Here is a 57671-nt window from a genome sequence, read left to right on the forward strand (position 1 = left end):
GGTTCAGCAGCAGCTGCAGGTGCTCGCTCTCAATGTTCGCGTCGGTCGTGATGAAACCGAGCATCGTCGCCATGTTCGGGTGAATCATCCCCGAACCTTTGGCCGCTCCGGCAATGTGTACTTCCTTGCCGCCGACCGTCAGGCGGACGCACGTCATCTTCTGCACGAGATCCGTCGTCAGGATCGCCTGGCAGAAGTCGTCGCCTCCGTCCGCCTTCACGCGCTGCGGCAGCTGCTCGATGCCGCCGAGCACTTTGCCCATCGGCAGCAGTTCGCCGATGACGCCGGTGCTCGTCACGCCGACGTGATGCTCCGCCACGCCAAGCGCCTTCGCAGCGGCGGCGCGCATCGCGCGCGCGTCGTCCTCGCCCTGCTGGCCGGTGCACGCGTTGGCGTTGCCGCTGTTGACGACCATCGCCTGCAGCTTGCCGCCTTGGGCGATGCTCTCCTGCGTCACGCGCAGCGGTGCCGCCTGGAACGCGTTCAGCGTGTATACGCCCGCCGCTGACGCCGGCACCTCACACACGATTGCGCCGAGATCGTGGCGCTCCGTTTTTTTCAGGCCGCAGTGCAACCCGCCTGCGCGAAAACCTTTCGGCGTCGTGATCGAGCCTTCCGGCAATACGATAAACTTTCCTTGCTCATGTACCGACATTTCCGTCCTTCACCTGTCCCTCCAGAGGCTTGATTAACTCTTGATCTGCTTGCGAATTTATGGATATACCGGAGAAAACAACAATCCCGTCGTTTCGTCCCAGCCCATCATGATGTTCACATTTTGAATCGCTTGCCCTGCCGCGCCTTTGACCACGTTGTCGATAACGGAGCAAATCGTGACGCGCCCCGTACGCGCATCCACCGCAAACCCGATGTCGCAGTAGTTCGAGCCGAACACTTCTTTGGTGGACGGCATTTTGCCATTGCTGCGAATGCGGACGAACCTGCGTCCTTGATAAAACTCGCGGTAAAGCTCGATGAAATCGGCCTCGGAACGGTCGCCCAGCACGGATGCATACATCGTCGACATAATGCCGCGCGTCATCGGGACCAGGTGCGTCGTGAACGTCGTCACGACCGGTTTGCCGGCAATGCGGCTCAGCGCCTGCTCGATTTCCGGAATATGCTGATGCTTGTTCACTTTATATGCGCTCAGGTTCTCGTTCAGCTCGGAATAATGAACCCCGAGACTGACGCCGCGACCTGCGCCGGAGACGCCGGATTTGGCATCGATAATGATCGTCGCGGGGTCGATCCAGCCCGCTTTCACCGCAGGGATCAGACCGAGCAGCGTAGCCGTCGGGTAGCAGCCCGGATTGGAAACGAGATCGACGCCCTTCACTTCATCGCCGAACACTTCGGACAAGCCGTATACCGCCCGTTCCAGCTCAGCGGCAGGCGCAGCAGGGTGCTTATACCATTTTTCGTAGTCAGCCGCCGACTTCAGACGAAGATCCCCGGAAATGTCAACCACCTTGAGTCCCGCCGCAAGCAGCTTTGGAGTAAGCTCCGCACTTACGCCCGCCGGAGTCGCCAGGAATACGAGATCCGCTTTTCCGGCAATAAGCTCCACGTTCAATTCATCCAAAATGTCCGTGCAAATTTCGTTCAAATGCGGGAACCCGTCCGCGATCGGCACGCCCGCATTCGATGTCGAGACGACCGAAGCTACCGTAATATACGGATGCGCCTGCAAAAGCCGGATCAACTCGGCGCCGCCGTAGCCTGTCGCCCCAATAATCGCCGCTCTCAGTTCGTTGCCCATTGTTTCATTCCTCCCCAACGTCCCTAAAAAGATATGTATTATTATACAGTCGCATACATAATAATTCAATGGATTTTTTCCAGATTTCATGCGCTTTAAAGCGTTTTTTCCCCATGGGACCGGCAAAGGTTTCCGGTGCTTCTACAGCCGATTATTCAGTCCGTTTTCACCCGCGGACAGCCCCTTTTCCATTATCCCAGAATCCCCGCCCAAAGAGCAACTATTGCTTATCCGAGCCGCGTTAACCACGCTTATCTTGTATTGTCCGGACGGTCAGGCGTGCCGCTTGAATCCTTCCCCCAACACTTCATGCGTTTCGCTCAAAATGACAAAAGCCTGCTCGTCCACCGAGCGCACAAGCGTCTTCAGACGGCTGACCTCATTCTGGTTCACCACGACCATGAGAACGGTCCGCGAAGCCCCCGTAAATCCCCCGGCGCCGTTAAGCTCCGTTAGTCCGCGGTCCAGCTCGTACAAAATCGCCTGCCGGATGGCATCCGTATGCTCGGAAATAATAAAAGCTACCTTCGAATAGTTAAAACCAAGCTGCACGACGTCGATCGTTTTCGTTGACACAAACAGGCCGATCAGCGCAAAAAGCGCATTTTCCGGTGTAAACACGAAGCCCGCCGACAAAATGACCAGCCCGTCCAGAACGGCTACGGCGAACCCCAGACTCAGCCCCGTATATTTATGCAAAATCTGAGCCGCCAGGCCAAAACCGCCCGTCGATCCGCGCCCACGGAACACGATGCCGAGCCCGAGGCCAATCCCCATCCCGCCGTACAGGCTGGCGAGCAGCGTGTTATGGGTCGGCGTTCCGATATGGCTCGTCAGCAAAACGCACAGCGGATATACGACAGAACCTACCGCGGCTTTCATGCCGAATTGGCCGCCCAGCAGCCACAAGCCCAGGAAAAACAACGGAATGTTGAGCCCCCACTGCGTAAGGGCCGGACTGATCCCGGTCAAATGCTGCACAATGGTCGAGACGCCGGATACGCCGCCGGACGCAATTTGATTCGGGTTTAAAAAAGCGTTAAAACTGGCCGCCATCACCAAAGACCCGATCACCAGCAGCGTGTATTCCATTGCCGTATGTGCGGGGCTGCCGACCCGGAGCCGTTGTTTTCTTCTCGGCACTATGCAGCGCCTCCTTTGAATTTTCGGTCAAAATCGTGGACGGCTATGCTTCCAAAACGATGCGCCCGACGCGCACGCAAGAAAAATCCTACACCGTCTCAGGTGTAGGATTTTTCTTGGACGCTTGTTGTATGCGCGTGATGCCGTCCGGCGCTTCGATTGGCCCAATACTCGTATCTTAATCGTTCGGATCCTTGCGGATTTGAAGACGCAGGTAAGCGTCGATGAACGTGTCCAGGTCGCCGTCCATGACAGCGCCGACGTTGCCCGTCTCCGCAGAAGTGCGGTGATCCTTGACCATACTGTAAGGATGGAACACGTAAGACCGAATCTGGCTGCCCCATGCAATATCGGACTGCTCTCCGCGAATTTCCGCGAGATGCTTCTCCTGCTCTTCGATTTTCTTCTCGTAGAGCTTGGAGCGCAGCATCTTCATCGCCTTTTCGCGGTTCTTGATCTGGGAGCGCTCCTGTTGGCAGCTCACCACAACACCGGTCGGTATGTGCGTAATCCGCACGGCGGAATCGGTCGTATTAATATGTTGACCGCCCGCTCCGCTGGCCCGGTACGTATCGATTTTGAGATCCTCGGTGCGGATCTCGATCTCCGCATCGTCCTCGATCTCCGGCATAACGTCGCACGACACGAACGACGTGTGGCGGCGTCCTGAGGCATCGAACGGCGAAATGCGTACGAGCCGATGCACGCCTTTCTCCGCCTTCAGGTAGCCGTAGGCGTTGAAGCCTTTGATCATTAGCGTGACGCTCTTCACGCCGGCCTCGTCGCCGGGCAGGTAGTCGAGCACCTCGACCTTGAAGTCGCGCTTCTCCGCCCAACGGCGGTACATGCGCAGCAGCATCTCCGCCCAGTCCTGCGACTCGGTGCCCCCTGCGCCGGGGTGCAGCTCCAGAATCGCATTCAGCCGGTCATACGGCTGACTGAGCAGCAGCTGAAGCTCGAACGCTTCGAGCTTCTTGACCAGAGCCGCGATGCCGCCGCCAATCTCCGCGGCCAGACCGTCGTCGCTTTCCTCCTCCTCGAGCTCGACCAGCACCAGCAGGTCGTCGTACTCGCCGGAAAACGCCTGGAACTGCTCCACAACGCCCTTGATCGCGTTGAGTTCGCCGATCGTCTTCTGGGCCTTTTCGTTATCGTCCCAGAAATCCGGCGCAGCCATCTTTTCCTCAAAATCTCCGATCGCTTCGAGCTTATGATCTAAGTCAAAGAGACCCCCGTAATTCAGTTAGTCGCTTTGCCGTTTCCCTTAAATCCTGTTTCACTTCTGGTTCCAGCATGTCTTACACCTCTTTTAATCTACTTGCCGCCGGCACAGCAGCTTTGCCTATTAGCTGCCCTGACCGTGGCATTGCTTGAATTTCTTGCCGCTGCCGCAAGGGCACGGGTCGTTGCGTCCGATGCGATCGTCGCGGACCAGCGGCTTTTTGCCGGCCGCTTCGTTCTTCGGATCGACGGCCTGGCCTTCGGCTACCGCCTGGCGCTCCAGATTGCTTTGCACGTGCGCCTTCATGATGTACTTCGCGACTTCTTCCTGAATGTTCTCGATCATTTCCTGGAACATCTCGAAACCTTCAAACTGGTACTCGCGCAGCGGGTCGGTACCGCCGTATGCACGCAGATGGATACCTTGGCGAAGCTGATCCATCGCATCGATGTGATCCATCCATTTGCTGTCCACCGCGCGAAGCGCTACGACCTTCTCGAATTCGCGCATGAATTCGCCGCCGATTTCCTGCTCACGCTCATCGTAACGGGCTTTGACGAGCCCTTGGATATGCTCGATAATTTCCTCTTGTTCCTTGCCCCAGATATCCTCATCCGCCACTTGACCTTCCGTCAGCAGGTTGTTATTGACGAAATTCGCCACTTCGTGGATTTCCCACTCTTCGGGAATTTGATCTTCCGGACAATGCGCTTTGACCACGCGCTCGATAACCGAATTGATCATGCTCTCGACAACTTCGCGGATGTTTTCGGATTCCAGCAGCTCTCTGCGCTGCTTATAAATAATTTCGCGCTGCTGATTCATAACGTCGTCATACTGGAGTACGACTTTACGCACGTCGAAGTTGTTGCCCTCTACGCGCTTCTGCGCGGATTCGACGGCACGCGTGATCAGCCTGCTTTCGATCGGTTGATCTTCTTCCATGCCAAGACGATCCATCATCGCCATGATGTTCTCGGCGCCAAAACGCTTCATCAACTCGTCTTCCAGCGAGAGGTAGAATTGGGAAGAACCCGGATCGCCCTGACGTCCGGCGCGGCCGCGCAGTTGGTTGTCGATCCGTCTGCTTTCGTGACGCTCCGTACCTATAATATGCAGTCCGCCCGCATCGTGCACACCGTCGCCCAGCATAATGTCCGTACCGCGGCCGGCCATGTTCGTCGCAATCGTAACAGACCCGGGTTGTCCCGCGCGCGCTACGATTTCCGCCTCTTCCGCATGGTATTTCGCATTCAGCACTTTATGCTGAACGCCTTTTTTCTTCAGCATATCGGACAGACGCTCGGAATTTTCGATGGATACCGTACCGACCAGCACCGGCTGATTCTTTTTGTGGCGTTCCGTGATCTCTTCCACGACAGCCTTGAATTTGCCGGTTTCCGATTTGTACACGATATCCGGCAAGTCTTTTCGAATCATCGGACGGTTCGTCGGAACAACAATAACTTCCAGGCCGTAAATCTTTTTCAGCTCTTCCTCTTCCGTTTTGGCCGTACCCGTCATGCCCGCAAGCTTCCGGTACATACGGAAATAGTTCTGGAAAGTGATGGTCGCCAGCGTCATGCTCTCATTTTGCACTTGCAGTTGTTCCTTGGCCTCAATCGCTTGATGCAGCCCGTCGCTGTAACGGCGGCCCGTCATGATCCGGCCCGTGAACTCGTCGACGATCATGACTTCGTCGTCCTGCACCACGTAATCCACATCGCGCCTCATAATAAAGCGGGCCTTGAGGGCTTGCGTCACATGGTGGTTGATCGTGACGTTCTGATGATCGAACAAGTTCTCGATGCCAAAAGCACGCTCGGCCTTCGCTACGCCTTCTTCGGTCAGCGCTACGGAGCGCACCTTGATATCGATGGTGTAGTCTTCTTCTTCCTTGAGCTTCGCTACGAAACGGTCCGCCGCGTAGTAAAGATCCGTCGATTTGGCAGCTTGTCCGGAAATGATCAGCGGCGTTCTCGCCTCGTCGACCAAAATGGAGTCCACTTCGTCAATAACGGCAAAATACAGCGGACGCTGCACCATTTGCTCTTTGTACAGCACCATGTTGTCGCGCAGGTAATCAAAGCCGTATTCGTTGTTCGTGCCGTACGTGATGTCGCAAGCGTATGCCGCCTGCTTCTCTTCGTGCGACAAACTGTGCAGATTGACCCCAACCGTCAGGCCGAGGAACGTATATATTTGACCCATCTCGGCGCTGTCCCGCTGCGCCAAGTAATCATTGACCGTTACCACATGTACGCCTTTGCCCAGCAAAGCGTTCAAATAAACAGGAAGCGTCCCGACGAGCGTCTTCCCTTCGCCCGTTCTCATTTCCGCGATACGGCCTTCATGAAGCACCATACCGCCGATGAGCTGAACGTCGTAATGCCGTTTGCCGAGAACACGCTTCGCGGCTTCTCTCACTACCGCAAAAGCTTCCGGCAGCAAATCGTCCAGCTCTTCGCCTTGTTCCAATCTGTTTCTGAACTCTGCCGTCTTGCCTTTCAGCTCTTCGTCCGACAGCGGTTCAATCGTTGCTTCCAGCCCGTTGATATGGTCAACGGCTTTCAGCATCCTTTTAATTTCCCGTTCATTGGAATCACCAAAAATCTTCTTCACAAGTCCTAGCATCGGTGAACCCCTTTCCCTTGCATTCGTATCCTTAAATTGTACCAGTTTGGCGGTCCTGCCGCAACAAATGCAATGCGAATTTGGTTTTAATTCCTATTTCTTATTATTTTTTGGAAGCGTCGAAAGCATTCATCAGGAACTTCTCAACATTATCGCATGTATGCTTACTCCAGATCTAAATATCTCTTTATTACTTCTTTAATTTTTGCCTTTGTTTCATCCGACTCAATATTACCGCATTTCATACCTAATCGTTCTTTACTTATTGCTCTTATCTGGTGCGCCATAGCGATTGAATCTTTAGGCAGACCCGTTTCTTCTTCTTTTAAATAAACTTCAATGGGATATATGTTCCTGCCAGGTTTTACAGACGTTAATGAAATAACCGTTACAATCGGCAATGCCTGATTCACTTCTTCCACCGAAATGACAAGTACAGGTCTTCTGCCGGCTTGTTCTGACCCTTGAGTCGGATTTAAATCCGCCCAGAAAATTCCCCATTGATAGCTTACCATTCAGCAGTCCCCTTCGCCGCTTCATCATCTGCAGACTCAAAGGCTTTCATGCTTTCTTGCAAATCCTTCATAAACAAAGGATCTTTCGATGCCTGGGACATTTCCGCTTTCAACATCTCTTTTTCAATTTTTTTAGAATATTGTTCAAGCGCCTCTTTAACTCCGGCATTTACAGACGGTATAACATTCTCTTTAACAAAAAACTTATATTTCTCCACCAATTCAGGCGGCAGCGTAAAAGTTACATTTTTAGGTTTGGAAGTCTGCACTTAAATCACTCCTCTTATTGCACAATATTATTGCATAATATTATTGTATATGTTTTATGTTGTTTTTAAAATGCTTTTTGGCTCAAAAAGAGAAAAAGCCGATCAGACCGGACTTCACTTCACACTGACAGTGTTGTAAAGTCCTTCATCCGTACCGGCTCGCCTGCTTACCTCAATCTTCTTCTCGCTTCCCGGTTCAAACCGGATACCGCTTCTTCATACATCTCCGTCCAATTTCCCTCAAATCGCTTAAAAACCGCCGGATATTTCTTCTTAGCCCTGAGGATGCCCGCGGCAAACTCTTCTTTCATCGTCTTCATTTGAGCCAGCTGCCCCTGCGACAGTTGTGCTCTTATTTCGTCCAGCGTATCAAAATCCCTCAAGCCCTCATAAAACCATTCGATCGCATACAGTGCAACCAGCGGAAATAAATCCATATCTTCTTGCATGCGTTCGACTTCCTTCTTTACTTTCGCCAACTCCTGAACATCGCGGCGGGCTTCCCGAATCTCAGGCTGCTGCGGCTCAAAATAACAGGCTAAATCGGCGTATATTTCCGCTTCACGAAAGCGGTTGACGTCGTAGAAGCTTAGAAATTCCATCAATAGTGAGGCAGATACATACACTCGGTCTTCTTCCTCTTGAACGGATTTAAGGAATCTCTTTACGCGTGTCTGAACCTTGCCCCATAAATTCCATTTTTCCGCCTCCATCATCGAGTTGATCCAATCGATAAATTTCAGCAAATCCTCCGGTGTTTGAGATTGTTCGACAGGAATAGCCGCTTCTGCGAGCAGCCATGCTTCCTCAGCCCGATCCAAATTCACGTAAGAGAGTAATATATTTCTTCTTAAAATATCAATTTGTTCAGGATACGCTTCTTTCGCTTCCAGAAGCTCCTCAAGCGCCTCTTGCGCCCTATCCTCTTCCAGAAGAAGCTTTCCCTTCAGCGAGGCTACAATCGCCTTCTCTTCATCAGTCGAAGCCAGGTCGCGTCCCAGACTAAACTGATGTTGGAAAGTCACCTCGTCCCCTTTCATAAGAGAGGCTTCCCCCAGCCCCAGGCATACGGACAAATTATCCGGCGATATTCGCTGCGCCTGTCGGAATAGTTCAACCGCTTCGTCCCAGCGCTCCGATTCCATCTTTTCCATCGCTTCGTCTACAATATTCTCCAGATTGTCCCCATACTTGCGAAGCAAGTCATATTCTTTACGTTTGATGGGGTCTTTCAGAGTCTCATAGGCTCCGCGAATTTGTTGAAACTGTTCCGGGTGCGTTTCCGGAGGAAAAGCTTTAACCTTCTCGATATAAGCCTTTTTGATTGAAGCTTGAGTTGCATTGGCGCGAATTCCAAGAATTTTGTAGTAGTTTTCAATTTTCGTTTTCGCCTTCGCTTTCTTCCGCGCAGGCCGCTTGGTTGCTTCCATACGTGATTCCTCCTACATTTCCAAATCAATAAGAGCGTCTGTTGCTTGATCTACAGCTTGCTCCAAACGTTCGGCATTATCATCTTGCAAGGCTTGTTCGAGAGCAGCAACGATCTCCTGAGCTGCCGCACGGCCCGGCTCATCAAGTTTCAACTGCAAGGCTGCTGCACGATCCCTCAACGTGACAGCCTGATTGCGGAGCTCGGAAGGAGAGACGGTTTCATATTCGTCTACTTCCTCATCCAACTCACTGTCCGCCATCAAATCAAGCAGATCCCAATCTTCGTCGTCTTCATCGACCTCTGGTTCTGAGTCCGCGACGTCTTCAACCGTTGCACTCCAGAGGCTCTCCAGTTTAGACAAGCTCTCTTCATAGGCGGCCTGAGAATCGCGCTGCAAAGCGTCCTGCACGGAAACAGTCATTGCTTTCCCTGTGCTGACGCATTTGGAAGATACTTCGAGAATACCGTTCAAATTGTATCGGAATGTTACTTCAATTTCTTCATTCGCATTCCGGTTCTCCGGAATACCTTCCATGAGGTAGTCTCCCAAAGGATGGTTATGTTTCACCCATTCGTGTTCACCCTGATAAATCTCAATGGACACAGCGGTTTGGCCAGGGGCAGCCGTATAAAACCTCTCCGACCTCGTCACGGGAATCGTCGTATTGCGGGGAATGATGGGCACGAATCCGCCGGGCTTCATCCTCCCCAGCTTGCCCTCTTTTAACGCTGCAACTCCCATCGAGAACGGGGCGACATCGGTAGCAATAAGTCCGCTGCTTGACAAGGCCCCGGACTTGAGCCCAGCCTGAACGGCAGCTCCTAACGCTACGGCTTCATCGGGATTCACGTCAGCGCGCGGCTTTTTCCCAAAGTAGTCGGCAATCAGCTGATGCACCCGAGGTATCCGGGTAGAACCGCCTACCAGCAGTACGTGGTCAATATCCTTCCCGGACAACCCTGCATCGGCTACGACTTTGCGGACGCTGTCTAACGTTTCGGACAGCAAATCCTCAATGAGGCTTTCCAATTGTTCACGGCGAACTCGGACGAACAAGCCTATTGGCTTGTTTTCCTTGATCGTGACCAACGGGAGCTCCACGTTCGATTCGGACTGCGCGGACAACTCCATCTTCACCCTCTCCGCTTCCTGTTTCAAAAGCGCTTTGGCGCGAATATCGAATCGAGGATCTACACCGTGCTGAGCGATCATTTGTTCCGCGAACCAATCCACAAGCCGCCAATCAAAGTCCTCGCCGCCAAGGTGGCGATTGCCCGCAGAAGCTTTCACCTCGAGAATGCCGCTCATCATCTCCACGACCGAGACATCGAACGTCCCGCCACCCAAGTCGTACACGAGAATGTGGCAGTCCTCATTCAGATTTTGCAGTCCGTAAGCCAGTGCGGCAGCCGTCGGTTCGTTAATAATCCGCTCCACCACGAATCCGGCTAATTCACCGGCCTCCTTCGTCGCTCTCCGCTGTTCATCCGTGAAATAAGCGGGAACCGTTATGACGGCTTCTTTTTCTCCGTCTCCATACAGAGCATCGGCAAAACCCTTAAGCTCTTTAAGAATCAAAGCGGAAATCTCTTGCGGCAGCAGCTCCCTGCTTGCCAAAGGAATACGTTCGCTTTCGCCCATCTTTCTTTTCACAGCAGCGATCGTACGATGAGGCATAGCGACGAGCGCATCGCGGGCATCCTTGCCGACGATTGCTTTCCCCGACAAATCAATCATAACAACCGAAGGAATGATGGTATCGCCTTGAGAGGAAGGAATGAGTTCCGGTTTTCCATTACGTATGTAAGCAATGGCTGAATTTGTTGTCCCCAGGTCGATTCCTACAATAGGGCGAAATCCGTTATTGGTATTAGGTTCTGTCATTGCGTATCTCCCTCTCTCACCGTTATTACTTGAGCCTTGCGCAGCAAACGGCCATCCGCATGAAGATAACCCCGCTTAATGACTTCAACAACTTCGTAAGCCACATACTGTCTGACCTGATCTTTGGCTCTCTGGATCAATTCGGCCACGGGTACGGTCTGTAACGATTCTGCATGCCGGGGATCAAAGCTCCGTCCACGCACATTGATTTCATTAACGCCTAACGTCGCAAGAACCGCGATGACCTGATCCGCCCAACTAATCATCAGTTGCTCCCACGCCGACTGTTCCTTACCATGTAGTTGGGCAATCGCGTAATCCAGTTCATCCAACCAACTGATCAGCGCCCCAATAGTTCTTTGTTCCTTATGCTCGAACTGCTTGATGACAGACTGGGCCTGCTCATAAGTGGATTGCCAGCCTAGCAGTCCATCCACATTTTCGGACAATCGCTCCACTTTCCCCAAGACATCCTGGCTCGTTTTATATTGCAAGCGAGTCAGCTTATTCAATTGGTCACCCAACTCAGTTACCCGGGTATGGAGGTTTTCCATTAGCGGATCTTCCTGCTTCCTATTCCAAAACTTCCAGCTCATTTCCTGATTCTCCTCTATACACATAATGCCTTCATTATACCATCTTGACTAATGGAAAAAAGCCTGATCCGGCCGCGGCCGAACCAAGCTTCAATTCATATTTGTATGGTATGAGTTCAATTATTGGGCCGGCTCGATTAAGCCGTATTTGCCGTCGTTGCGCTTATACACCACATTCACTTGATCCGTATCCATGTTGGAAAATACAAAGAAGCTGTGACCCACCATGTTCATCTGCAGGATGGCTTCCTCGACATCCATCGGTTTCAGCGTGAAGCGCTTGTTGCGAACCAGTTCAAAATCGTCTTCTTCGTCCACATAAGCCGACGACGTATCGACTTTAAACAAATCCCGCTTACCGCCTTCCTGGCGAATTTGCCGGTTGGCTTTCGTCTTGTGCTTGCGAATTTGACGTTCCAGTTTGTCTACAACCAGATCAATCGATGCATACATATCGTTATTCCGTTCCTCTGCCCGCAGCAGCACGCCTGATAGCGGGATCGTCACTTCAACCGCCTGATAACCTTTCAGAACGCTTAAAGTCACATACACATCGGAGGTAAGGGGAGCTTCAAAATACCTTTCTAGCCTTCTCAATTTCTTCTCGACGTAGTCCCTGAGGGCATCAGTTACTTCAAGGTTTTGTCCACGAATGCTAAAATTCATTGTGCATCTCTCCCTTCTACTACATTATACTACATTCCAGCCCATCTTTAAAATTCCTTCATATTTCGCTCTTGTTTTATTTTTATACAAAATATTACTCAGATGAGAGACATCAGGGAACCGACCAAAAACGCCGAGTCATGCTGATTCGGCGTTTGCGGGAAGGAAACTTTTCAAGTGCAAAAAAAGCCCTCAATCCTTTTGGAAAGAGGGCTTTATCGATTAATAGCATATTCTTTTACGGAGTCGTAACCGTGTATTCGCTAACTTCATAAGTCAAAATCTTATTAAAAATCACATAATCTTTCCTGCTACTGAAAGGCCCCTTGTTGTTATCATGCTTATTAATTGCATAAGATGCTGTGCCTGTTCCAGCAGATTTAGCTTCAAACCAAGAAATGAAAGCATTTACTTCTTTCATGGATAGATCGAACTCTTTTTCAAGACCAGTGTCTAGTGTGATTGTTAGAATAGCTCTTCTGTTATCATTGCTCGGAGGCACTTGTCCACCAGAAACTGTGAGTTTTTCCACGCTACCTGTGGCTGAAAGAGATGTGGTACTTCCACCAATAACGTAAAAATTCCCGTTTATATTTGCTGATCCATGAAGATATCTTGCATTAACCACACTTGGTTCTGTTGACCAAGTATTTGTCTCTAAATTATATGCCTCAACTGTATTTACTACTCCTGAAGCATTTGCTCCGCCTATTGCATATATTTTCCCTGCATAAACCTCCGCACTAAGAGCGCTTCTAGGAGTAGGCATATAAGATTGTGTACTCCATTTATCATTTATTGGATCATACTTTTGCATAATAGAGTAAATGGCACTAGCTTGATTATTTTTTCCACCGACTAAGTAAACACTATCACTTACTACAACTGCAGCTGCTCCGGTGTTTACCAATGGCATTTTAGACTTATATGTCCAAGTCTCAGAGACAGGATCATACACAGCTACTCTGTCAATCGAAGTATATGTATTCCCATAACCACCAAAAATATAAATTTTATCATTATACACAGCGGAGGCTGCTGCACCTAATACAAAAGGCATGTCTGCTTTCTTTGTCCAAGTGTCAGTAGTAGGGTCATAGACTTCAACTGTGCTAAGTGCTTCTCCACCACTCCATGATTGTAAATTTCCCGTATATCCACCCATTATATATATTTTATTATTTATAACTGCTTTAACTGCATAACCTCGGGCTTTCGACATACTTGTCTTTATAGACCATGTATTTTTAGTTGGATCGTATACCTGTACATCTGAGTATGCAGTAGATCCATTTGCACCACCTATTGAGTATATTAATCCATTTACTTGAACGACCATTGACCCTGTCCTTGGATTGGTCATTTCCTTTTGCTCAACCCAAGTCTGTTCAGAAGCAAAAACAGAGGAAATAGGAGCTACTAGGAAAATCATCATAGTTAACAGAATAATCGAAACAAGTTTTTTCAATACAATCTCTCCTTTATTTACTTATTCGATCATAATCATACATTTATTATAAAATCTTGTCTAAACATATGGTGGAATATTTTGAAAATTTTATTTTTTTAAATCAAACAACCAAATATTTAAAATTTTTCATGTGAAAGCAAAAAAAAGCTGCAGCGGAATAAGCGTGCAACGAAGGCTTTTGGCCTCTGTTTATCAAAGTAATGAAAAATCATTCTTAGATGAACAGGGGTTTCTTTATGCGTCCTAAAAATAGATTATTCCTGAAAAAAACATATACTTTCGTCACGAAATGTCCAACTGTCCACATTGTGAATCAAAAATAGTTCGAGCCCCTACTGTTCGAAAAAAAAATTGCTACACTTCAAGGGGTCATCTTCGCTTGGAGTATGTCCTACCGCTGCCCAAATTCGCAATGCACTCATTCAGAAGCCCTCCGATGAACTGAATCGCCGCGGCGTCAAAACGACCGATCGTAACAGTGCTGGAATAGCAGATTAAATAAAAATGTACTTCGTAGAAGGTTCAGAAAAGATCCTGTAAAGTACCTTTAAGAAATTGAAAACAAGCATAGTATGCTGGTTATTCCGCTATAGAAAAAAAGGCTGAGGATTTTATCCTCAACCTTTTTTACGGTCAGCCCCATGCATCCACAGGGCTTCATTTCTGTTTGTATTCAAGCGGCTCTCTCAGCCGGATGATTAAAGTTTTGTCACGTTTGCTGCTTGCGGGCCGCGTGCGCCTTCTACAATATCAAACTCTACGGATTGACCTTCTTCTAAAGTTTTGAACCCATCGGATTGGATAGCGGAGAAATGTACGAATACGTCTCCACCGTCTTCGCGTTCAATGAAGCCATAGCCTTTTTCTGCGTTAAACCATTTAACTTTACCTTGCATTGCAGCACAATCCCTTCATTTTCAAATAAATGTAAGCCCTTACTTAACGAATATACCACTCGATAGATTGACATGTCAATTTATATGTACAAAATTTTTAGAAAATTCGCGTATTCACATTTCCTTAACATCGAATTTTGTCGTGAAAGCTTGTTTTCATTAGTTATTCACAAAATTATACACATTATCCACAGGTTCGTGATGAGGTTATTCACAACAAATTGGCATGAGCCGGATGAGTTGTGCACAATGAAATCACACTACTACATCGGGACATTTCTTTACCCACAGATCTTGTTTAAGTGTGTCAAATCGCTCTCTGTATGATATACAGAATTAATGCCGCGATACCTTTAGTGACCCATAAAAAATAAAGCCTCAAGGAATATTGATCCCTGAAGGCTTTAATTAGAGCCATTTCGTTTTCCTAGCCTGGATTTTACTTGCTCTGATAGATATCCATAATACGCTTATTGAGATCGCCGCATAAGGTTGGCCAGTAAAATTCCTCATAAGCATAATCTTGAATATGTTCGCACGTCCACTTTAGCTTTACCTTATTTTCACAGCTCATGACCAATGCTTCAGCCAGCTTAACGACGCTATCTACAGGGAAAATCTTCCCGTACATCTCGTTATTTGTAATATCCCGGCTTGCAGGAAGGTCAGAAGCCACTATAAAGCAACCATTCTTCGCAGCTTCCGGAAAAACTAATGGAAAGCCTTCGTCCCTGGACGGCAGACAGAACACTTTAGCTTTTCGATAAACATGCTCAAGCCGATCCCGATCCGATATAGGACCCACAAATTCGATTCGGTCCCTCAGATCTGGATTTCGTAAGAAAAATTGATCTATATAGCTCTGGAACTTGGGCTCTATTCCTCCAACTAATTGAAGCTTCCAATCGGGCAAAGACCCCCTAGCCATCTGAAAAGATTCCAGCAATAATTCTGTTGCTTTTTGAGGCGTTCCCAACCGTCCGACAGTTAGAATAGTATTATCTTTATATTCATAAGGAATTTTTTCACGAATTCCATTATCGTAGAAGCCATTAGCGGAATGCACAATAGGCACAGGCCAAGCAGCGTTGATTTTCTCTTTGATGGACCTGCTTTCCACTGTAATTATGTCGCACAGTTTTAATAATCTAAAAACGTCATCGTTAAATTTCTCATGCACAATTCCAGATGGGGCGTCTAGTTTTAATAACACAATCCCTTTAGGATTTAAATGCTTATACAACGCAATCCATTTTAACGAATACTCCGTCAAGTGATAAACTTGCAATACATCTATATTCCTGGCTTGTTCATTAATATAAATAAGGCCGTTTGTAGCGAAGTTATCAGTTATCTTCCCTACCAGTTCCGTGCGAATCGTCTTTGATATATTCGGTTCATAACACGCAATCCAAGCCTCATAATGATAATGCTTCTGTAAGATGTAAGGAATCATTCCTACATCTTTTGTGAGGTGAAAATCTTGCGCATCCGGGAACAAAGTGCAAAAATTTAAAGTTGTTTTCATTTTTAATTTTACTCCAGATTAAGTGATGGTATCCATGAGAAGATCACTTTCATGAGAAAATTGGAGGCATTTTTTCCTTTGGTACTGCAAACAATATTGTTTCAAAGCTAAGTATTGTACTATGATTCAATAAGTAAATGTAGTCTTCACAAAGTTGAGCAATAAACTCAGGTACATCTTGAAAATCACTTATTTGATGATATAGTGAAATAGCGAGAGTAGGGCGGAATTTGCTAATGGTGTTAACTGCCCCTTGCAGAGCTTTCATTTCAGCGCCTTCAACATCCATTTTTATGAAATCCACTTGTTCCAATCCATATTTAATTACCAAATCATCAATAGTCAAAGTTTGAACCGTTTGATCACTATTACCAAACGGTTCCATACTAACAAGGCTTGCGCCCCCACGGTCCACATAGTAAGCGGATTGATTGGATTCATTCCATACTGGATTCGGAACAACAGTGATTCGATTCTTTAGTTCGGGGTTCAAATCTAAATTACGATAAAGAATGTTCAAATTACTCGGAATAAACTCCATGGTGTAGACTTTTCCGCGTTGTCCGACTTCGTTCGCAAAGTACAACGCTGTGTCTCCCCAACAGCCCCCGCAATCAATGACAATATCATCCTCCAGCGCTTTGATATGCATTGAGGAGCTATGATGTTCATACTGTTTCGTCACAAAAATATGATGAATTCCGGGCGCAGCATTATACATCTGTATAGGAATACCTACGCTGTTTAAATTATAAATCTGTAAATACAATTTTTCATAAGCAGTAATTAACGTGTCTTGGGAAACAACCCAACCTCTGATCTTCTTTCTCTGTTCCCAGTATTTTGTATTATTTAGTGGAAGTTGAAGCTTCTGATTGCCTAAAATACGAAAAGTTAACACTTTTAAAAGTAAGTTTTTGGAATTTTCGTCGTGTAGAAGATTGAAGAGTCGAGATAAACCCTCGATATGTTTTGCAATAGCTTTACGTTCAGAAAGGACATCAATAATTTGAACATTCTGAATGGGGTGCTTCATCAAGTCCATGTACTCAATATCAACATTGTATTTATAATGATTAGGAAAATTCGAGTACACCTCTTTAAGCAATAAATATAAAAACGAATCAGGTTCCCTGTTTGTCTCCCATGCATCCGATAATTGGTACTTTCTTTCAACTTCTTCGAGATACTTATTTAAATCTGGAACTAACTCGGGTTTTTGAGAATAGTCGATTGCTATCGATAACATGTACTTAGCTTGCGAATCCTTACCTGCTTGAAACAAAATAAAAGCTAAATTGAATACCAAATCTGAGTCTATCGGATTCAACAGTAATCCAATTTCCGCGACTTCTTCCGCCTTTGCCAAATCATTTAAATGGAAAAATAGTGTCGACTTAATAGAGTAGATTTCAGGATCATTTAACACAACACGTTCTAATTCCTCAATGAGGCGCATGGATTCATTCAAATGTCCCCTTTGAATAAGCTCCGTAATCCTTTGTTTTATAGTGATTAATTGCTGATTAATATCTTGCATCTCGCCACGCCCCAACTAATTAAAGTTATAAAGATTACTACCAATCATCTTAGAGGACACATGCTACTTATTGTAGAATGCATATATGCAATCAATAACTTTATCAATATCTTGTTCCAGCATATTATAATATAATGGCAATCTAATTATTCTGTTGCTTTCACTAGTAGTAAATTGATCCGTATCTGAGAATTCCCCATATTTTTGCCCTACTTCAGTTGTGTGTAGAGGCACATAATGGAAAACCGCCGCAACTCCTCGATCTTTTAAAAATTGTATCAAGTTGCTCCTTTCTTCCAAATTCCGGGCTTTTATATAGAACATATGAGCATTGTGCTTACAATAAGCGGGGACGGTAGGTAGTGATAGGATCTCCAAATCATATAGTGGCTTTAGCTGAACAAAATATCTATTCCAAATAGAGAGACGGTTATCATTAATTTCCTCAGCTTTTTCCAACTGACCGAATAAAAAAGCAGCGTTCAGTTCGCTTGGAAGATACGAAGAACCTATATCAACCCATGTATATTTATCTATCTGTCCCCTAAAAAAACGTGACCGATTGGTTCCTTTTTCTCTTATAATTTCTGCTCGCTCATAAAGTGATTGTTCTTGGAATAGGATCGCTCCGCCTTCTCCACATTGCAAGTTTTTTGTTTCGTGAAAGCTGAAACAACCCATGTGGCCAATGGTCCCCAAATATTGACCCTTATATTGGCCCATGATGCCTTGAGCAGCGTCTTCTATCACCATTAGTTTATATTTTTCAGCCAAATGCATGATCGTGTCCATCTCACATGAGACGCCTGCGTAATGGACCGGAATGATTGCCTTTGTTTTTTTTGTAATGGCTTGCTCAATTAAATTTTCATTCATATTAAGGGTGTCAGGGCGTATGTCTACAAATTTTATTCGCGCCCCTCGTAAAACAAAAGCATTAGCCGTTGAAACAAAGGTATAAGAGGGCATAATAACTTCATCCCCAGGTTCTATGTCAGCCAATAAGGCCCCCATTTCAAGCGCATGTGTACACGAAGTTGTTAACAATGTCTTATGCGAGCCAAACTTATGTTCAAGAATCCCGCTGGCCATTTTTGTAAAGTATCCATCCCCCGATAATTTTCGGTTTTCAATGGCTTTTTTTATGTATTTTTCCTCGTTTCCCGTCACTGCAGGGACGTTAAAAGGAATCATAATTGTCTCCATCCCCAAATAAAATTTGCTGCATCCGGACCTGTGTGGAATAATAAATCTAATATCGTTACGTAGTGGTCAAAAGGTGGATGTATCTGAGGGTATACAGGGTATCCTGTATAATTCTTATAGATTAACTCTATCCCATTGTCAAAAAATGTTTGATCTGTTATATAGGTTTTTGCAGCAGGACCGGACACATAGACATCCGATTCAACAAGCTTTAATAAATTGATAAGTCGATCAAGCTTTGCGCCTTTTAAATTGTACTCTCGAGAATCTGAGAATTCAGTCTTGCACCCTAGGAAATCTTTTGAAATGACCTTTATAAGATATTGATTTAATTCCGATAAATTCATCCACTCTTTTTCCAGGTACACATTTTCAAGAAAATCTTTATATCTTTTGAAGAATGGAGCTCTAGAATAGTTAGCCTTAATAGTATAAAAATGTTTTTGGGCCCATCGTTTATTTTCGAGCGTAATTTCACATATCAATTTATCATTATGAGAACCGATTGGGATAGTTAACCATTGAGAACCTTGCTGTGACTTTATTTTATTACGGTTTCTCCAGTCGTTCTTGGTATATTGCACATCATCATAAAAAATAAATAGATCAACGTCGTTGATTATGTCAAAATATCCTTTCCAAGGAATATAATTTGATTGGATTATTGCAATTTTTCTCATAATACACCTATTATTTATAATGAATTTGGGAGATTCGGCCCCCGATTCGAGTTCCAGCATATAAATTGCTATAGTAATACGAATCGAACCCGGATTTTTCCATATTGTCAGCAATTAAATCGACATCGTATTCGACCCTTTTTAAATAAATTTTTCCATATTCGAATATTGCATACGCTGCTCTCCAATCACCATCTCTTGGTTGCCCAACAGACCCTGGATTACAATAAATTTTATCGCCCAATTCCGCCAACACTTGCACATGAGTATGACCAGAAAAAAAATAGGTTTCTTTTTTATCGGCAAAGTATTCAATTCTTAGTTCATATAAGTACTCATCCAATGAATCATTCCAGCCTCCATGCACCATGCTGATATCATTATGAGCAATATGTTCAACTGCATTCGTCAACCATTGTAAATTTTCATTTGTTATATTCGATCTTTGGAAATCCAGGCACCTATTAGCACTATTGGAACGAGGGCAGGGCGAATTATGAGCTAAATAATAATCATGATTACCCATCAGATTCACAACGTTACGATCCCGCAATAAATCAATACATTCATTAACCATGCAATAATACCCTGCAACATCGCCTAAAGAAATAATTTTCTTGCATTGCAAATGATCAATCTCATTCATTACGGCCTTTAATGCAGGGTAATTTCCGTGTATATCCGAAATAATCGCTAACATAGTGTTATCCTATCTTCAATATATCTTTGAGCGGAACCGTTTTTGATTTCCCGAATCGCAGGTATTTTACCTTCCAAGTAGAATTCAATACTCATCTCTGCTTCATTGAAACCGAAAGCACTTCTTAACGAAGTTGACGATGAAATTCTAGGATTAATTTCCAAAAGCAAAAATATCCCTGCTTTTTTTCTAAATTGGAAATTTGTCGGTCCTATTGGTTGGAAGACCTGACTTAAGCGCTTTACAAGATTTTCGAGTTCACTAATATGGCAAACTTTAGCCTTAGAAGTAGCTCCTTCACCACTTAATTTTCTCTGCAGTGTTATTTGCTGACAGATTGTTCCATCCCCTAAGCCGAAAGCACCAACAGTATATTCCTCTTCTTCGCTTCCAACAATCTCCTGAACCATAAAGTCATCTCTCAATTTATTCTTCCAAAAAGTAAATTCGTAATCTGAATATACTCTTTGTATTCCCTTTGAAGCGTAAGATCGCCTTGGTTTCACTAGCATAGGCACATTCAATTTTTCCGATAATTCAGTAAATTCACCTTCGACGTAGGAATTAATAACATCAAATTCATTTTGAATTAATTTTTGATGTGTTAACCATTTATCCGATGCTATATCTATTAACTCAAATCGGTTTAATACAATTTTAACATTCAAACCTTCGAATTTATCGAATTCTTTTGCTAAACGAAAACCATCTTGCTCAATACCTGGTATAATTAAATCAATCTTGTATTTTTTTACTATTTTTTCAATAAATATAGGATATTCTGGGGCATTTGCTGGAACAGCTTTTTCAAAAAAATCGCACCATTGTTGCCCAACTGCGTCTTCATAGATATCCATGCCTACGATGTTCACAGAGTACTTGGAATTTCTTAAAGATTTTATAATTCCGTATCCTATAATTGCTCCAACCCCTGTAACTAATACATTAAACATTGGTTATCCCTCCATTTCGAAAGTGTTCCTTAATCAACGTCAATCCAGCCCTCATATCAGTTTGAGGTTCATAATGTATCTGTTGATATAGGTCTATATCGTCAGGAATAAAAATTTCGGGAATACTAGGTTTATCTTCTAAAAATTTTACTGATCCAGTACCCTCAAAAATTTCCAATGCAAGTTCGGCGATTGTGCTTAATTTATAATTTTGAGGATATATACATGGGTATACTCCAATTATTTTGTTTTCAACAACCCGCTCAATAATTTCTACTAAATCACTTACGTATAGATAATTTCTAACCACATCTTTTTTTCCGAAGATCTCAATGTCATTTCCTTGCTGGGCACAATTAACAAAGTGATAGAGTAGCTTTTGATGTTTTTGAGCCTCCCCCATTTCATCATAGATTTGAGAAGGCAATAAAGCCGTATAGCGAATGCCCTGATTTTTGCAAATAAATTGCAAATTCTCATGTCCATGTTTTTTCGAAAGCCCATAAGAACCGAAATATTCATTTTCAACACAATCATAAGCAGAGAGGCTAGATATATATACGATCTGATCGCACCCAATTTTAGAGGCTAATAATCCAACTTTTAAAGATCCTACAGAATTTATTATTTCATTTGTTATTGTTTCTTCACCTGTATTTCCTAAAAAACTGGCAGCACAATGAACAATTACGTCTACTTTTTCTAATAAAGAATAATTATTTAATAAACTAATCTCAGTTTCATTTAAATCAATAAAAACATCTGAACGGTCACTTCGACCACATGTAATTACTTCATGTTTAATGCAAAGTGCATCGTTTAATCGTCTGCCTATCATAGATGTGTGACCGACAATCATGATTCTCATATTCTTATTCCACCTTTAGTTCCATAAGAATACCCACGCTCAATTCCGGATAATCAATTCCGGCTTCCAGCATAGCATGCAACACTTCTCTCGATAAACCGAGCTGCACAATTTGACTTGTGGTAATAGGTTTTAACAAAAGACCTTCAACAGTTTTAACTTTGAACCCTGTATTCTCGACAAGCTCCGTTAAAGTTTTGACACTGAAAAGCCTTTGGTGTCCTAGCGCTTTATCAGCCTCAGACAGGGCTGTTAAATCGCTAATCATTCCAGCAAAATAACCAATTCGTTTATTCAAAGCCTCATAATTAGGAACACTGACAAAAATAGATCCATCCGGTTTTAAAAATTGTTTATATTTCTTCAATATCAATTCGGGATCATCAACATGCTCCAATATGAAGCCCATTACAATAACATCAAACTTTTCCGTTGTGTCAAATTCTTCAAAGTATGAATGTAAAATGTGTACATTCTGCTTTCCATGTTTCTCGTGGAATTTTTTTATAATCTCTGTTGACCCTTCGATAACTAGATAGCGCTCGAAATGTTTACAAAACTGTACAGTCGCATAGCCATGCCCGACACCAAGCTCTAGTAGGCTCTTCTTTCCTTCCACTAGATTTAAAATTCTACCAGGATACCAATTTATAATTAGGTCATTATCAAGAGCATATAAGAAGGTATCTTCATATGCCTCTGCATATTTATCCAATTGATTTGTCATTATATACTCCCAATATATAGAATATTACTTTCATTTGTTTACGGACTTAGAACCGGCTTTCTAGGCCGGGCGTTTATTGAAAACAAACTATCCTTTCAGGTTCGTTCACGCGAAAAGCGATGTTCCACCCGCATAACTTTCCCTTAATTCCCATTTCATTTAACAAGAACAAAACGTAAATATTTATAAAGATCATCGCTCAGCGGAGAGATTGATCTTAGATACTCATCAACTGATTGCGCATCTTCAAAGGATTGACCATGCATAACCGAACCTTGACCAAGAAACCATTGAAATGAAATTTCACATTCGCTGAATCCTATTTGCATAGCATCCTGTTTAAACTGATAGGGCTCAATACCACCTAAAATATTTTTTATATATTCCGCTTTATTGAATGTATCTTTGTTGATTCCGTATTCCTTTTCTACCTTTACATCTGTATATAATACCGATGCAACTTCTTTTACAACAATATCTGACAATCCGGATTTAACATCTGATTTATCAAGCCTATTTATTTTTTCCCAAAATAATTTATTTGGCTCTAAATCAACATAAAAAATACCTCCCGGTCTCAACACTCGATAAGCTTCCTTCAAAATCGCAACATAATCCTCAACATGATGTATAAAAGAATACGCTGTAACCATATCAAAATATTCTGCTTTGAATGGAACTGCATCAGCTGATGTATTATGCAGCGTTATGTTGCCATTCGATGTATCGACTTTATCCAGCATAGCTTGCGTAACATCAACGCCATGAATCTCTTTAAACAAATCCTTTGCAAGGTCAATTATAAATCCGGTTCCACATCCCATATCCAAAAGCTTTGCCGCATTTTCAGGCCGTAGCTGTATTAAGTTATTTCTAACCTTAGCTTTATTCTCTGGTTTAAAATGAGGCTCTGTATGATAGGTATCGGCAACAATTGTATGAACCTCAATATTTGCATTAATAATCTCTGAACTCATCCTGATCTCCCCTTCTACGCATAACTATTCTTGATTTGGTTTATATAGACGATCTTCATCTCGAACAAAAAATTGTTCCATGCTCGTTGGCAATCTAGTATCAAAGCCGATGATTCTACGTGCTTGTGAGTTTAACTGATCAGATATGGCTTCTGGAATACACCGCACCCAATCCATCCTTTGTTTCATATATGGCCGACAAGCATTCATTGTTAATGAATGCCTCCAATTGTCTGTCTTATTTACCCCCGCACGGTGCCATACTCTCGCATTAATAACAATTATCGAACCTTTTGAACAAGTCAACTGTTCACAGTTTTTTTCAAAGTACTCCTCGGTAGGTACTGCAGTGCTATTATGTGATCCTGCTAGAACTTTTGTTGCGCCATTTTCAACCGTAAAATCATCTAATATCCACATGACTCCAACATTCGTCGCGTAATTTGGAATATGTCTCGGACAATCTACATGCAATCTACTTCCATAATTATCACCATGTGGAGGTAAAGAGGATGAAGTATAAGCGTACATAATCCAGTATTCCCCAAGAACAGCCCCCATTAACTTTTGCAGCCTTGTATCCTCTAATAATTTTCCAAAAGCCAGATCCTGACAAAGCAGATCATGAATTAGATATTTATCTAAAATACTACGTTCAGTACCAGCGGGCTTGTATTCCTGAATAGCCTTCATTAGCCTTTCTTTTAAGATTTCACATGAATTGTGATCTAAAAAATTTTCAAATACACTGTATCCTTTAATTTGCATATTGTATTGGTGTTCCTCTAACATCGAAGCAGAGATATCATTTAAATTCATCCTATTTTCCTCCAATTTTTTATAAAAATACGTTTTGCTTAATTATTCGGTAAGGAAATAAACTCTTTCACTGCTTGAACAATATAATCTTCTAGATTATTTTGGATAATAACATGGGACATGTTCAAATTGCTATAAAATTCTACGATGTGCAAACATGTTGCGATGTATTTAGACAAGCTCATTCTATAATCTTTCGGATCATTTAAGAAACCATCTTTCCGGGCATCTTGAAAAAGATTGTACCAATTAGAAATATTATAATAATAATAATTAGGATTATCTTGAGCTTGATCGCTGTGTCGACGGAAATAGCTTAGCGGTTCCGCAATATAAACCCCTTTCCCTTGAGCAAGGAGTTCAATCCACACAGCCAGATCGATAAGACAATTGTACCAATGATCCGTATCTTTGTATGTACCATAGTATTGAATATTACTTTTCCTAAACAAAACAGTTGTGGGCTCGCCAATAAGATTAATCATGTTTCTCAGAACATAATTTCCCAATTCTTTGCCGTCAATAATTGTATCCGTGTTAAATAATTTGGCATTATAAGCTTTCTGAGGAAGAGGTCGTCCATTTTCATCAATTATTTCTCTGTATGAAGTCACTAAGGTTATGCTAGGATCCGCTAAATAATACTCTATCATGCGTTCTATCTTCTCAGGATGAAATAAATCGTCATCCATTAAAAAATTTACATACTCTCCTTTAGCAAGTTTAAAACATTGAATAAAATTTTCCCTTTGTAACGAGGGTTCGTTTTTAATGTAAATAATATGCTTATGATTTTGCAGATAAGGCTGTAGCATTTCCTTTACTTCATCATTCGTGCTGTCGTCACTAATAATTATTTCTATATTTCTATAGGTCTGATTTAACACGCTTTGCAAAGCCAATTCTAAATAATGCGGCCTATTGTACGCGGGAATCAATACGCTGACCAGAGGCTGCTCCTGCTTAATAGCCTCCTCTATTTCTTCCAGTTTCTCATGCAGTAGCCGATAGTAGTCTCGGCTCTCTTGATAAAGCTCCCCCACCCTGTCTTCCTCATTCAATTGCCGCTCAATCTGGTTAAAATAACGGATAGCGTTGCTTATAGCTTTATGATAGTTTTCTTTGTCGGCAAAGAAACCCTTGTAGGGGCTCTCCAGCACTTGATGAGCAAGATCGCATAGTCCGCCGATGAGCATTTTTTTCGATTGAAGTTGCTGCTCTCCATGTTTACGGTAATAGCTGAGTGTCTCTGCGATATATACGGTTTTGCCTTTAGCTTGCAGGTTGCCCCATGAGGCCATGTCTACGTTACATATATATTTTCTGCCGCGGAAACACCCGAAAGGTTCTTCCAAGTCTTGCTTTCGAAACAAAACAGTTGTCGGCTCACCGATAAAATTTAATACTTGGCCCAGCATCAGTTCCCCGGCCTCGATTCCATTTATAACGGTATCTGTATCAAAAAGACGAGCGGTAGCTTGAAGCTGCCCTGCGTATTTGCCACTATCGTCAATTAATTGCCTATGTGAGGTAACGAGCGTGATCTCCTGTTCGGTATCTTCAATAAAATACTGCATCATCTTCTCGATTTTGGAAGGATGGAACAAATCGTCATCCATCAAAAAGTTTACAAACTGCCCTTTGGCCAGTTCCATACATTGAAGATCGTTATCAAACTGACCGAGATTGGCAGGATTCTTAAAATAACGGATTTGCTTGAATTTTTGCAAGTAAGGTTGAATAATTTTACTCGTTTCGTCATTGGTGCTATCGTCACACACGATAATCTCAATATTTCTATAGGTTTGTTGAAGAACACTCTGCAAAGCTAGTTCAAAATAGTAAGGTCTATTATAGGTCGGAATCATAACGCTTACTAACGGGTACAAAACACGCGCGTACTCTCCCAATAAGGTTTCTTTATCCTTTTCCCATCGCGACTGTGGAATGACAGGCTGCTCAGAGATGCACCACGGCGTACTTTGTCTGGCAACCCCCACTTCAAATCCAGCTTGCTTGAATTCCAGCGATTGAGACAGGTCAAAGCACTGATCTCCGTTGAACAAGTCTTCTCTCCAAGGCAGATCATACTGCGTTATCATCAAAAAACCATCGACCGCTTGTACTTCAACATAATCAAAGGGCACACCGCTATGTGAAACCAAGCTCATTTTATGATCGACATATTTATACATCATGCCATAAGGATTTTTGAACTCGTACGGGGATCCTGTCACTGAAATTTGGCCGCCTACCATGCCTAACATACCGAGAGACGGATGCTTTTGAAACAGCCCCACTACATCGCATATAAAACTTTTGTTCACAATGAAGGCCGATTCATGCACATAAACTTTATATTTAGCATCAGAACTACTCATCGCTTGATTGTATCCTGCTGCGATCCCGGCGGACTCCTTAACGGCAATAACCTCTACTTCAAAATCTTTAGGTATAACTAAAGAACTCAAGTACTTTAAAGACTCTTCGTAGTAATGTTCATTACTAATAGAGTAAATAAAGCAAATTTTAGTATTGTTCATGGAGAAGTCCCCTTCTTATTAAGTCAATCGTTTCAATGATTCCATCATCTTTCTCAACGATTTGCTCCAGGTAATGCAAAGCGCTTGCATGTTCACCTAGTTGATGCAGGAACATCCCAAGATTGTATAAAGCTGCTGGATTAGCAGGGTTCCACGCTAGCGATTGATTAAACAAAGGTATGACCATATCGTACAACTCGTGCTGAGCGCATACACAGCCCAACTGATTCAGCAGTTCTGCTTTATGAATAATATCCGTTTCGACCGTCTGAATGATCTCCTCAACTTGAATCTGACCATTCTGCATCACTCCAATAAACTGTTGTACAGCTTCTTCTTCATCTATATTAAATTCGATTCTTCTAAGAATATGTTTAATGGAATCCCCTTGGCTCGCTGCTTTCCTGAGTTCCAATTGAATATGTTGAAGTAAATCTTGCAGCTCTTCGTCTGGTTGACGAATCTCGTTTAAATAGCTTAAAGCAGTTTCAGACTCGCCATATCTGTAAAGGATATATCCCAGGTTGTATAACGTCGTTTCATCGCTGCTATTGAGCGCATGCGCCTGATGCAAGTAAGGCAGCACCTGCTCATGATAGCCCTGCTCATAGTGAAGAATGGCGATTTGATTCAGCAATTCGCTTGGATTGCTCGCCGTTTGCAGCAGCGTATCTATAACTTCGGAAGCATCGAACACTGCCAGCTTTTGAATTGCCGCATTCCTGGAAGTTTCGTTCAGCAAGTCCCCCAAAACCTCGGCAATGGCTCTATTCCCGATTGCTTTGACGCCAGCCCTAATCAAAAAAAACTCGATCTCATAGGCTGTGCTTGAAGGGGCTTGCGCCAGCTCCGCCAACTTTGCAATAAAACTCTGATCGTGCGCCCCCATTCTGGCCGAAGGAACTCCTGTAATACCAACATCTGTGAAACCAGCTTCATCGAACGCACGGTTAATTTCACCAAGATTGTAAAAGCCTCTTTGTTCTTTGCCGATATTTCCGGTAATGAAGCTCTTGACGGCTCGATAATGAAGAATATTAGGAACAGCCATGAGCAGCTTGCCATCCTCTTTCAAAAGCTTCCGGTAACCACTCAGTTTGTTGTGCGCATGGTCGGCCAACAACGTTCTATCCGAAAATAGTATATAATCGAAATAGTTTTCTTCAAACCTCAATTCATCTGGGCTGCTTATTTCTGCAAAATGGCCCGCTATTTGCTTGCAGACAGTATTGGTTTCCACTCCGTGAAGCTCTGCGTGAGGGTACATATGCTTGATTCGAAGCAACGTTCCGCCGCAAAGGCATCCTACATCCAAAACTCTGATTGCTTGATCCCAAGGTTTAACCAGCAGCGTGACCAAATCTTCTCGGATGATGTTGGAAGTATCGGCATCAAAATTCCATTTGTCCAGAAATTTCTCCCGGTTTGTCATCAATAATTGCACAAACCTGGAGTTGTCTTCTTTAAAAGAGGTGCTGCCATAATGATGGATAAATGTATCTCTGCAAACCATCAGTTTGTAGCCGGCGAGTACAATGCGTACGGAGTAATCGTCATCTTCATAATTTCCCGGGGTGAATCGTTCGTCCAACAGGCCGATTTCTTCCACAACTGAAGTTTTAATTAACATGCAAAAACCTACGAGTTTAAGGCATTCCTCCCATTTAGAGGAGTCGGAAACGTTATGCATAGCTGCAAAACCTTGCATCTCATCCAATGTTCCGTATGTCGTCGGAATTTTTTGATAGTATGAAATATTATTCGTGACTACGCCAACGGCCCCCACATCGTCCTTGCTGTATAAACACGCCAACATGTTGTCGAGCCAATTGGAAGTTACGATGGTATCGTTATTCAGTAATAAAATATTATCTCCGGAAGCTATCTCTATCCCTTGATTGCATGCTTTGGGGAAACCGAGGTTCTCCTGATTGGCAATTAAACGAATGTCGTTTTGTTGGGAAAGCCATGCAACAGTTTGATCGGTGGAATAATTGTCCACAACAATGATTTCGTAAGAGCCTGGTTGCGTATAAGTTCTGATACTTTCAATACATTGTTTTGTATAGTCCAACTTGTTATAAGTGGCTATTACGATACTTGTTTTCAAAGGAACTCCCCCGACTATTCAAATAAATACTGTTATTACTTAATATCGACAAACGATCTGCATTTAATTAGAATTGCGACACGATTTAACAAATTCTGATATACTGTAACAAGATTCGCATTTTAGGAGCCGTAATATCATAACCAACCATTGAGGAGAATACAATGAATCCCTTTATAAGCTTGTGCATGATCGTCAAAGACGAAGCCGAATATTTGGACAAGTGCTTGCATAGCGTCTCCGGTTGCGTTGATGAAATCATTGTGGTCGATACGGGTTCGACGGATGCTACAAAGGAAATAGCCCAACGCTATACCCCTAACGTCATCGATTTCGTTTGGAAACAAGACTTTGCCGCGGCACGCAATACTTCTATTCGCCATGCAACAGGAAAATGGATTTTGATCCTGGATGCCGATGAATACTTAGACTCCCAAGCTGCGTCTGACCTGGTCATTTTTCTAAAAAACCTTTCCGTCCAAGGCCCAACCGGCATCATCGTCCCGATCTATAATTATGTAGGACTGGCCAACTCGGGCAAAATTTCCGAATCCAGGGCGATTCGCGTGTTTAATAATAACCAGAGCATTCATTTCATCAGACCTATCCATGAGCAGTTGCACAGCTCGAAAGGCGATTTGCAGGAGATTGAAGGCTCATTCGCTATTTACCATACGGGCTACCTCCAGGATGTCATTGACGCTAAACAAAAATCATCCCGCAATATGGCCATCTTTGAGGCAATGCGAGATCAAGGCAATCTCTCGTGCTATGACTGGTTTACACTTGGAAATGAATATACCATGCAACAAAATTACCAGGAAGCTTTAAAATGCTACCACCAAGCCAATCAACCTTCCGAGGCGGATAAAAGCTGGCTGCCTCTCTGCATCGGCAATCTTATTAATTGCTGTATGAATTTGGCTGAATATACGGAAGCATATCGTCAGATCCTTGCCGCTCAAGCGAAATGGCCTTATTCTTGCGATTTTCATTGGCAAAAGGGCCATCTGCTGGCCAAACTGGGTTTTGACGGTCTTGCTCAAGATGTTCTAAGGATTTGCATGAATTTGGCCGATAATCCTGATATACCTCAATCCGAGAAGGTACTGATCAGTCCGAACTACGCCAGTTCGCTTCCGCTGCAGCAGCTTGCCGTCTTACATATGCGCAATTTCGAGCATCAAGAAGCTGTCCCTGTCTTGTCCAAACTGATCTACGTAAATCCGGATCATATAACAACGCTGAAGCAATTGTTCATCATCCTGCATTCTTTTGGCGAATCGGAAGGATTCGAATCGCTTTTGCAATCGTTCTATCCGGAGCCTCAACCGTATCAACTCATGATGATGCTCGAATTGTGCATAGAGCTGGGGCGGAAACCGTTGTCAGCTGCCTATTGGAAGCTTTGCGAGCAACGTAATGTAGAGCCACCTCTAAGGCTGAAGCTATTGTATGCGATGCTTTTTGAGAATACCTCTCTCTATCATTCGTTCATACAAGAGGAGTCACCTGCTGAAATCGACCCTGACGTCGCGTATATGGCTTTTTTATTGTGGGGGGTCTCCGGCCAAAAAACGTATGAAGATCATTTGTTAGTGAATGTGTACATGAGATTTTTTTACGCCGAACAATACCACTGCTGCGACCTACTAATCAATGAATTCAACCATTCTTCTTTCTTAAACTTGCTGGGCGACAGTTTCTTTAAAGATCGCCAATATGAACTAGCTATTGACTTCTATTCCTCCCTGCTTAATCATCAAACTCTTGACTCGCAAGGCTTTGAACATGTAGGGAGACTTTATGTCGCTCAAGGCGATCTCCTGGAAGGCCTCGATTTTATAAGAAAATCCTTGGAGCTTGACCCGCAAAATGTGACACTCTATACGTTCTTGCTCCAGCATCTGGCTGCAAGCGAAGATCGGGAAGAGGTACGGTCAATATTAGTGAATAAGTTTCCGGGGCTGAAAGATTTCCCATTTGCTTAAGGAGGATTTATGGATAAACTGCTCTCTCTTTGCATGATCGTTAGAGACGAGGAAAAAGTGTTGCGCCGCTGCCTGGATAGTGTAAAAAATTACGTTGATGAAATCGTCATTGTGGACACCGGATCCGTAGATTCAACGAAACAGATTGCTCTGGAATATACGAGCCAAGTTTTCGATTTCGAATGGATCAACGACTTCGCCGCGGCCAAGAATGAAGCTATACGGAAGGCAACTTCCAAGTGGATTTTGGTTCTGGATGCGGACGAATACGTGGATAGCACACAGATGGACCGTCTAAGGGATATGCTGGAGCAAAATGATAGCGAGATCCCGATGGGCTACATCTTAACCATTTACAACTACACCGGACCTATCAGAGAAGGGAAAATGGTGGAATCAACTGCATTGCGTTTGTTCTCCAACGATCCCGATGTTTATTTCGAGCGGGCTATTCATGAACAGGTTGTTTATAGGCACGGTGAAATCAAACAAATTTACTATCGCCTTTCCATCTTTCATACGGGGTATACACAGGAAACGAAAAAAGAAAAAAACAAGTCAAACCGCAACCTTGCCATTTTTGAAAAACTAAAAGAAACGAGACAATTCGAAGAATACGACTACTTTACGCTTGGCAACGAATATTTCGGCGTAGGAGATTTGAAGAAGGCTCTTTATTATTACAAGAGAGCTATGACTAAGAAAGCTGAAAATCAAGCTTTTATTCTGCATTGCATGAATCAAATGGTTATCACTCTTATAGAGCTGGATCGTCTTAAGGAGGCTTTGGAGGTTGTCGCGGAAGGTCTTAGACGCTTTCCCGCTTATGCCGATTACTATTGCTATAAAGCGTTGATTCTCGAAAAAATCGGACTCACTGACCTTGCAGCCGAATGGTTTGAAACGAGCCTGAAAATTGCTGCGTCCCCGGCAGGAAAAGACGGCAGATATTGGCTTGTGTCTCCCAACTACGGAAGCATTGTTCCTTTAGTGCATCTGACGAATATTTATTTATCGAAATCGGATATTCCGAAGTCCGTATCCGTATTGGCAAAACTCATTAATTTAAGTCCCGGCGATCAGAAAGTTCTTTATCAATTATTAAATTTGCTGTCTCAATATGAAAGTCCAGAATCTATCACAGCGTTCATGGAGAAAATTTTCGTGAACCCGTCTCAATCGGACATTCTTCAGCTCTTCCAGGTTAGCCTTCTGTTAGGCAACCAAGCGCTAATTGATTATTACCAACTCTTATGCGAGAAGCATCAAATCACTTTGTCCTCCCACTATCAACTGCTCGTGGCATTGATTCGAAACGACCAGCACGCGTTTGACCGTTTCGTCCAAAACATGGAGCAAGGAGAACAAAGCGAACACAATAATAAGCTGTTCGTCTTAGCGAGTTTGATATGGAATCAGCCTGCTTATGCCGGGCTTTTGCAAGAACCTAATGAGACGGAAGCATTGAATTTGGAACATTTAAAACAAATTATCTCGGTCGCGACCGATTCTCTCTCGACTGAAAATAGACATGAACCTTCATTCACTCCTTATCAGCTTAATTATATAGTTACGCTGCTGATTGATTTATTTAAGTTCGGCTACTTTGACACCTATGATTTGTTTATTCAACGCTTGCAATCCTACAATCATCTACTGGCCAATTTATTAGGCGATCATTTCTACGCCCAAAATCAGCTCCAGCTTGCCCTTGACTACTACTCCCTGCTGATTCAGGATGATCAATTGGGTGCGGTGGGGTACGAAAATTTGGGCAAGCTTTATATCAATCAGTCAGAACTTCAAGAAGGGCTGGAGTTTGTCTATAAATCGATCGAACTGAACCCAACCCAGCCTTCGATCTATGTACTTTATTTAACCCGGTGCACCGATACTGAGCTGTCAAAGGCAATGTTAACAAAATACAAAGAACAATTTCCTCATTATTACGGAATATTCATGAACCATATCACTTAACAACCGACATTATAAAAAGCCGATTTATAAGCAAAAACTTGCTCATAAATCGGCTCTTCCCATCTTTATTTTTTTTGATCAACAAAATATCCTTCAGCTTGCGTATATTGGCTCTGATAAGAATGTTTAAATTGAGCGGCGTGATTCATCTTATTGATCTGAGACTTAACCTCACCCTGAAATTTATGAAGCTTCTCATTGAACAAGGTTTCAAGACGGTTGCATTCGGAAGCAAGATGAATAATTTCCGGATCTAAGGGATCGGCTAGATCGATCTCCCCTAGCTGCTTTAATATATCCGCTTGTTTTGATTGCAATGCCTCTAAAGTGGACATCTCAGCTTCAGATTCAATATCAAGCTCTAACAACAGCCCAGTGGTTTGTTTTAGCTCTTGAAATAAGGAAAATGCCGCTTGTCCTGTAGCCATCATGATTGAACCTTCGCTACAGAATGAAGCTCCTTCATTGCGATTACCCATGTATCCCGCAATTCCGTAATCAAGTCAATACATTCTTGAAGCACATTGGTATCCAATTTAAAATTAGCGTGAAAAAGCCTTCTTTTCACGTAATCATAAATCCTTTCTAGCTGGCCCGCAATTTCGTAATTATGATTCAGTGTAATGAGTAACTCATCTATAATATTTACTGCTTTCTTAATATTCACGTTTTTAACGTTATAATCTTGATTTTGGATGCCTGATAGTGCCTGCTTCATAAACTTGATGCATCCGTTAAAAAGTAAAGTTGTTAATTCCCAAGGAGCTGCCGTGTTAACTTGCATTCTCAGATAAGTTTCCTGAGCTTGTAGATTCATGCTAGCACCTACCTTTTCTCATCAATAGTTAGCCCATTAATTTCTTGAAACTTTGCAATCAGATCAACCACTTTTTCACTCGGAATTTCTCGGATAACCTCATCCGTGTCCGCATTAATGACCTTCACTAAAATCTGCTTCGTTTTCTCGTGAATACTGTATTGAATTTTATGTCTGGCTCCCTCAAGAGTTTTATTCACTTTTTCGATGGCTTGTACGAGGGCTTTATCTGAAATACTCAATTCGTAATCATGCTTATGCAGCAATTGATTTGTCGATATCAAACCGCCTAGCTCTGTTTGAACGGAGTCAGAAGAACTATCAGGAATAGAATGCGATGTCGGATCGTTGCCAACCCGTTGCACTCCAGTTGTTATTGGTCTTAACTCCATATTGGGTCCCCCCTTCGTATCATTATAAATACTTCGAGATTGAACTTAAAACGGAATTACTCTTACCAATAGCCGAATCCATGGCGGAGAACATTTGGTAATAATAATTCTCTTTCTTATCTAATTTCGCATTAGTATCAGTAATTCGCAAGTTAAGGTCCGTGATTTGCTTTCCTATTGTGCTGGTAACATTGTCCGTAGAAGTGCCGGTCCCCCCGGCCTTCTCGATGATCTGCGACATCGTTTTGGAAACCTGATCGTACATTTTCTGTGCAATCCCGTCAGGTTGATTGGAGAACACCTGAACCACAGCGTTAGGATCAGCGCTTAAAGCTTTGCGAAGCTCATTTTCATCGAGAACAAGCTTGCCTGAGTCGCTTGTTGCAGTTGCACTGTAACTCTTTGTGGTGATGCCTATCTTATAAAGCGCATTGTACGTAGTGGAAGAGGATGAGTTTACCGTTGCGCTCACCAACGGCCTCAGACCGCTTAACGCCGATTGGAGGATATCATCGCTTCGAAGCAAACCGCTTTTTGCTTTATCCTCCCAAAGCTTGATGTCAGTATCTTTCATATCTGCTTTTTGATCGTCGCTCAGAGGTGCAAAGCCTCGATATTTATCTTCTTTTACCCTTTTATTCAGAAGATCGAGAGCATCGTTGTAAGCTGTTACGAAGTTTTTAATTTTGTTTACCGTACTATCGATATCCTGGCTGATATTGACCGATACCGGACTTGTTGTCACCTGATTTAATGTATATGTAACACCGCCAGTGGAAAATGTGTTAGAACTTCGTGTTGAGGATATGCCGTCAATAACCACTTCCGCATCGACACCCGCTTTAGCCGTAACATTATCCAGCCCTAACGCGTGCAATAATTTCCCGCTGCCGGCTGCTTCGCTCATGACGATTTGCGTATTAGCGCCGGTATCTTTAGAGGTCACAATCACTTTGTCCATCGTAGAATCATAGGACATATTTACCCCTGCTCCCGATGAATTGACTCTGGAAATAATAGAGGTCAGCGTATCGGTAGCAGAATACGATATTTTCTGACCGTTAATGGTGAAGGACAAGTCGCTGGAACTCAAGTCCGGCGCAGAATTAAATTGTGCCTGATTACTCAAGGACAACGAGAGATTTAACCGATTGGTTTGACCATTGGTAAAACCAATCGACGCAATTCCTGTATTCCCCGAAACCGAACCAACTGTGATTTGTTTCTGACCACCGACATCTCCGAACTGAATTTTACCCCCAACGTTCGTAACATTGATTTTGCCGCTGCCAAAGCTGCTGTTAATCTGATTCTGTATTTCCGCGGCTAATTGCGTCTCATCATACGTACCGTCTTGCAACGTAATTGTTCTTCCAATTCCATCGTAATTGACCGTAAATGAATTATTATTGGAGGCGCTGCTAATAGTAGTTGAAGCGCCAACTGCGCTTCCCAACATATTGTTTTGCGTAATGGAAGAATTCGTGTATGAAGTAGCTGCCGTTGCCAATGTGGTTACTGAAATGCTATGAGAGATCGAACTAGCCGTTCCATCCGCCTTTACTGTAACGGCCCCAGTGTTAGATGAAGTGGCCGAGAGCTGTTTCCAATCGCCCGACAACCTCATAGTATCCAATTGAGATTTTACAGCGGAAAGCTTCGTGTTAATCTCCCGATATAAATCTGAAGTCCATCCCAGCGTAGTCTTTTTCTGCTGCAATTTCTCCAAAGGAGCTTTTTCCGCTTTCATCAGCGAAGTAACCATTTTCTCAATATCCAACCCCGAATTCAATCCCGTTACCCGATTAACCATGTCATCACTCCCTAAATTTTAGTCTTTACTTAATTTATCGTAATTTGCTGCTCATTTATGAAGAGAATTTTGTAAAATTGATAGTCTGGAAGAAGCCTCCTCATAGTCTAAATCGGCGGCATGTTGATAATATTCCAGAGCCTTTACCAACCTGCCCGTTACTTCGTAGTATACTCCCAAATTATATGCCGCTTTAAAAGAACCGACTCCTGCAACAGAACTGTATTTTGTGGTTTCGCCAATTTCAAGCGCTTGTTTAAAATAAATTTCAATAGCGCCAATGTCCCCTGTATCCATTGCCAAAAGCCCAAGCAGAAATGGCATATCAGGAAATTGGGGATAGTTCGGGGCAAATTGCTTTAACAAGCCGGCAGCTTCAACGAACTTTCCCTGCTCTTTAAGTACGTAGCCCAACATCACTACCATGACCGGAAAATACAAAGAAGAGGTTTCATCTATGTTTAAACTGAGACAAAGCTGGCGCTCCGCCTCGATATAATTTTCCATACTATAGTATAACTTACCTAATTGATACCGCATGTAACCGTCATCAGGATACTTCTCCAGGTGAGAGAAGTACATAGGCAAGTAACGATTCGCTTTATCCTTCTCCAAATAAATATCGTTGCCGTAACCGTAATGCGTAATGACGAGTCCTGTATCTTCGAACAAAGCCCGCTGTGAGTTAAAATATACTTGCTCATGAACAATTCCGTGAAATTTGTACTCCGAACGGTTCGGGTAAAAGCGAACCATCCGATGATGTTTGACCCCGTCTTTCGTAATATTGTTCAAAATAACGGAACCGGCCGAATCGGGATATTTACAAATAAATTGTTGCAACACCTCCATCGTGTTGCCCGGCAATTCCTCATCTGCATCTAGGAATAGAATAAAATCTCCGGTCGCATGTGAAGCGCAATAGTTTCTTGCCTCTGAAAAGTCATTGTTCCATGCATAACTGAACGTGCGGGCACCAAAATTCTTAGCAATTTCTAAGCTTCGGTCTTGAGAACCTGTGTCCAGAACGATCGTCTCGAACTCTCTCGGTATACTCGATAATGATCTCTTTAACTGCTTCTCTTCATCTTTAACGATCATGCACACGGTGATTTCCATAAGTCCCCCTTAGTAAACAAGAAGCCCATTACAATGTAATGGGCTTCTTCGGAACGATCCACTAAAATTAGCGGAGCAATTGAAGCACACCTTGAGTTCCTTGGTTTGCTTGCGCCAGCATCGATGTGGAAGCTTGTTGCAGGATGTTCAGTTTCGTGTAGTTCATCATTTCTTTCGCCATGTCTGTATCGCGGATACGGGACTCGGCTGCTTGCAGGTTCTCGGTAGTAGTTCCGAGGTTGTTGAATGTGTGCTCCAATTGGTTTTGGATAGCACCGAATCCGGAACGAGCAGAGTTTACTTTCAGGATGTCGCTGTCGATGTTAGCCAAAGCCGTGCTTGCGTTAGCCATTGATGTAAGGTCTTTACCGCTGATGCTAAGCGAAGACAATTGGATGTCTTGCAGAGATACTGTAACGATATCTCCGGCTTTGTCGCCGATTTGAATAGTAACTCCGCTTGTGCTGTTCAGAACGTTGATACCGTTGAAGTTAGTTTTCTTAGCAATGTTGTCGATCGCTGTGCTAAGGGACTTGAACTCGGAATCGATTGCAGCAAGGTCGGAACCATTGTATGTACCGGTGGAAGCTTTAACCGCCAGTTCTTTCATACGGGACAACATGTCGGAAACTTCGTTCATCGCGCCCTCTGCAGTTTGTACCAAGGATACGCCGTCTTGAGCGTTTGTTTGTGCTTGGTTCAAAGCTCTGATTTGAGTACGCATTTTCTCGGAGATCGAGAGACCAGCAGCATCGTCAGCAGCACGGTTAATTTTGTAACCGGAAGACAATTTCTCACTGGATTTACCTTGAGCGATGTTGTTGGATTGCAAGTTGCGGTGTGCGTTCATTGCGTTAAGATTGTGGTTGATAATCATGGATAATTTCCTCCCTGAATGTATAATTCCACTTCCATGTGGAGTAGGCTTAAAGCCTTACATTATTATATATCGGAAGGGCCGGTTGATTAGTTTATAGCTTTTTAGGCTTCTTGCTATTTTTTTTTGAATTTCGCCATATTTTTCAACTGCTCGGGATCGATTTTTACTTTTGCCGCTTCTATGTTGCTGGATTGGATCGAATCGTATACTTCTTTTCGCAGAATGTTAATCTCTTGCGGCGCCTTAATAGCAACTTTAACTTGATCGCCATCAATTGCCGAAATCAAAATTTCAATATTGTTGCCGATAAGTATGGATTGACCCCTTTTTCTGGAAAGTATGAGCATCCGTTTATTCACCGCTCTCTATCAGGCTGCTTGTAAACAAAGGTTCGTTTGTCTTGTATGCGCTTTGCGGCGGAAGGACGACTTGCCTCCCAATCATCGTTCTAATATTAATGACGATCGGGGCTAATAAGTTAATCGTCGATTCTGCGAATTGCTCATGAATGGTAATGATGGCCGCAACAAAAATGTCCTCCTGAGTTTCGACCTGCAAGGCTGTTTTTACTTTTTCCTCCAGCTCAAACGAGTACCGCTCATGGAAAGAAAAAGGCGATGCAATTAAAAAAGATATCTCCGGCTCGGTTAAGCTTTGCATATAGGCAAACTGTTCGTTTTCTTCAACGATTGAAATTTGAAATTCATTGAGCGTATCGAATCCAAGGATACTTCCCTGCATTTGAATAACGGAATCATGTAGTACAGCTAACATCTTTTCGGGCTCCTTCCACGAAACAGAACAATGCTATAGCCTTGGCTATAGCATTGCCTTTTTATTTGTAAAAATCATATTGGCTGACCTGGATATCAATGGAATTCATTTGCTTCATATAGATTTCCACCGATCCCGGATTATACTGAATATCCGGTTTTTTAGGCGTATATTCAATGATGGCTTTTTGCGGATCGATTTGAATAATAGGCGCGTTGGCTTGATAATATACCTTCACGTTCATATTGGAAGCCTCGGTAGCATACTCCACCGGATTAGGAGCGTGCATATTGTCATAAGCAATTTCGGCAAAGGCATTTTTGGAGTTCGTAATTTGCGCCATCCGATTCCCTTCTTCCACTATCCTGGCAATTCCTTGAAGAGCAATATTCGAGCCCTGGCTGTATATATTGCTCATGAATTGCAAATGCGGACCTTCAGCCAGCGCGCTCCAGGCTGCCGTCGAATCAATTTCCAATTGACCTGCCGGTTGTTGTATGCTAACTTCAGCTTTTGGTTGCTCAATGGACAACTCTCCGCGCTTAGACTCCGTCTCTTGACTGGCATTATGTGTATTAATGCCAATCTGACCGTAAGTTTGGCTAATCGATAAACGTAAAAGGTTCATTTAAAAACCTCCTTGCAAACTACTTATCGGAGATAATCCAGCAGGCTCGGTTGTATGATCTTTGCCCCGGTCGACAAAGAAGCCTGATAAACGCTTTCTTCCGATTTCAGCTTCGTAATCGTTTCGGCCATATCGGCGTCTTCCGTCAAAGCATCAAGGCTGTTTAAGTTCAGGTCCATATCCTTAGTGCGATTATCAATCAGCTCGAGACGATTGCCCCTAGCGCCAACTTCCGACCTAACTTCAAGAACTTTCGTTATTCTTGAACCCAGCTTATCGAACAACGCCGTTGCAGTAACTTGATCGCCTGTTGAAAAAGCATTCTGAAGTCCCTTCAAAACTGAAAACAAGTTATCTGTATCGGATGGCTGGCCGAACACTTCATTCCCGGTAACATTAGTAGGAATAACCACACCGGCTGCGAACTGCGAGAGAATCTCGCCGGAGTCGGTTGACTCCGTCATCGCTCCTGCAGCTGTGTAAGGCTTGATGTCTGTTTTTTGTCCGTTAAAAATATATTTCCCATTAAGTTGATCGTTGCCTAATGTGACCGCTTGCTCATAGATTTGACCCAATTCCTCAGCAATGGCGTCCAAAGCCGATTGCGGATTCGTTCCGTTCAACCCTCTTGTTGCCAGCTCATTAGCCCGTTGAGCCAGATCGCCAAGCTGGCCTAATACGGTGTCCGTATGTTCAACCTGAGACTTGGCCATATCTACATTTTTTTGATACTGATCATTAAAGGAGATTTCGCTGCGATATCTTAGTGCAAATGTAATTCCGACAGGATCGTCGGACGGTTTATTGATCTTTTTCCCTGTGGACTCCTGATTCTGAAGATTGTTCATGCGCAACAAGTTATTGTTGATATTACCCAGCAATTGCATCGTGGTCATGGATTGGGTTACACGCAATGACATGATTAAACCTCCCGGAAGCTTTCTTTATCAACCATCTAAAGCCCTACTCTACCCATACCGTTAATCACTTTATTCAAATTTTCATCAAAGGTGGTCATTACACGCGCAGCAGCGGAGTAAGCATGCTGGTACATGATCAAGTTGGACATCTCTTCATCAAGCGAAACCCCGCTTACGGACTGGCGACTTGAGTTTACTTGATCAATCAATGCCTTCTGGTTCTGGGCAATACGATTGGCTCCCTCAGCCTGGACGCCCAGTTGGCCGACCGTCGAATTATAATAACTGCCAATAGTAGTCTGGTTTGAGCTGGCGGAGGTTCCAAACTCAAATTTCGTGTCTTTCAATTGGGAAATCAGAAGAGCCATTGTATTGTTGCCGATGACCGGCGATTCGGTACCGCTCGCAGTCGATGTTCGTATGGACGTAGATATCAGACTTACATTAGCTTGAATAGCGGGATTCAGTTGAATGTTTGAGGCCGTTATCGTACCTCCACCCGAGGAAGTAAAGAAGTCGCCGGCAACGGTCGTGCTATTGGAGATATATCCAAGCTTATGAAGGCCATTCAAACCATTCACCTGAACCGTTAAGTCACTTGTCAACGTACGTGAAGCGCCGGAATACGTTACCCCATTGAGTATCGTTCCTTCCGGAAGTACAGAACCTTTTGGAATAGTAACTGTAATTTGCCCGTTTGCCAACGTGTTCGCCAACGTATCCAATTGGGTCTGGTAGTCCTTAACAATCTTGTCTCTGGAGTTAATCATTCCATAGACTGAACCGCTGGTAAGATCACCGCTGGTATAGGCTTGCTCCAGTGTGGTATTGCTAATCGTATTGGCGGTATCTCCGGTAACCAAGTTCGTGGACCCCATCGAGATCGTATAGCCTTGATCTGTTCGCTGCACACTGATGTTCACAATGTTGGAAAGCTGATCAGTCAGCAAGTCCCGCTGATCCCGCAAGTCGTTGGCGTCATCCCCGAGACTTTCTATTTTTTTAATCTGATCGTTCAAACTTGCTATCTGAGCCGTTTTGTTATTGATATTAGCTGCTTCTACGCCTACGTTTGTTGTCAAGTCGTTGCTCAGATCGGACAAACTCTTGCTTACGTAATGAAAAGTGTCCGTTAGCGCCATCGCATTCTCGCTGACAATCTTACGGGCATCAAGGTTCTCCGGGTTTTTGCTTAAATCGGACCAGCCGTTCCAAAATTTGCTCAATACCGTTTGCAAGCCTGAATCGGACGGTTCGTTAAAAACCTTTTCCAGCTTCGAAAGCGTATCCTGCTGGATGGTCCAGCTCCCGTATTCTTTGTTCTCATTACGGTACTGGTCGTCCAGGAAATTTTCACGAATCCTTGTAACAGACGTGTACTCGACCCCAGTACCCAATTGCCCGGGCGCATTAGAGCGCATATAGCCGGGAGCCTCGATCGGTATGGACGCAACCATATTGACTCTTTGCCTGGAATACCCTTCCGTATTCGCATTTGCAATATTATGTCCGGTTGTGTTCAAAGCAGCAGTCTGTGTGAATAACGATCTCTTTGCCGTCTCTAATCCCATAAAGGTTGAAGTCATAACAGTTCTCCTCCTTATGCTTTGGTATCGAAATAACCGGTTCTTTTTAACTGATTCCGATGCAGGACAGGGTTGCTATAAAACAAATCATCCCCCTCGTCTCCTGTGATCAGGTTCAGCGAATAATCGATGAACGATAGCGATTGCTTGATCATTTGCTGATTCAGTTCGTTAATCTTCTTGAGTTCATTCAACTTGAGCAGCAATGACTGTTGTAAAGTTTGAAGAGCCGTTTTATCCTCGGCTTTGAACACGACTTTGGCCAAGTCGCTGACCGTTACATTGGGGTTGGGATAAAATCCCCGGGAAATCAAATAAGTTCCGATCTCCATGACTCGTTGTTTCTCAAGGGCTTCCATTTGTTTGACCAGCTTGCTTTCCTTGAGTACAATCTGATTCATAAGCTCCACATCATTGACGATAAGAGCTTCTTTTTTTTGCAAGCCCAATTCCAAAAGCAAGTCTTGGATATCAATCAACTGTTCCATAGTTGTAATAACCGGCTCAAGCGACAACGCAGATCACCTGTCTCTTCTTGTTTTCTCGTTTATAACCGGAAGTAGGGCAACAATTTCTCGGCGATTTTATCCGCCGGCACTTTGTACGTTCCGGATTGTATATTATTTCTGAGTTCTTCCAGGCGTTGAGTCTGTGACTCCGTCCGATTCGCACTGTAAGCCTCTTCAAGCAGTTCCTTCGCCTCGGAAGAAATGACGATTTCATCTTTTTGCTTGGATTTTTTTCCGATGTTCTCAGCCGCTTTATAATCGCTGGATTTTATATAGTTATTAACGGCTCCGATTCGTCGAGATTCGTTGATGTTCAATTGAACCATCCTGCCTTTCATTCAAAAAATAGAAATAGACCGATAACGTGTAGTACTATTATCGGCCGAAAATATAAAAAAATGAATACATTCGCATATAAAAATAAAATTTATTGCCGGCTATCATTCAATCGATCCTTAATATTAAATCCCTCTTTGTAACCACGGGCAGGAGTCTCTTGGACACGAGCTTCATTCTCTTGCATTCGTTTCACATCCTTGGCCAGCTTTTGGCGGCACTCCTCGCACATTGTGCCTTCGCGAATCGATCTGCTGCATACTTCACAAGGATAAGACATATTCACATTTTGGGCAATTGAAATTCGCCCTTCGCGAATAAATCTCGTTATTTGTTTGATCGGCACTTCCGTTGCTTCGCTAAGCTCCTGCAAAGAGGCCTGCCTGTTTTCCTGCAAATATTTCGCGCACTTATCATACTGCAGCTGCATCTGTTTGACACAGGCTGGACAAATATCGTGAATTCCTTTCATAAACAACTTCCCGCAATTTGGACAATTGGCAGCGTTCATCGGTCAGCCCCCTAATCACTATTCTCGTATATCTTCATTTTACCTTACTTATCAGTAGTTGGATACCATTTCCTAATAATATTCAACAAGAATCTCTAAAGTTCGAGTTCTATCGTCTAAATTTGTCAAGCACATCCAACACATCGAAATCCACCCGGAAATGAACTTATCCCCAAATGTTTCCACGAAGGAAGGCCGACTTACTCACGTCTCCTGATAGCTACATTCTTTATTCCATCTTCGAAATCCAGTATCCTCTAAAATCGGGTCATTCAATTTTAACACCTACCTGGCCCAAGTCAATCCGTACACCTCTGCGGTCAAGCAACCCTTGATCGCCTTCGCGCATTGGTTCAACGTGCTGCCGGTCGTATAGACATCGTCAACGACATAAATGATCGGCGCAGCACCGGGCGTACCTGCCCTCGCAGCACCTGTAACCCGCTCCGACAAGCGTGCGTCCGCCTCAAAAGCGTTCTGCAGATCCTCAAGCCGCTCGTTTCTGTTCTTGAAGCTCTGCTTGTCCGTATGCCTGGCTCTATGCAGCATCGGGACCACCGGGATGCCCACCCTCCGGCCTAGTTCCTCTGCCATTTGCTCGGCTTGGTTAAACCCGCGCTCCAGCAGCCTTCGCTCGCTGACCGGCACAAAAGTTATCAGCCGCTGAACCTCTCCTCGACCCGGCTTCGCACAATCCGTCTCGGCTTGCAGCAAGCGGTATGCATGAACCAGCATCTGCCCTACGATATCGCGCAATCGTTCGTCTCCGCGATATTTATATCGTGCGAGTAATTCTTTCATCGCGGCGTCATATCTGACTGCACTGCGGCTTTTTACAAAATAAGCCTGCTTCCTCCGCACGCAGTCCGGGCAAGCCTCTCCTCGCCCGCAGGTGGGACAAAGCGCACTTCGAATCCAGGGGATGCTGAGGTAGCAGGACTTGCACAGCCCCAGCTCATTGCCGCTTACCGCCGCGGAGGTCTGCTTGCAAAGCAGGCATTCCCCCTTGCCGGGGCTCAGCAGCGAGTGCAAGGCGCCTGCGGCACGGCTCGCCCAACTTTTCCACAATGGCCGATCGATCACGAATCTCCCCCTTTCAAATACCCGTGCTTACGGGCAATCCGGTTCATCTGCTTAATCTGGCGCACCGCCTCTTTCTGTGACTTCGTCCATTCCTTTGCCGCAAAATAAACCTTGCCTGCCGGATCCTCCTGCGATCTGCCGGCACGTCCTGCCATCTGGACAAGGGCGGCTTCGTCAAAAAGACCCGAATCCGCGTCGACAATAAACACGTCGGATTTCGGCACCGTCACGCCGCGCTCGAGGATCGTCGTCGTGACGAGCAGCCGTATGTCCCTGCTCCGAAACCGCTGCACCTTCTCCGCCCGCAACGGGTCCTTGGACGACGTCCCCTCCACGCGGGACGCCGGCTCTCCCGTCCCCGCCAGCAGGCGCCGGCGCAGCAGTTCCACCATCGGCTCAACCAGCCTGATGTTGGGCACAAACACAAACAGCTGCGCTCCCCGCTCCAGCGATGTCTGCAGCTGTGCCGCCAAAGCGTGCGGCACTGTGTCTTTCTCCACGCACCGGCGCAGCGGGGGAACGGACAACCGCTGCGGTACCGGCAGCGGGTTTCGGTGAAACCGCGCCGGCACCTTAACGTGCGGAAGCCGTCCGCGCTCGGCAGCCTTGCGGACCGCGCGCGGCGGCGTCGCCGTAAGCAGGATCGTGCTGCCGCTGCGCTTGCACGCTTTGCGGGCGGCATATTCCAGCATGGGATTGCCGTGGTAAGGAAAAGCATCGATCTCGTCGATGATCACCAGATCGAACGCTTCATGAAATCGCAGCAGCTGATGCGTCGTGGCAACCGTAATCTCTCCCTGCTCCCAGCGCTGCTCGCTGCCTCCATACAAAGTGACGACGCGGCAATCGGCAAATGCTTTGCCGATCCGCGGCTGCAGCTCCAGCACGACGTCCTTGCGCGGCGTCGCTACAAGCGCCCGGCCTCCGGCAGCAACCGTGCGCTGGATAAAAGGAAAAATCATCTCCGTCTTGCCGGCCCCCGTCACCGCCCAGATCAAAAAGCTGCGGGGCGCCCTCCGACCAGCGTCTTCAGGGGGGCTTCCTTGGCTCCCGCCGCCGCTCGGGTGACTTCCCCGGGCTTCCTCAAGGAAGCGGAGCCCTTCCAGCGACGCGGCCGCTTGAGCTTTGCTCAGCCCCCACGGCTGCAAATATGCTTGATAATCAACATCCTCCGCGGAGGACCGTTCTCTACCGCCCATTTCAGCGGCAACCCCTTGAATGAGCAAAGAACAGCAGCGCGTCCTGCCCATCGTCAGACACTCTTCGCAATAAGGGCATTCCTGCCCGCAGTACACACAGGCCGACCAAAACATGCGTTCAGAACCGCTCCCGCATCTTTTGCAGTTGTATGAGGCCATTTTCCGAAAGCCCCGGCGCCAGTCTCTTCGTTCATCGAGCTTGAAGCCGTTCGTCACCATGACATCCTTGTTCAGAAATGCAAGTTGAATATAGGGCAGCCAGTCATCCGGCTTCATTGAGGCTCCCAAATATTCCAGCAGCTGCTGGAGCTCTTCGGCTAGAAGCGACCTGCCGCTGCAGGCGCGGACCATATTCCGGTAAAAATCGGTATCCAGTCGAACACGCGGAAACATGCCTTGCTTCCACATGCCGTAATCGATGGGTTTGAGGTGAAACGACGCGCAAGAGCCGCTTGTCATGCCGCACGCTTCGGCGGCGCGACGCAGAATGCTGATATACTCGAGGGATTGAGAATGGATTGACGTTGGAGAGGTTTCGGAGGCAAGCTTGTTAAGCATTTGTATAGCTTGTCCTAACGAAATAAAAGGTTCCAGCATGACGATGCCGGCGTCGGCAGCGTATTGCTCGAACCAATAATGAATGTCGGTGTATGCGTGGATCGTAAGATGCCACTCCAGCTTGGACCCAATATGCAGCGCATAAAGTTGAGCCTTCATTCTTCACCTGGCTTTCAATTGTAAAGTAAACGGTTACTGCATGACAAACGGAATCTCGATAAGTTCCTCTCTATTGCTGATATTTACGACAATGACAGCTTCCATCTCATGCTGGTGCAAATAATGATCCACAGATTCATAATTGGAATCGCTGCAGATCTCCAGCGGGAAAGTATGGGATAATCGCTCAATGATCTTCATTGTATCATCCGACGAGCCTTTATCGATAACGGTTGTTTGCAGCTCCCGTCCTTTGACCCGCGAAAAGAAGAACAATGAGCGAATATACCATTCAATTTGATTCTCATTGTTTTTGGTAATGAGCAGAACTCTTGCTGCTTTCTTGCTGCTGGCCTTGCGGCTGCCGAACAAGATATGAAGCACGGCGATGCTGAGTCCGTAGCAGCCAACTATCCAAAGCAATCCGATCCACATGGCGGCTCCCTCCCTTACCTGCATTGTATGCGGTGGAGGGAGGGGGGGTTCCTACAAAGTCACCCAGCCGTTTTTAATGGCGATAATAACCGCTTGCGTCCGGTCGTCAACTTCCATTTTCTGGAGGATGCTGCTCACGTGATTTTTTACGGTTTTCTCGCTAATGTAGAGAAACTCGCCAATCAATTTGTTGCTTTTGCCTTCAGCCATCAGACGAAGCACTTCCGCTTCGCGTTTGGTGAGCGGGCTATTCGTATTATGTATATATTTCAGACCGGAATCCTTGACTCCTTGACCTGGGCCCACTACGCCTACGTCGTCCAAATACGTCATTCTTCTTAGCTGATTGATCAGTTTGCCCGTCACTTTAGGATGAATGTAAGCATGACCCGCGACGACGGAACGAATCGCATTGATCAGTGACTCCGCTTCCATATCCTTTAGTAAATAACCGGATGCCCCCTTACGCAATGTTTCGAATACATAGCTTTCATCGTCATGAATAGACAAAATAATGACCTTGATATCCGGGAAAATAAGTTTTAACCGTTCAGTCGCCACAACCCCGTTCTCAAGCGGCATATTGATGTCCATCAGAACTATATCCGGTGTGATCTGGTTACAAAGTTCAATAACTTGTATACCGTCTCCACACTCGCCAATCACCTCCATGTCTTCTTCCATATTAATGATCCGCTTGACACCTTCACGAAAGAGCTGGTGATCATCCGCAATAATAATTCTTACATTGCGTTTATGACTCGCCGTGTTGTCCATACTGATTTTCCTCCTTGTTCTCTGCGCCGCCTATAGGGATCAGCATCGTAATTTTTGTGCCTGAATCTTTTGCGGAGTCCAGATCCATCGAACCTTCCAGCAGCTCCACACGCTCTCGCATGCCAAGTAAACCGAAGTTGTTTCCCTTAGCAATTCTTTGCTCAATCTGTGCTACATCAAATCCGACACCGTTGTCTACCACATAGATCTGAACCTGTTCGGGCTCCAATGTTAACTCCACAGATACGAAAGTGGCTTTGGCATGCTTGATCACGTTAGAAAGAGCTTCCTGCACCAGGCGGAAAATCGCGATCTCCAATCCGGATGGAATACGGGTCTCTTTGCCTACGAGATTGAACTGCGTACGGATCTTGTGCTTCTCCTCAAAATCCTGCACATATTTGCGCAATGTAGGAACAATTCCCAAATCGTCAAGCGCCATAGGGCGGAGGTTGAAGATAATTTTGCGTACTTCTTCAAGCCCCCCTCTGACTTGTCCCTTCAAATCTATTAGTTCTTCTTTGACTGCAGATACATCTTGCTTCATCAGCATTCGCTCTGCGATTTCGGTGCGAAGCACGACATTGGCCATTGTTTGCGCCATACCGTCGTGAATTTCCCGGGCAATTCTTTTGCGTTCTTCCTCTTGGGCCAAAATAATTTTCAGCCCGAACAATTGTCTATTTTTTGCTGATTCCAATATGCGGGTAACCTGGTTCAAATCGCCGGATAAATATTCAAGTACGACATTCATTTGGGAGACTATCGTTTCGGCCCGTTCCACTTGCTTGTCCACATTTTTGACGCGCTGCTGAAGATCGTTGCGCCGCGCCTTCAGATGGTTTTCTTTTTCGCGTGCGATCGTAAGCTCCAGTTGGAGAGCGATCGCGGCCTCGTAAGCCGTTTTGATATCTTCTTCGCGGTAGCGATTGAAATCGCGGCTTACCTCCGTAAGACGAATACGGGATCGTTTGTAGTCCTTTTCCAACCTATCCACTAGTTCGATAGTAATGCTGGCCTCTTCTTTAATTTCTGCCAATTCGCGAACAAGAGCCTCTCTTTCCAGGCGGGACGTTTCAGCAATTTCAAAAATTTGATACTTGCTGCTCTCCATGACGTTAATGGCGTTTTTTATGACACGATCTATAGCGTCCGGCTGCAAATGGAACAAGCTCCTTTATGAAAACGAAATTGGTCTACCCCATATTGTAACATAATTCTACAGTTTTGAAGTGTACTTCTAGCACTATTTATTCCAGCGTAATGCCTTGATTTATAGGTTCCCAGCCCACCTTCCACCCTAATTTCTCGGAAATTAGTCGCAGAGGCACCATAGTCAGATTGTTCATAATCCGCGGGGCTACTTCCGCAGTCACGCGTTCCCCATTCACGATCAAATCCGGATTGTCGAGCCATAGGTCGATCAGTTTGTCTCCGCGAATAATCGTTACCTTGCGCTCTTTATCGTCCCATTTTACATTGCCGCCCAGTGCTTCCGTAACAAAACGAATCGGTATCATCGTATTCCCATTAATAATGACCGGCGCTTGTTCCAATGTCATCGGATTGTTATTCAGACTTACCTGCTTTTTATTTACGTTCAGCTTCACCTGATTTTTCGGGAGCTGAGCCATTTGTCCTTTGTAAATGAACGATATGTCATCAATATTAATTTTCCCTTTGGACGCCCTTTCATCCTGTCCAATAGCTGGATTGGCAACGTATACGCTCTTCAATGTTACGGGAAACTTCAGGCCCGACATATCGGCAGTTACCTTTTTCCATCCGGTCCAATTCATATTCTCCGTAAAGCTTCTCAACTGCTGCTTGCCGTCGGCATCCACAAACTCTGCACGCACCCAGTTCATGCTTCCATCGCCATATACTTTCGCCGTAATAAACTGCGGTTCACCGTCTACTGGCGTCCCATTCGGAGCGTCAAATCTGGCATAAGCCGCTTTTGTACCTGAACCCTTGGTAAAATCATAAGAGATTTCCAGGTTTTTATTGCCGTTCATTTGGCTTATTTTGACGTTGGAGACGACCTCAGCCGGATATTGGTCTCCATTCGTCATTACCGCGTTATGATCCAGGTCGTACCAAATCTTCTCTTGACCTACAGGCAATGTGACCATTGTACTGTAGCCGTCATATCTGGCAATAACCTGGGCTCCCTGGCTGCCTGCCGTACTATCCACATGCAGCACACCGCCGGTAATTTTCCCTTGAATTCCGCTAAGCTCCCAATCCGCCGAAGCGGCAGGCAGCTCTCTCGTTAAACCGCTTTTCGTAGTTACTGTAATAGGAAGCCTGAAATCCCCACCCTCCGTCAATGAAAATCCGCCTGCGCTAAAAGTCATGGACGCGATCTGGTCACGTCCTACTACTTCTACGTCCATAGACGCAGAACCTTTTCCGGACGTCGCGGTAATTTGCGTTTTGCCCACTTGCGCCGGCGTAAATACATTATCTTTGAACGTTCCCGCGGACCCGGAGCTGCTCCATTGCGGGACAATCGAAGATACGTCCATTGGATTGTAATAGTCGTCATAGGCGCTGAATTGATATGTACTGGACTCGTTTTTAAATAATACGTTCGCTCCCCTTAAAATAAGTCCTTTCAGCTGGCCTTTGGGAGCTGTCGAGTATACGCCGACACCATTCGCTACCGCGCGCTGATTGCCATTCTCGGTTTTGTTCGTCAGCTTTGGCGCCGTTTCTCCCAACGGCCTCGATACCATCTGCGTAGATCCGCCGCCGTCCAGAATCATACCGCGCCATACGCCGGCCTGGATCATGAACTGCTGGAGCTCGGGAAGCGTCATTCCTTGGCTGCCGCCGCTCCTATCGGATGTAAGAATATATGCGGTTTTCATATCTTTGGAATAGCCGATCGCCGTTCTGGAACGCGGCGTGTAGCCGTTGAAATCATTCACATTCCGTGTGAAATAACTCGGCTTCCCTTCATCGACAAGCAGTGTGCTGCCGCCGATCATCGTCTTGAACGTTTTCCAGTCGTACGTTTTGGAAGCGTCATGCGGGATCATATCGTATTTTGCCGTAATTTTATCCCCGACTTTAAGATGGTTGACGATAAAATCTCTCGCCTGCCCCGAGCCTCTGAGAATGAAACCGTCTGCCGGAGGAATCATTTTGACGTTTGTATCTACTTCGATTTCCTTTACTACACCGTTCTGAACCAATGCCTCCGTAGGAACATTCGTTCCGTCCACGGCACGCTGCTGATTTCCCCAAGCATTCGTATACAGAAGCAGACCGTTCGCAATCATTGGCGTGCCGCTTTCATCCCAATAATACGTCTTGTTCACTGCCGTAAGATCGAAAGCTGTTCCGTCTTTGGCCGTGACCGATCCTTTGAAATCAAAAATATCAATGATCGGCTGATTATCCTTCGTAATCGCAAACGAATAAATTCCGGATGTCTGAGTCGGGCTTGACATGATTTGACCATTGGTTATTTGCGCCCCTTCAGGAGCTCCTTCTGCCGTTGTATCGAAAAAGTCCCCGTTAACCCCTGCCACGGCACCGGTATCCTTAGCCATGCCCAGCACACTCTGGTTTTTCGTGAACTGATTGTTCGTTCCCGCCATTGCGTCAATCTTGACATTGGGGTTTGTTAAATCTACTTCTATGACATTCGCATTCACCGATACATTCTTATTGTTTCTCGCAGTCGACCAAACGTAATTTTTGAGAATAGCTCCAGAAGTAATCGTCTCCTGCGAACTTAACGTCAATGTTGAATCAGCCGCCCTGACCGGGGTTCCTATAACCATCTGCAATGACAATGCGCAAGCCAGCGCTCCAATCCCCAACTGCTTCCGTAACCTCATGCTGCTTTTCCACTCTCCTCTATCAGTCTACTATCTGAACTTAACAAATATATAGACTCTGATTCTATTGAAAAAGTTACGGAGCAGCAGCCGTTGTATTTATATGATTGAAAAAAAATACAAAAAAAGACCATCCCGTTGAGGGATGGCCTCTTGACAATCTTAGCTATTGATTAAAGCTTCCGCTTTTAAAATTTCAGCTTTATCCGTACGTTCCCATGGAACATTCAGGTCGTTGCGGCCAAAGTGACCGTAAGCTGCCGTTTGACGGTAAATCGGACGGCGTAGATCCAACTGCTTGATGATACCGGCTGGACGAAGGTCAAAATGCTTGCGGATCAGCTCGACAAGCTTGTCCTCGCTAACTTTGCCGGTGCCGAAAGTATCCACTGCGATCGAAACCGGTCTTGCTACGCCAATTGCATAAGCCAATTGAACTTCGCATTTGTCGGCGAGACCCGCGGCTACGATGTTTTTGGCTACATAGCGAGCAGCGTATGCGCCGGAACGGTCAACTTTTGTCGGATCCTTACCGGAGAAAGCTCCGCCGCCATGGCGAGCGTATCCGCCGTAGGTGTCGACGATAATTTTACGGCCTGTAAGACCCGCATCCCCTTGAGGTCCGCCAATAACGAAACGGCCGGTCGGGTTGATGAAATAGTTCGTATTATCATCCAAAAGTTGCGCAGGCACGATAGGCTTAATAACATGCTCTTTGATGTCTTTTTGGATTTGTTCCAAAGTTACTTCCTCGCTGTGCTGCGTGGAAACGACAATCGCGTCAACGCGAACCGGTTTGTCTCCATCGTACTCTACAGTAACTTGAGTCTTGCCATCGGGACGCAGGTAAGGAAGAGTTCCGTTCTTGCGAACTTCAGTCAGACGGCGCGCCAATTGGTGGGAAATCGAGATCGGCAGCGGCATAAGCTCCGGAGTCTCGTTAACCGCAAATCCGAACATAAGACCTTGGTCTCCTGCGCCGATTGCTTCGATTTCCTCATCGGACATTGTGCCTTCTCTTGCTTCAAGCGCTTTGTTAACGCCCTGTGCAATGTCAGGGGATTGCTCGTTCAGGGATACCAAAACCGCACATGTCTGGGAGTCAAAACCATACTTAGCGCGAGTGTACCCGATTTCTTTGATCGTTTGTCTTGCGATAGCTTGAATATCTACATACTCAGAGCTGGAAGTAATCTCACCAATTACCAATACCAAACCCGTTGCAACGGATACCTCGCACGCTACGCGCGCATTCGGATCATTTGCAAGGAAAGCATCCAATACCGAGTCAGAAATTTGGTCACAAATTTTATCAGGATGACCTTCTGTTACGGATTCGGATGTAAATAAACGACGTCCACGTTCTAGTGCCATGTCATTCATCCTCCTATAATCATAGTATGTATGAAAAGCCCCCAATTGATGCCTCTTGCCATCATTCGTTCGCGCTTTAATCAGCAGCTTTTCATGCTGACCGGAATGTGTATTCTACTCGCTGGTGCGGTGTAAAAAATAAACATTTCCGACATAAAGAATAGTTGTCTTATAACAAAAATGAACCTTCTCCGGGTGGAAAAGGCTGCAAAGGCATTGACCTTCAATTAATTATCTTACTGCATTTGTTGTCTAGTGTCAACGAAAGCATGTGAAATTAATAGAATCATAACAATTTCTATCCTACAAAGTAAAAAGGGTCTCTTCCGCTTTTTGGATCAGCCGTCTCGTAATATTGCCCCCGACCGCCCCCGCATCCCTGGAAGAAATATGGCCCCAGTAATCCTCTTTTATGGAAGAGGCGGGGATCGAACCTAGCTCGGTAGCAAACTCCGTATTGCCGAGACCATAGGCATTTTTACCTACAGGCAATCCAAGCTCTTCTGCAATTTCATACTTAAGGATATCCAGCGCCTTCTTCGACTCGGGAACAACCTTGACGTTATTGCTTCTAGCCATAACTATTCTCCTCCTTAAGTTGTGTTCAACTGTAGTATGGCTAGATTGCAGATGCCGAAAACTCATAAGATGTTGTCAACTGGGGTAAAATTATGGAGTCACTGTACTACCGTCAGCATTGAGCAAAAGATAACTGCCGCGCACCATGACATAAATGTCTGCTGTATTTTTCGGGCTCGGTTTAATACCGCGGCCTTCGCGAGGGAAAATGAGCAAATGATTTAATTCCACTGCTGCTCCCTCTGCCACATCTTTGCCAGCAGTAACGTCGGGCACACCCTCACCATCTTTACTTACCACAACCGTTTTTCCCGTTCGCACAATAAACTCACTGCCACTGCCGGCGTAGAGAGTTTGTCCGGATTTTAGCAAAACTACGCTCATATTCGATGAAGTCGCACTCCCACCTGAGTTTGTGCCGCTGGACGTATCGCCCTGTGAAGCTAGCGCCGAAGCGATAAGTTCTTTCACTTTTGCCTCGCTTAAAGTATTTTGATCAAAATAACTCTTGGTAATGACCGGATCCGTCGATGATCCTGGCGTTGGAGCGTCGGCTTTTGATACGGACAAAAATGACGTCGATAAAAAAATAACCGAAAAAGCTGTCGCAAGAACTCTTTTCTTCTTCATAGTTGTGCACTCCTGTCATTAAAAAATCTGGTAATATAAAGGAAATTCCAATCCTTTTGTTGAAGTATACTTTATAACTAAATTCGACAAAATGGAGTGATTCCGGTGAAAAGGTTACTAACCGCAACTTTGATTTTATTCTTTATATCCAGCAGCGTCAATGCCTCTACCAATCACGGCAGTTTCGAAGGAAATCCCATAGTGAGCATACAATCTAGTGGAAAAGAACTAAAAGTCGATGACGTCCCCGCCATTAATTACAACGGAAGAACTATGGTCCCGATTTATTTATTGAAGCAGATTGGCGTCGAAGCTGTATGGAACGATGCAACTTACAGCGTAAATGTGAAAGTAAACGATAAAGCTGCTGGCACTTCAACTACCCCAACTCCAACCAAAGATGATACAACTACAAAAAAAGACGACCTTGAAATCCTTAAAGATACCTACAAATGGCTAAGCGATACGGATATGGCACTCTGGATGTTTGCTGTAAGATTGCAGCAGTATGCGGATTCGGATTTGACAATTAATCAGGATCATTTGACGGATAGTGACTACGAAGACCTAAACAATCTTTATAAAGAATCGTTAACATTTGCTACTGAGAGAATCAATGATATTAAAATCAATAATTCGATCAAAGACATTCTTACGAATCAATCCAATGCGCTCATACAGCTTAGCCAAACAAGAAACCTGATTACTTTTTGGCGATCTAAGTCTAATGACACCCAAATTACAAATAGTTTAAAAATTAGTTTGTTGAACTCTCAAACCATAACCCAGAAAAACCTAAACTTTACCAATAAATGCATTCATGATCTTATAGCAGCCAAATATAAAAGCAGTAAAAACCCTTCATAATAGAAGGGTTTTACTGCTTTATTTAATCAAGTTTAAAAAACGTACAATAACAACGGAAGCCTGAGCTCGTGTTGTTTGCTCGTTGGGGCCAAATAATTGGTCATTCAAACCGTTCATAATTTTAGCATTAAGAACTTCTGCGATTTCCTTCCTGCCCCAGGAAAGATCTTTTAGATCGCTATATTGGCTGAGCAATTCTTTTTCTCTTGCATCACCAATGGAAAGGCCAATATTGCTATGTTCAAGAGCCCGTACCAGTATACTTGAAAGTTCTACTCTTGTAACTGCTTTATTCGGCTGGAAAGTTCCATTTTCGTATCCACTAATAATTCCCTCTTGTACAGCCTCCGTAACGTACGGATAAGACCAATCGCTTTGATTCACATCTTGAAAATATGTTTGTTTCGTTACAGATGTTTGCGATCCGGTGTTCATCGCTTTTACCAACATGGCAGTAAACTCAGCCCGAGTCAAGCTTTCGTCAGGGGCAAAAGTGGTCTCTGTCTTCCCGGCAATAATTTGTTTGTTAGCTAAATAGTCTATGTATTTGCTTACCCAGTGATTTTGCGTGTCTTCAAATTTGGTTGTGTTAGTACTATCAGTATTCGCAAATACTGCTGATGGGAAAATACAAATTACTAAAAATATGAAACATACACTACGGGTAATATTTTTCAAAGTCATGTCTAACCCCCCTAAATTCATTCAAAATATAACATTATTATACTTTGAATTGAGGTGATTTATCAAATATCGTTTTTCATCTCTATCTGCGTCTCTCATAAAGATCGGGATTGGATTGTCCTTTAATTAAAATAAAAAAAGAAGACCCGAAAGGATCTTCTTTTTTTAAAGATATTAATTGTCAAGACCGTTGTATGTTGCTTTGTAAGAAGTTGTAGCGGCTTTACCATTTGGTGCAGTTGAAGTCACATCAAATGTTACTGTACCGTTGTTAACACTAGGCGTTGCTACGATATTTCCGTATTGGTCAACAGATACAGTACCACCAGTAACATGATCTACACCAAATGTGATACCATACAGATAGTTGTATTTCTTAGCATTTGTTTCTTCGTTTTTGATACCATAGTTATCAGTTACATTAAGTTGAGTGAACACATTGTAGTTGCTGTAACCGATTGTTTTGGAGGAATCATCAACTGTAATTGTGTCGACTGCAAGAGCATCATTCTTAACAGTTACAGTTGTTGTTGCTGTTTTCACTTTGTTATCATTTGTTTTATAGCTCACGTTGATTGTTGCAGTACCTACTTTATTACCAATTACATAAGCTTTTCCAGCACCGTTGTATACAACTTGAGCAACGGAAGTGTTAGAAGATGTAATCGCAGTAATATTTTTAGGTAAAGCTACTGTGTCGCCACTAGCAGTTGTCGCAGAAACTGTTACTTCGCGAGCAAGTCTGCTTTTACCTGCATCCTTCTGTTCGCCATCAACAAAATAACCATTAGTATCATATTGATGGAGATTATCAATAACACCACTATCCATGGCGTTGAACAAATTAGGAACGCTGTTCAAGCCGTAAGTAAGGCTATCGCTTGTAGTTGCTACATCAAGGTTACGAGTAACTGTATCGATAACAGTTGCAGTGTTATTTTGGAACTTGATCAGTTCAATTTTAACTCCAAAAGTTCCGGAAGCTGTTGCGCTTGTAGCTATGCGGTAAGTGTCATTAAGCTTGTCAAAACCTTTGTTTTGCAGAACGCCTGTAGTATTACCTGGCACTGCAGTCAAGTTATTCAAGACTGCATCACTAAGGCTTGCAGTAGCTGCAACGCTACTAGAAGCAGTATCGTTATCATCTGTGATTGTTTGTTTACCATCAGCCATATTAATAGGAGTAACTTTAGTGTAGTAATAGACACTTCCTGTTACACCGCCAGAAGAAACGCTGCCTTGACCGTCAGTTGTCAAGAATTTATCTTGGCTCTTGTCGTATTGGTCCAAAGCTTGAACAACAATTTTAGTGTATCCGCCTGCTACAATTTTCTTAGCCGGTTCAGTAATCACTTTAAGTTTATCTGGGATACGTACGTTACCAACAGTGAAATTCTTTGTAGCTTGGCTGTTAGCACCGGCAGTTGCGATATAAGCGTTCAGGTTAACAATACCACTGCGACCTGCTGTAATAGTGGACAAGCGAACGCTACCTTTGTGTTCACCACTTTGAAGCACTTTAGCAAGTGTTGTCTCTGTGGATTCACCTTCATTCTTTGTCAATGCGCCAGACAGGGATACATTGATCCGTTTTACGTTTTGGTCGCTTGTCAAATCATCAAGGCTTAATTTGTTTCCATCAGCATCGTATGCAGTAATTGGAACATATACATCTGTATCCCCAGTAGCCACACCACCGCTGATATCACCGATTTCCACTTTTGTAGCTACAGCAGTAGAAGTCACTGAAATTTTTGTAGTAGCAGCTGCACCTTGCAGATATACCTGAGCAGTGTAATCGCCGGTTTTCTCAATGTTGTTATTTAAGCTTACACGAACTGCAGGAATGTCATTATTATCATAATCTTGAATACCAGATTTCAGAAGCTCTTCGTAAGGTGTAAAGATAACTTGTGCTTTTCCATCAGCAACAAGATCGTTTGCACCGTTAGTAACAGAGATAATTGACGAAATAGCTTTGAAACCTAATTGGTTACCGTATTGGTCATATACATTTAATGGGAAAGTTGCAGTCTCACCTTTTTTGGTGATTCCTTTTTTACCATTAGAGTATTTA

The 57671-nt window shown here is 44.4% G+C and carries 52 protein-coding genes and 1 pseudogene (2 of these 53 only partly in view); 3 read left to right on the forward strand and 50 right to left on the reverse strand.

Annotated elements, in window-relative coordinates:
• From argJ to AC0LWT_RS26720, 25 genes and pseudogenes are all read right to left on the reverse strand, one after another.
• Positions 1 to 655: the 5' portion of a bifunctional glutamate N-acetyltransferase/amino-acid acetyltransferase ArgJ gene (argJ, locus tag AC0LWT_RS26600; protein ID WP_474684306.1), read on the reverse strand. The gene continues 578 nt to the left of window position 1, outside the view; the window shows 655 of its 1233 coding nt (coding positions 1-655); the start codon lies at positions 653 to 655; the stop codon falls past the left edge of the window.
• A 57-nt stretch (positions 656 to 712) separates the two neighbouring features.
• Positions 713 to 1762: an N-acetyl-gamma-glutamyl-phosphate reductase gene (gene argC / locus AC0LWT_RS26605; RefSeq protein ID WP_474684307.1), complete on the reverse strand. Its 1050-nt coding sequence runs from the start codon at positions 1760 to 1762 to the stop codon at positions 713 to 715.
• 273 nt (positions 1763 to 2035) lie between these two features.
• A complete protein-coding gene (locus AC0LWT_RS26610) occupies positions 2036 to 2854 on the reverse strand; it encodes a YitT family protein (RefSeq protein ID WP_474684387.1) in 819 nt (272 codons plus the stop codon).
• Between the two features lie 229 nt (positions 2855 to 3083).
• Positions 3084 to 4200 (reverse strand): peptide chain release factor 2 gene (prfB, locus tag AC0LWT_RS26615; RefSeq protein ID WP_474684308.1). Its coding sequence is split into 2 segments (ribosomal slippage): positions 3084 to 4127 and positions 4129 to 4200, totalling 1116 coding nucleotides; the frame shifts between segments, so codons are not numbered across the junction.
• 50 nt (positions 4201 to 4250) lie between these two features.
• Positions 4251 to 6761, reverse strand: coding sequence for a preprotein translocase subunit SecA (gene secA / locus AC0LWT_RS26620; RefSeq protein WP_474684309.1), 2511 nt, complete (start codon positions 6759 to 6761; stop codon positions 4251 to 4253).
• Positions 6762 to 6925: 164 nt separating this feature from the next.
• Positions 6926 to 7276, reverse strand: a complete 351-nt coding sequence (locus tag AC0LWT_RS26625; RefSeq protein ID WP_474684310.1) for a type II toxin-antitoxin system PemK/MazF family toxin — start codon at positions 7274 to 7276, stop codon at positions 6926 to 6928.
• Entirely contained in the window at positions 7270 to 7545 is a 276-nt protein-coding gene (locus tag AC0LWT_RS26630; protein WP_474684311.1) for a hypothetical protein, read from the reverse strand. Before AC0LWT_RS26630 ends, AC0LWT_RS26625 begins: the two co-directional genes overlap by 7 nt.
• 167 nt (positions 7546 to 7712) lie before the next feature.
• Positions 7713 to 8975, reverse strand: coding sequence for a J domain-containing protein (locus tag AC0LWT_RS26635; RefSeq protein ID WP_474684312.1), 1263 nt, complete (start codon positions 8973 to 8975; stop codon positions 7713 to 7715).
• A 12-nt stretch (positions 8976 to 8987) separates the two neighbouring features.
• Positions 8988 to 10862 (reverse strand): Hsp70 family protein, encoded by a 1875-nt coding sequence (locus tag AC0LWT_RS26640; RefSeq protein ID WP_474684313.1) that lies wholly within the window; start codon positions 10860 to 10862, stop codon positions 8988 to 8990.
• Positions 10859 to 11458: a nucleotide exchange factor GrpE gene (locus AC0LWT_RS26645; RefSeq protein WP_474684314.1), complete on the reverse strand. Its 600-nt coding sequence runs from the start codon at positions 11456 to 11458 to the stop codon at positions 10859 to 10861. Before AC0LWT_RS26645 ends, AC0LWT_RS26640 begins: the two co-directional genes overlap by 4 nt.
• A 120-nt stretch (positions 11459 to 11578) precedes the next feature.
• Positions 11579 to 12124: a ribosome hibernation-promoting factor, HPF/YfiA family gene (gene hpf, locus AC0LWT_RS26650; protein WP_474684315.1), complete on the reverse strand. Its 546-nt coding sequence runs from the start codon at positions 12122 to 12124 to the stop codon at positions 11579 to 11581.
• Positions 12125 to 12362: 238 nt separating this feature from the next.
• Positions 12363 to 13592: a Kelch repeat-containing protein gene (locus AC0LWT_RS26655; protein WP_474684316.1), complete on the reverse strand. Its 1230-nt coding sequence runs from the start codon at positions 13590 to 13592 to the stop codon at positions 12363 to 12365.
• 701 nt (positions 13593 to 14293) lie between these two features.
• Positions 14294 to 14491 (reverse strand): cold shock domain-containing protein, encoded by a 198-nt coding sequence (locus AC0LWT_RS26660; protein ID WP_474684317.1) that lies wholly within the window; start codon positions 14489 to 14491, stop codon positions 14294 to 14296.
• A 439-nt stretch (positions 14492 to 14930) separates the two neighbouring features.
• The gene (locus tag AC0LWT_RS26665) at positions 14931 to 16019 is read right to left on the reverse strand and encodes a glycosyltransferase family 4 protein (protein ID WP_474684318.1); all 1089 of its coding nucleotides are present in this window, start codon (positions 16017 to 16019) and stop codon (positions 14931 to 14933) included.
• 49 nt (positions 16020 to 16068) lie between these two features.
• On the reverse strand, positions 16069 to 17559 hold the full coding sequence (locus AC0LWT_RS26670; RefSeq protein WP_474684319.1) for an FkbM family methyltransferase: 1491 nt from the start codon (positions 17557 to 17559) through the stop codon (positions 16069 to 16071).
• Positions 17560 to 17622: 63 nt separating this feature from the next.
• Positions 17623 to 18753, reverse strand: coding sequence for a dTDP-4-amino-4,6-dideoxygalactose transaminase (gene rffA / locus AC0LWT_RS26675; RefSeq protein ID WP_474684320.1), 1131 nt, complete (start codon positions 18751 to 18753; stop codon positions 17623 to 17625).
• Positions 18750 to 19445: a WbqC family protein gene (locus tag AC0LWT_RS26680; protein WP_474684321.1), complete on the reverse strand. Its 696-nt coding sequence runs from the start codon at positions 19443 to 19445 to the stop codon at positions 18750 to 18752. Before AC0LWT_RS26680 ends, rffA begins: the two co-directional genes overlap by 4 nt.
• A 10-nt stretch (positions 19446 to 19455) precedes the next feature.
• A complete protein-coding gene (locus AC0LWT_RS26685) occupies positions 19456 to 20145 on the reverse strand; it encodes a metallophosphoesterase family protein (protein ID WP_474684322.1) in 690 nt (229 codons plus the stop codon).
• A complete protein-coding gene (locus AC0LWT_RS26690) occupies positions 20139 to 21098 on the reverse strand; it encodes an ATP-grasp domain-containing protein (RefSeq protein WP_474684323.1) in 960 nt (319 codons plus the stop codon). Before AC0LWT_RS26690 ends, AC0LWT_RS26685 begins: the two co-directional genes overlap by 7 nt.
• Entirely contained in the window at positions 21091 to 21966 is an 876-nt protein-coding gene (locus tag AC0LWT_RS26695) for an NAD-dependent epimerase/dehydratase family protein (protein WP_474684324.1), read from the reverse strand. The genes AC0LWT_RS26690 and AC0LWT_RS26695 overlap by 8 nt, the downstream gene beginning before the upstream one ends.
• Before the next feature lie 4 nt (positions 21967 to 21970).
• Positions 21971 to 22693, reverse strand: a complete 723-nt coding sequence (locus AC0LWT_RS26700; RefSeq protein WP_474684325.1) for a class I SAM-dependent methyltransferase — start codon at positions 22691 to 22693, stop codon at positions 21971 to 21973.
• Positions 22694 to 22848: 155 nt separating this feature from the next.
• Positions 22849 to 23670 carry a class I SAM-dependent methyltransferase gene (locus AC0LWT_RS26705; protein WP_474684326.1) on the reverse strand — a complete coding sequence of 274 codons (822 nt, stop codon included), beginning with the start codon at positions 23668 to 23670 and terminating at the stop codon, positions 22849 to 22851.
• A gap of 24 nt (positions 23671 to 23694) precedes the next feature.
• A complete protein-coding gene (locus AC0LWT_RS26710; protein ID WP_474684327.1) occupies positions 23695 to 24489 on the reverse strand; it encodes a phytanoyl-CoA dioxygenase family protein in 795 nt (264 codons plus the stop codon).
• 545 nt (positions 24490 to 25034) lie between these two features.
• Positions 25035 to 27032 (reverse strand): annotated as a pseudogene (locus AC0LWT_RS26715) (glycosyltransferase); the annotation flags it as partial.
• The gene (locus AC0LWT_RS26720) at positions 27019 to 29142 is read right to left on the reverse strand and encodes a glycosyltransferase (protein ID WP_474684328.1); all 2124 of its coding nucleotides are present in this window, start codon (positions 29140 to 29142) and stop codon (positions 27019 to 27021) included. The pseudogene AC0LWT_RS26715 and the gene AC0LWT_RS26720, both read right to left, overlap by 14 nt.
• 164 nt (positions 29143 to 29306) lie before the next feature.
• Here AC0LWT_RS26720 and AC0LWT_RS26725 point away from each other — a divergent pair, with 164 nt between their 5' ends.
• Together AC0LWT_RS26725 and AC0LWT_RS26730 are read left to right on the forward strand one after the other, a co-directional pair.
• Positions 29307 to 31133 (forward strand): glycosyltransferase, encoded by a 1827-nt coding sequence (locus tag AC0LWT_RS26725; RefSeq protein WP_474684329.1) that lies wholly within the window; start codon positions 29307 to 29309, stop codon positions 31131 to 31133.
• A gap of 9 nt (positions 31134 to 31142) precedes the next feature.
• Entirely contained in the window at positions 31143 to 33110 is a 1968-nt protein-coding gene (locus AC0LWT_RS26730; RefSeq protein WP_474684330.1) for a tetratricopeptide repeat-containing glycosyltransferase family 2 protein, read from the forward strand.
• Between the two features lie 65 nt (positions 33111 to 33175).
• On the opposite strand, the gene AC0LWT_RS26735 is transcribed toward AC0LWT_RS26730, so the two are convergent.
• The 23 genes from AC0LWT_RS26735 to AC0LWT_RS26845 form a co-directional block, all read right to left on the reverse strand.
• Complete coding sequence (locus AC0LWT_RS26735; RefSeq protein ID WP_474684331.1) at positions 33176 to 33541, reverse strand: hypothetical protein; 366 nt, start codon at positions 33539 to 33541, stop codon at positions 33176 to 33178.
• Complete coding sequence (fliS, locus tag AC0LWT_RS26740) at positions 33538 to 33927, reverse strand: flagellar export chaperone FliS (RefSeq protein WP_474684332.1); 390 nt, start codon at positions 33925 to 33927, stop codon at positions 33538 to 33540. Before fliS ends, AC0LWT_RS26735 begins: the two co-directional genes overlap by 4 nt.
• Positions 33928 to 33935: 8 nt before the next feature.
• On the reverse strand, positions 33936 to 34319 hold the full coding sequence (locus AC0LWT_RS26745) for a flagellar protein FlaG (RefSeq protein ID WP_474684333.1): 384 nt from the start codon (positions 34317 to 34319) through the stop codon (positions 33936 to 33938).
• 22 nt (positions 34320 to 34341) lie between these two features.
• Positions 34342 to 36132 (reverse strand): flagellar filament capping protein FliD, encoded by a 1791-nt coding sequence (fliD, locus tag AC0LWT_RS26750; RefSeq protein WP_474684334.1) that lies wholly within the window; start codon positions 36130 to 36132, stop codon positions 34342 to 34344.
• 51 nt (positions 36133 to 36183) lie between these two features.
• On the reverse strand, positions 36184 to 37251 hold the full coding sequence (locus AC0LWT_RS26755; protein WP_474684335.1) for a tetratricopeptide repeat-containing glycosyltransferase family 2 protein: 1068 nt from the start codon (positions 37249 to 37251) through the stop codon (positions 36184 to 36186).
• Between the two features lie 67 nt (positions 37252 to 37318).
• Positions 37319 to 38128: a flagellin N-terminal helical domain-containing protein gene (locus AC0LWT_RS26760; protein ID WP_474684336.1), complete on the reverse strand. Its 810-nt coding sequence runs from the start codon at positions 38126 to 38128 to the stop codon at positions 37319 to 37321.
• Positions 38129 to 38244: 116 nt separating this feature from the next.
• Positions 38245 to 38478, reverse strand: a complete 234-nt coding sequence (gene csrA, locus AC0LWT_RS26765; RefSeq protein ID WP_474684337.1) for a carbon storage regulator CsrA — start codon at positions 38476 to 38478, stop codon at positions 38245 to 38247.
• Between the two features lie 4 nt (positions 38479 to 38482).
• A complete protein-coding gene (gene fliW, locus AC0LWT_RS26770; RefSeq protein ID WP_474684338.1) occupies positions 38483 to 38905 on the reverse strand; it encodes a flagellar assembly protein FliW in 423 nt (140 codons plus the stop codon).
• 61 nt (positions 38906 to 38966) lie between these two features.
• Positions 38967 to 39533 (reverse strand): DUF6470 family protein, encoded by a 567-nt coding sequence (locus tag AC0LWT_RS26775; protein WP_474684339.1) that lies wholly within the window; start codon positions 39531 to 39533, stop codon positions 38967 to 38969.
• A gap of 23 nt (positions 39534 to 39556) precedes the next feature.
• A complete protein-coding gene (gene flgL / locus AC0LWT_RS26780) occupies positions 39557 to 40453 on the reverse strand; it encodes a flagellar hook-associated protein FlgL (RefSeq protein ID WP_474684340.1) in 897 nt (298 codons plus the stop codon).
• Between the two features lie 35 nt (positions 40454 to 40488).
• The gene (gene flgK, locus AC0LWT_RS26785; protein ID WP_474684341.1) at positions 40489 to 42039 is read right to left on the reverse strand and encodes a flagellar hook-associated protein FlgK; all 1551 of its coding nucleotides are present in this window, start codon (positions 42037 to 42039) and stop codon (positions 40489 to 40491) included.
• Between the two features lie 14 nt (positions 42040 to 42053).
• The gene (locus tag AC0LWT_RS26790; RefSeq protein ID WP_474684342.1) at positions 42054 to 42554 is read right to left on the reverse strand and encodes a flagellar protein FlgN; all 501 of its coding nucleotides are present in this window, start codon (positions 42552 to 42554) and stop codon (positions 42054 to 42056) included.
• A gap of 32 nt (positions 42555 to 42586) precedes the next feature.
• Positions 42587 to 42865: a flagellar biosynthesis anti-sigma factor FlgM gene (flgM, locus tag AC0LWT_RS26795; RefSeq protein ID WP_474684343.1), complete on the reverse strand. Its 279-nt coding sequence runs from the start codon at positions 42863 to 42865 to the stop codon at positions 42587 to 42589.
• A 110-nt stretch (positions 42866 to 42975) separates the two neighbouring features.
• Positions 42976 to 43395, reverse strand: coding sequence for a TIGR03826 family flagellar region protein (locus tag AC0LWT_RS26800; RefSeq protein WP_474684344.1), 420 nt, complete (start codon positions 43393 to 43395; stop codon positions 42976 to 42978).
• Positions 43396 to 43680: 285 nt separating this feature from the next.
• Positions 43681 to 44478 (reverse strand): ComFC family protein, encoded by a 798-nt coding sequence (locus AC0LWT_RS26805; RefSeq protein ID WP_474684345.1) that lies wholly within the window; start codon positions 44476 to 44478, stop codon positions 43681 to 43683.
• Positions 44475 to 46394 carry an ATP-dependent helicase ComFA gene (locus AC0LWT_RS26810; protein WP_474684346.1) on the reverse strand — a complete coding sequence of 640 codons (1920 nt, stop codon included), beginning with the start codon at positions 46392 to 46394 and terminating at the stop codon, positions 44475 to 44477. Before AC0LWT_RS26810 ends, AC0LWT_RS26805 begins: the two co-directional genes overlap by 4 nt.
• A 33-nt stretch (positions 46395 to 46427) precedes the next feature.
• Positions 46428 to 46829: a hypothetical protein gene (locus tag AC0LWT_RS26815; RefSeq protein WP_474684347.1), complete on the reverse strand. Its 402-nt coding sequence runs from the start codon at positions 46827 to 46829 to the stop codon at positions 46428 to 46430.
• Between the two features lie 51 nt (positions 46830 to 46880).
• On the reverse strand, positions 46881 to 47606 hold the full coding sequence (locus AC0LWT_RS26820) for a response regulator (RefSeq protein ID WP_474684348.1): 726 nt from the start codon (positions 47604 to 47606) through the stop codon (positions 46881 to 46883).
• Positions 47584 to 48768, reverse strand: a complete 1185-nt coding sequence (locus AC0LWT_RS26825; RefSeq protein ID WP_474684349.1) for a sensor histidine kinase — start codon at positions 48766 to 48768, stop codon at positions 47584 to 47586. The genes AC0LWT_RS26820 and AC0LWT_RS26825 overlap by 23 nt, the downstream gene beginning before the upstream one ends.
• An 88-nt stretch (positions 48769 to 48856) precedes the next feature.
• Positions 48857 to 51460: a stalk domain-containing protein gene (locus AC0LWT_RS26830; protein ID WP_474684350.1), complete on the reverse strand. Its 2604-nt coding sequence runs from the start codon at positions 51458 to 51460 to the stop codon at positions 48857 to 48859.
• Positions 51461 to 51622: 162 nt separating this feature from the next.
• The gene (gene metK, locus AC0LWT_RS26835) at positions 51623 to 52834 is read right to left on the reverse strand and encodes a methionine adenosyltransferase (protein ID WP_474684388.1); all 1212 of its coding nucleotides are present in this window, start codon (positions 52832 to 52834) and stop codon (positions 51623 to 51625) included.
• A gap of 303 nt (positions 52835 to 53137) precedes the next feature.
• Positions 53138 to 53413, reverse strand: coding sequence for an alpha/beta-type small acid-soluble spore protein (locus tag AC0LWT_RS26840; RefSeq protein ID WP_474684351.1), 276 nt, complete (start codon positions 53411 to 53413; stop codon positions 53138 to 53140).
• 90 nt (positions 53414 to 53503) lie between these two features.
• On the reverse strand, positions 53504 to 54043 hold the full coding sequence (locus tag AC0LWT_RS26845; protein ID WP_474684352.1) for a hypothetical protein: 540 nt from the start codon (positions 54041 to 54043) through the stop codon (positions 53504 to 53506).
• Between the two features lie 105 nt (positions 54044 to 54148).
• Here AC0LWT_RS26845 and AC0LWT_RS26850 point away from each other — a divergent pair, with 105 nt between their 5' ends.
• A complete protein-coding gene (locus AC0LWT_RS26850; protein WP_474684353.1) occupies positions 54149 to 54910 on the forward strand; it encodes a stalk domain-containing protein in 762 nt (253 codons plus the stop codon).
• A gap of 18 nt (positions 54911 to 54928) precedes the next feature.
• On the opposite strand, the gene AC0LWT_RS26855 is transcribed toward AC0LWT_RS26850, so the two are convergent.
• Both AC0LWT_RS26855 and AC0LWT_RS26860 read right to left on the reverse strand, forming a co-directional pair.
• Positions 54929 to 55594, reverse strand: coding sequence for an S-layer homology domain-containing protein (locus AC0LWT_RS26855; protein WP_474684354.1), 666 nt, complete (start codon positions 55592 to 55594; stop codon positions 54929 to 54931).
• Positions 55595 to 55768: 174 nt separating this feature from the next.
• Positions 55769 to 57671: the 3' portion of an S-layer homology domain-containing protein gene (locus tag AC0LWT_RS26860; RefSeq protein ID WP_474684355.1), read on the reverse strand. 1370 nt of this gene lie beyond the right edge of the window; the window shows 1903 of its 3273 coding nt (coding positions 1371-3273); its start codon lies beyond the right edge, outside the window; the stop codon is at positions 55769 to 55771.

The organism is Paenibacillus sp. sgz302164, from assembly GCF_056120505.1.

Excerpts from the sequence above, each read along its gene's own strand:
- argC (WP_474684307.1), bottom strand. The coding sequence starts at position 1,762 with ATGGGCAACGAACTGAGAGCGGCGATTATTGGGGCGACAGGCTACGGC.
- AC0LWT_RS26610 (WP_474684387.1), bottom strand. The coding sequence starts at position 2,854 with ATGGAATACACGCTGCTGGTGATCGGGTCTTTGGTGATGGCGGCCAGT.
- secA (WP_474684309.1), bottom strand. The coding sequence starts at position 6,761 with ATGCTAGGACTTGTGAAGAAGATTTTTGGTGATTCCAATGAACGGGAA.
- AC0LWT_RS26625 (WP_474684310.1), bottom strand. The coding sequence starts at position 7,276 with ATGGTAAGCTATCAATGGGGAATTTTCTGGGCGGATTTAAATCCGACT.
- AC0LWT_RS26635 (WP_474684312.1), bottom strand. The coding sequence starts at position 8,975 with ATGGAAGCAACCAAGCGGCCTGCGCGGAAGAAAGCGAAGGCGAAAACG.
- AC0LWT_RS26640 (WP_474684313.1), bottom strand. The coding sequence starts at position 10,862 with ATGACAGAACCTAATACCAATAACGGATTTCGCCCTATTGTAGGAATC.
- AC0LWT_RS26645 (WP_474684314.1), bottom strand. The coding sequence starts at position 11,458 with ATGAGCTGGAAGTTTTGGAATAGGAAGCAGGAAGATCCGCTAATGGAA.
- hpf (WP_474684315.1), bottom strand. The coding sequence starts at position 12,124 with ATGAATTTTAGCATTCGTGGACAAAACCTTGAAGTAACTGATGCCCTC.
- AC0LWT_RS26660 (WP_474684317.1), bottom strand. The coding sequence starts at position 14,491 with ATGCAAGGTAAAGTTAAATGGTTTAACGCAGAAAAAGGCTATGGCTTC.
- AC0LWT_RS26665 (WP_474684318.1), bottom strand. The coding sequence starts at position 16,019 with ATGAAAACAACTTTAAATTTTTGCACTTTGTTCCCGGATGCGCAAGAT.
- AC0LWT_RS26670 (WP_474684319.1), bottom strand. The coding sequence starts at position 17,559 with ATGCAAGATATTAATCAGCAATTAATCACTATAAAACAAAGGATTACG.
- rffA (WP_474684320.1), bottom strand. The coding sequence starts at position 18,753 with ATGATTCCTTTTAACGTCCCTGCAGTGACGGGAAACGAGGAAAAATAC.
- AC0LWT_RS26680 (WP_474684321.1), bottom strand. The coding sequence starts at position 19,445 with ATGAGAAAAATTGCAATAATCCAATCAAATTATATTCCTTGGAAAGGA.
- AC0LWT_RS26685 (WP_474684322.1), bottom strand. The coding sequence starts at position 20,145 with ATGTTAGCGATTATTTCGGATATACACGGAAATTACCCTGCATTAAAG.
- AC0LWT_RS26690 (WP_474684323.1), bottom strand. The coding sequence starts at position 21,098 with ATGTTTAATGTATTAGTTACAGGGGTTGGAGCAATTATAGGATACGGA.
- AC0LWT_RS26695 (WP_474684324.1), bottom strand. The coding sequence starts at position 21,966 with ATGAGAATCATGATTGTCGGTCACACATCTATGATAGGCAGACGATTA.
- AC0LWT_RS26700 (WP_474684325.1), bottom strand. The coding sequence starts at position 22,693 with ATGACAAATCAATTGGATAAATATGCAGAGGCATATGAAGATACCTTC.
- AC0LWT_RS26705 (WP_474684326.1), bottom strand. The coding sequence starts at position 23,670 with ATGAGTTCAGAGATTATTAATGCAAATATTGAGGTTCATACAATTGTT.
- AC0LWT_RS26710 (WP_474684327.1), bottom strand. The coding sequence starts at position 24,489 with ATGAATTTAAATGATATCTCTGCTTCGATGTTAGAGGAACACCAATAC.
- AC0LWT_RS26725 (WP_474684329.1), top strand. The coding sequence starts at position 29,307 with ATGAATCCCTTTATAAGCTTGTGCATGATCGTCAAAGACGAAGCCGAA.
- AC0LWT_RS26730 (WP_474684330.1), top strand. The coding sequence starts at position 31,143 with ATGGATAAACTGCTCTCTCTTTGCATGATCGTTAGAGACGAGGAAAAA.
- AC0LWT_RS26735 (WP_474684331.1), bottom strand. The coding sequence starts at position 33,541 with ATGATGGCTACAGGACAAGCGGCATTTTCCTTATTTCAAGAGCTAAAA.
- fliS (WP_474684332.1), bottom strand. The coding sequence starts at position 33,927 with ATGAATCTACAAGCTCAGGAAACTTATCTGAGAATGCAAGTTAACACG.
- AC0LWT_RS26745 (WP_474684333.1), bottom strand. The coding sequence starts at position 34,319 with ATGGAGTTAAGACCAATAACAACTGGAGTGCAACGGGTTGGCAACGAT.
- fliD (WP_474684334.1), bottom strand. The coding sequence starts at position 36,132 with ATGGTTAATCGGGTAACGGGATTGAATTCGGGGTTGGATATTGAGAAA.
- AC0LWT_RS26755 (WP_474684335.1), bottom strand. The coding sequence starts at position 37,251 with ATGGAAATCACCGTGTGCATGATCGTTAAAGATGAAGAGAAGCAGTTA.
- AC0LWT_RS26760 (WP_474684336.1), bottom strand. The coding sequence starts at position 38,128 with ATGATTATCAACCACAATCTTAACGCAATGAACGCACACCGCAACTTG.
- csrA (WP_474684337.1), bottom strand. The coding sequence starts at position 38,478 with ATGCTCATACTTTCCAGAAAAAGGGGTCAATCCATACTTATCGGCAAC.
- fliW (WP_474684338.1), bottom strand. The coding sequence starts at position 38,905 with ATGTTAGCTGTACTACATGATTCCGTTATTCAAATGCAGGGAAGTATC.
- AC0LWT_RS26775 (WP_474684339.1), bottom strand. The coding sequence starts at position 39,533 with ATGAACCTTTTACGTTTATCGATTAGCCAAACTTACGGTCAGATTGGC.
- flgL (WP_474684340.1), bottom strand. The coding sequence starts at position 40,453 with ATGTCATTGCGTGTAACCCAATCCATGACCACGATGCAATTGCTGGGT.
- flgK (WP_474684341.1), bottom strand. The coding sequence starts at position 42,039 with ATGACTTCAACCTTTATGGGATTAGAGACGGCAAAGAGATCGTTATTC.
- AC0LWT_RS26800 (WP_474684344.1), bottom strand. The coding sequence starts at position 43,395 with ATGAACGCTGCCAATTGTCCAAATTGCGGGAAGTTGTTTATGAAAGGA.
- AC0LWT_RS26810 (WP_474684346.1), bottom strand. The coding sequence starts at position 46,394 with ATGAAGGCTCAACTTTATGCGCTGCATATTGGGTCCAAGCTGGAGTGG.
- AC0LWT_RS26815 (WP_474684347.1), bottom strand. The coding sequence starts at position 46,829 with ATGTGGATCGGATTGCTTTGGATAGTTGGCTGCTACGGACTCAGCATC.
- AC0LWT_RS26820 (WP_474684348.1), bottom strand. The coding sequence starts at position 47,606 with ATGGACAACACGGCGAGTCATAAACGCAATGTAAGAATTATTATTGCG.
- AC0LWT_RS26830 (WP_474684350.1), bottom strand. The coding sequence starts at position 51,460 with ATGAGGTTACGGAAGCAGTTGGGGATTGGAGCGCTGGCTTGCGCATTG.
- metK (WP_474684388.1), bottom strand. The coding sequence starts at position 52,834 with ATGGCACTAGAACGTGGACGTCGTTTATTTACATCCGAATCCGTAACA.
- AC0LWT_RS26840 (WP_474684351.1), bottom strand. The coding sequence starts at position 53,413 with ATGGCTAGAAGCAATAACGTCAAGGTTGTTCCCGAGTCGAAGAAGGCG.
- AC0LWT_RS26845 (WP_474684352.1), bottom strand. The coding sequence starts at position 54,043 with ATGAAGAAGAAAAGAGTTCTTGCGACAGCTTTTTCGGTTATTTTTTTA.
- AC0LWT_RS26855 (WP_474684354.1), bottom strand. The coding sequence starts at position 55,594 with ATGACTTTGAAAAATATTACCCGTAGTGTATGTTTCATATTTTTAGTA.